This window comes from Paraburkholderia sp. MM5477-R1 (genome assembly GCF_050436385.1).
Classification (GTDB): Bacteria; Pseudomonadota; Gammaproteobacteria; order Burkholderiales; family Burkholderiaceae; genus Paraburkholderia; species Paraburkholderia tuberum.
This window is the reverse complement of record NZ_JBNDMC010000007.1, coordinates 339003-396673: the sequence shown is the minus strand read 5'-3', so window position 1 is coordinate 396673 and position 57671 is coordinate 339003. Positions and strand designations below refer to the sequence as shown.

Genomic DNA, 57671 nt, shown 5'->3' with positions numbered 1-57671 from the left:
TCCGCGCGCGTCGCGGCAGGCGCGCGGCCCGCTTCGACATGCTGACGGACCACGTCGCGCGCGGCGGCCCGCAGCGCCTCGCGCACGCTCGCGGGCGACTGCGTGACGCCGCTTGCTTGCCCGGTTGCGGTCTTCGTGACGACGAAACGCGCGCCGGGAAAACGCGGCGCGGTTTCCTCGGCGAACACGTCGTCACCCGATAAAAGCACCACACGCGCGCCATATTCTTCGGCGAGCGCACCGTACAGCCCCGCTTCGCCCAGCTCCACGCCGTTGAACGCCACGCGCGCGAACGCGAAGCTGTTGATCGTGTGCGCGAGGATGCCGCGCGTTTGCGCCTTCGCGTGATAGCCGATCATGAAGACCAGCGCCGCACCGTATTCGAGCCCGGCCATCATGCCCAGCGTGCGCGGCTTGCCGAGCACGAGCTGGGCGCGCGGATCGAGCAGATCGGGCAGCAGGTTGCGAAAGCCACCGTGCGAATCATTGACCCACACGTCGGTCGCGCCGCCCGCGAACGCGCCTTCGATGGCCGCGTTGGCTTCGAGCGTCATCCAGCGTCGCGCGGCTTCGTATTCGCCGTTGCCCGCGCGGGTCTGCTCGGCATGGAACACGCCGGCGATGCCTTCGATGTCGGTGGAGATCAGGACTTTCATCGCGCGGAATTCCTCAGCAGGTGGGCAAGGTCCGGCACGCTGTCGCGCAGCGACAGCCGCCGATGACCGTCGCGACCGGTGACCGACTCGGCGCTCCACAATGCATCGACGATCGCCTGCTCGACGCTATCGGCGCAGGCGCGAAACAGCGGGTCCATACAGTGATCCGCGACCAGCGGCGGCAGCGCGACGAAGTCCGCGCCGTGCGGCACCGTGTACGCGGTCGAAAACGCCAGCGCGATATCGCCGCTGCCGTGGCCGTACACCGAGCCGGTGCGCGCGAGACCGGCCGCCGCGCGCAACGACAGGCGTTTCAGCTGGCGCGCGTCGAGCGGCGCATCGGTCGCGACGATCATGATGATCGAGCCTTGCTCGGGTTGCTCGGGGGTCGCATTAGCAGCGGCACTGGCAGCATTCGCCGCCTCAGCGACGGCCGCGCGTTCGGCCAGAATGCGGCCGAGCGGCGTGCCGTCGATCGTCAGCATCGGCAGACGGCCGAAGTTGGCAAGCACGAGCGCGCCAACGGTGTAGTCGCGGCCCGCCGCACTGAACAGGCGCGACGCAGTGCCGATGCCGCCCTTCAGATCGAAACACGACATGCCGCGCCCTGCGCCGAGCGCACCGCTCGCGACATCGGCGCTTGCCGCGTCGAATGCTTCGTTGAAATGCTGTTCGGTCACGGCAAGCGCCTGAATGTCGTTCAGATAGCCGTCGTTGCATTCGAACACGAGCGGATTGAGCGTCGACCATTCACGGCCGATGCGCGGATTCGCGCGAATCGCCGCGCGGATCTGCGCCTGCGCGACCGTACCGACGCCGAAGGTGTTGGTCAGCGCGATCGGCGTCTCCAGCGTGCCGAGTTCGTCGAGCTGCACGAGCCCGACGCTCTTGCCGAAGCCGTTGATCACCGACGCGGCGGCCGGCACCTTGTCGACGAACGGATCGCCGCGATGCGGCCGGATCACGGTCACGCCGGTTTGCAGCGCGCCTTCGGCAAGCGTGCAATGACCGACGCTGACGCCGTCCACGTCGGCGATCGTGCCGAGCGCTCCGGCCGGCAACGTGCCGAGATGCGGCGCGCGCTCGGCCGAATGATGGTTGCTCATGCTCATGGCCGATCCAGCTTCGGATCGAGCGCGTCGCGCAGACCGTCGCCGAGCAGGTTGAACGCGAGCACGGTCAGGAAGATAGCGAGGCTCGGAAACAGCGCGATGTGCGGCGCGGTCACCATATCGGCGCGAGCTTCGTTGAGCATCGCGCCCCACTCGGGCGTCGGCGGCTGCGCGCCCAAGCCGAGAAACGACAGGCTCGCCGCCGTGATGATCGACGTGCCGATGCGCATCGTCAGATACACGACGACCGACGAAATCGTGCCCGGCAGAATGTGCCGCGCCATGATCGTCCAGTCCGACGCGCCGATGCTGCGCGCCGCCTCGACATAGGTGAGCTGCTTGAGCATCAGCGTATTGCCGCGCACGAGCCGCGCGAACGCCGGAATGCTGAAGATCGCCACGGCGCAGATCACGTTGATCATGCCGTTGCCGAGAATCGCGACCACGCCGATCGCGAGCAGAATGCCGGGGAACGCGAACAGCACGTCGGCCACGCGCATCGTGATGCGATCCCACCAGCCCTCGTAGTAACCGGCAAGCAGACCGAAGAACGTGCCGATCACCGCGCCGATCGCCACGGACAGAAAGCCTGCCTCGAGCGAAATGCGCGAGCCGACGAGGATGCGGCTGAAGATATCGCGGCCCAGCGAATCGACGCCGAACCAGTGCGCGGCCGACGGCCCCGCGTTCAGCGCGTCGTAGTCGAAGAAATTCTCGGGGTCGTACGGCACGATATGCGGCGCGATGATCGCGACCACGATCAGCAACAGCACGAACACGCTGGCGGCCAGCGCGACATGCTGCTTGCGAAACTTGCGCCAGAACTCGCTCCACGGTGTGCGGATCGCGCGTTCGACGGCAGCGGGAGTGGCCGCATTCGGCCCGGTGGCAGTGGTGCTCATGCGGACCTCACTTGAAACGGATGGTCGGGTTGATCACCGCGTACAGCACGTCGACGATCAGGTTGATGATGATGAATTCGAGCGAGAACAACAGCACCTCGGCCTGAATGATCGGATAGTCGCGCATCGACACCGCATCGACGAGCAAACGGCCGAGGCCCGGCCAGTTGAACACCACTTCGACGACGATCGAGCCGCCGAGCAGAAAGCCGAACTGCAACCCCATCATCGTGACGACGGGAATCAGCGCGTTGCGCAGGCAGTGCTTGATGATCACGAGCCGCTCGGGCACGCCCTTCGCGCGCGCGGTGCGCACGAAGTCCTCGTGCAGCACTTCGACGAACGAGGCCCGCGTGAAGCGCGCCATCACGGCCGCGACCGCCGCGCCGAGCGTCAGCGACGGCAGCACGTAGCTGCGCCACGAACCGTCGCCGACGATCGGTAGCCAGCCGAGTTGCACCGAGAAAATCTGCATCAGCAGCATGCCGAGCGCGAACGCCGGAAACGAAATGCCCGACACCGCGAGCGTCATGCCCAGGCGGTCCGGCCAGCGGTTGCGCCACACCGCCGAGGCGATGCCGATCGCCATGCCGATCACGACCGCCCACACCATACTCGCGATCGTCAGCCACAACGTCGGGAAGAAGCGTTCCGCAATCTCCTGGCTCACCGGCCGCTTGCTGCGCGTCGAAACGCCGAAGTCGCCATGCGCCATCCGCCAGAAGAAACGGACGAACTGCTGCGGCAGCGGCTTGTCGAGCCCGAGGTCGGAGCGCACGAGGGCCACGGTCGCCTCGTCCGCTTCGGGACCGGCGGCGAGCCGCGCCGGATCGCCCGGCAGCAGATGCACGAACAGGAACACCAGCACGGCGACGATGAAGAGCGTCGGCAGCAGGCCTAGCAGACGTTTGACGAGGAAGTTCAGCATGAAACCAGTCCGGCAAATGAGCGGCAAATCAGGCGGGCAACGAGGACTCGTGTGCGGCGGCGCGGCGGCGGGCTGGGTGAACCGCCGCCTGCGCATGCCGCCTCGTCAGCTCATCACTTGATCGCGATCTCGTCGAAGTTGAACGAGCCGTCCGGCGCGACGTAAGCGCCCGACAGACGCTTGCTGCGCGCATACACGACCTTCTCCTTGACGAGGAAGATCCACGGCGCGTCGGCCCAGATGCGCTTCTGCGCATCGGTGTAGAGCGCGGCCTTCTGCGTGCGGTCGGTCGTTTCGAGCGCCTGCTTCAGATCGTTGTCGACCGCGTCGTTCTTGTAGTACGACGTGTTGACCATCTTCGGCGGAATCGAGTAGCCCGCGAGCAGCGGGCTGATCGCCCAGTCCGCCTCGCCGGTCGACGACGACCAGCCCGCGTAGTACATCCGCACCGGCGCGGTCGCCGGGTCCTGCGCGCTTTCGACCTTGGCGACGCGCTGACCCGCTTCGAGCGCCTCGACGCTAGCCTTGATGCCGACCTGCGCGAGCTGTTGCTGCACGAACTGGATCACCTTCTGCGCGGTCGAGTAGTTATACGCGGACCACAGCGTCGTTTCGAAGCCGTTCGGATAGCCCGCTTCCTTCAGCAGTTCGCGCGCCTTCGCAGGATCGTACGGCCAGGGTCCGAGCTTGACCGCATAGTCGACGCCCTGCGGCACGACGCCGTCGGCCGGCGTCGCGTAACCGGCGAACGCGACCTTCGTCAGCGCTTCCTTGTTGACCGCGTAATTCAGCGCCTCACGCACCTTCGGGTTGTCGAACGGCTTCTGGTTCATGTTCATGCTGATGTAGCGCTCGATGATCGACGGCGCCGCGATCAGATCGACCTTCGGGCTCGACTGCAGTTGCGCGGCCTGCTCGAACGGCACCTGGAACGCGAAGTCCGCTTCGCCGGTGCGGATCAGCGCGGCACGCGTGTTGTTGTCGACGACCGGCTTCCAGTCGATCGCATCGATCTTCGGATAACCCTTCTTCCAGTAGCCGGCGAACTTCTTCACGGTCAGGTCGCCGGCCGGGTCCCACTTCACGAGTTCGAACGGGCCTGTGCCAACCGGATGAAACGCGATGTCCTTGCCGTACTTCTTCAGCGCGTCCGGCGAGATCATCACCGCAGACGGATGCGCGAGCACGTTGATGAACGCCGAGAACGGCGTTTTCAGCGTGACGCGCACCGTGTACGGATCGACCACTTCCGTTTTCTCGATGCGGCTGAACATGTTGTAGCGCTTCAGCTTGTTGGCCGGATCGGTCACGCGGTCGAAGTTCGCCTTCACGGCGGCCGCATTGAAGTCGGTGCCGTCCTGGAACTTCACGCCATGGCGCAGCTTGATCGTATAGACGCGCGCGTCGGGGCTCGCCTCATAGCTGTCGGCGAGCACGTTGACGAGCTTCATGTCCTTGTCGAAGCCGAACAGCCCCTGATAGAACGATTTCGCGACCGCCTGCGACAGCGTGTCGTTCGCGTCGTACGGATCGAGCGACGTGAAGGTCGACGCGACGGCCATCACGGCCGTCGTTTCGGCGTGCGCCAGATTGCCCGCGAGCGTCGCGAACACCACCGCGCCGCCGCTGACGAGCGCGCGCAAACGAAACGGAGAGGACGGGAACAGCAGGTTCATGAGATTGCTCCAGGCTGCGAGTTAAGGATGTGACAGGGCCGTTATGGTTGGCGTGGCTTCAATTGCTGATGTTTCTCTTGCTGTTGCTTCGATTGCTGATGCCTCGGGTCTCGCGCTGCAGGTCTTCCGCTTCAATGCGATGCGGCGCTTCGCTCAATAAGCGCCGCCGACGCGATGCTGCGCGACGAAATGATCCGGTCCCACCGCGACGAGCGGCGCGACGACCGGCTCGTCGTGCAGCGCGCGGATCGGGCTCGGAATATCGTCGGCGGCGAGCATGCGTTTCGCGTGACGGCGCGCGGGATCGGCGACCGGCACCGCGCTCATCAGCTTCTTCGTGTACGGATGCTGCGGCGCCTCGAACACCGCGCGACGCGGACCGATCTCGACGATCTGGCCGAGATACATCACCGCGACGCGATGGCTGACCCGCTCGACCACCGCCATGTCGTGCGAAATGAACAGATACGCGACGCCGAGCTCGCGCTGCAGGTCGAGCATCAGATTGACGATCTGCGCCTGCACGGAGACGTCGAGCGCGGACACCGATTCGTCGGCGATCACGACCTTCGGATTCAGCGCGAGCGCGCGAGCAATCGCGATACGCTGACGCTGCCCGCCCGAAAACTCATGCGGATAGCGGCGCGCGGCCTCGGCCGGCAAACCGACTTTCTCGAGCAGCCATGCGACGCGCGCCTGCGCTTGTCCACCCTGCGCGACGCCATGCACGAGCAGCGGCTCCATGATCGAGAAGCCGACGGTCAAGCGCGGATTCAACGACGCGAACGGGTCCTGGAAAATAAACTGGATATCGCGGCGCAGCGCCTGCAACGCGGGCCCGGTCAGCGAGCTGATTTCCTTGCCAGCGAATTCGATCGAGCCACTCTGACTTTCGACGAGTCTCAGCAGCGAGCGGCCCGTGGTCGACTTGCCGCAGCCCGACTCGCCGACCAGCGCGAGCGTTTCGCCGGGCCGCAGATCGAAGCTGACTTTTTCGACCGCATGCACACGGCCCGTCATACGGCCGAACAGGCCGCTACGGACCGGAAAGCGCGTGACCAGATCGCGCACGCGCAGGATTGGCGGCGTGTCGTCGCGCACCAGCGGCTGCGCTTCTTCGGCGACAGCCGCCGCCGGCTGCACCGCCGCATCGGCGCCGTTCGCGCCGGCCTGCTCGACGCTCAGGATCGGAAAGCGCGCGGGCTGATCGGTGCCGTGCATCGAGCCGAGCCGCGGCACCGCCGCGAGCAGCGCCTTCGTGTACGGATGCGACGGCGCGGCGAACAGCGCGTCCGACGCACCCTCCTCGACCTTCTCGCCGCGATACATCACGAGCACGCGGTCGGCCACTTCGGCGACCACGCCCATGTCGTGCGTGATGAAGATCACGCCCATGTTCATCTCGTCCTGCAAGCCGCGAATCAGTTGCAGGATCTGCGCCTGGATCGTCACGTCGAGCGCGGTGGTCGGTTCATCGGCGATCAGCAGCGCGGGCTTGCACGACAACGCCATCGCGATCATCACGCGCTGGCGCATGCCGCCCGACAGCTGATGCGGGTAACGCGCCGCGACGCGCCTTGCCTCGGGAATCCGCACGATCTCGAGCAGACGCAAGGTTTCGGCGCGCGCGGCCTCGCGGCTCTTGCCCTGGTGCAGCGCGATCGCCTCGCTGATCTGATCGCCGACCGTGAAGACCGGATTGAGCGAGGTCATCGGCTCCTGGAAGATCATCGCGATGTCGGCGCCGCGCACCGTGCGCATCGTGCCGGACGACGCCTTCGCGAGATCGAGCACGCTGCCGTCGCGCCGCCGGAATGCGATGCTGCCGCCGGCAAGACGGCCGCCGCCATGCTCGATCAGCCGCATCAGCGCCAGCGACGTGACCGACTTGCCCGAGCCCGATTCGCCGACGATCGCGAGCGTCTCGCCGCGCTCGACCGTGAACGACAGATTGCGCACCGCGTTGAAGGTCGAGTCGCCGCGGCGGAACGCGACCGTCAGATCGTCGACCGCGAGCACGCGCTGCGGCGGCAGGGTCTCGATAAGCGGGCTGGCGGTGTGCGAGGAAGTCGGCACGGTGGTTCCTTTGCTTTGAATTCGAACACGGCTAACGGGGTCTCAGGCAGGTGGCGACACGCGCCAGCGGCTAGCGATAGATCGCCGTCACCGGCGCTTCGCCGAGCCGCGCGAAACCGCGGTACATACCCTCGGTATTGAACGGCAGCGTGACATTGCCCCGCGCGTCGACGGCGACGAGGCCGCCGCGTCCGTCGATCTTCGGCAAGCGGTTCATCACGACTTCGTGCGCGGCTTCTTCGAGCGAGACCTGGCGATAGGCCATCTGCGCGGCCACGTCGTAGGCGGCGACCATGCGCATGAACATTTCGCCGGAGCCGGTGGTCGATACCGCGCAGGTCGCGTCGTCCGCGTAGCAGCCCGCGCCGATCAGCGGCGTATCGCCGACGCGGCCCACCTGCTTGTTGGTCACGCCGCCCGTCGAGGTCGCCGCGGCGAGATGCCCGTGGCGGTCGAGCGCGACTGCGCCGACGGTGCCGAACTTGCGATTCGGATCGATCGGCTCGTGCGGCGTCGGGTCGTCGCTGCTCGAAGCCGTGGACGCGAGCGTCGCGGCGTCGTGATCGAGCATCGGACGCTGCTGCTTACGCGCCAGTTGCCATTGGCGATAGCGCGCGTCGGTGTCGAAGTAGCTGTTGTCGACGAACTCGAGCCCCTGCGCGGCCGCGAACGCTTCCGCGCCGTCACCGGTGAACAGCACGTGGTCGCTGCGCTCGAGCACGCGGCGCGCGGCGAGAATCGGATTGCGCACGCGCTTCACGCAACAGATCGCGCCCGCGTCGAGCGTGCGGCCGTCCATGATCGCGGCGTCGAGCTCGTGCGTGCCGGCCGCCGTGTAGACCGCGCCGTGGCCCGCATTGAAGAGCGCGCAGTCTTCGAGCAGCCGCACCGCTTCGCTGACCGCGTCGAGTGCGCTGCCGCCGTCGGCGAGCACGCGCTGGCCAGCGCTCAGCACCGCGTTGAGCGCCGCGTGATATCCGGTTTCGGCGCTGGCCGACATCGACGTGCGCAGGATCGTCCCTGCCCCGCCGTGAATGGCAATGACTGCGTTGGAGTTCATCGTTTGGATCGTGGAGTGCGGGTGGTTCGGGGAGTGCGGGGTGCTGTGATGGCTTTTGCTTCGGCATCCCTGGCTTTCGTGCTTCTGGCTTGGATACTGTCGGCCTTTGCGCCGTCGCTGTGTCTTAGCCTTGCAGCCCTCGCGCGCGCGGCTTTGCTCAGGGCGCGCGCCGGCTCCTGCGCGGCGCCGGCCGCGCCCGACTGCGGATCGAACAGCCACGGCAGCACGAACTCGCTGACCTCGGCGGCCGCCTTGACCGAGCGTTGCGCGCGATACGCGACCGCGTCGCACAACGCCTCGATGACCGCGAGCACGGCCGAATCGGCATTCGACGCGAGACGCCGGTCGGTGCGGACATACAGCGACAGGTCCGCGAACCGCACGAGCGGCGAGCGCGGACCGTCGGTGAGCGCGAGCACGCGTGCGCCGCGTTCGGAGGCGCGGCGCGCGAGCTCGATCGTGTCCTCGACATAGCGCGGAAACGCGATGCCGATCACGAGATCGCCCGGGCCCGAACCCACGAGGTGCCGCGCCGCATGCGACGGCCCGCCGCTCAGCGCCAGCGAATGCACGTTGTCGTGATACGGCAGCAGTCCGTGCTCCATCAGGCTCGCGAGAAACGCGCTGGCGCCGAAGCCGATCACGAATACGCGACGCGCGGCGATGATCGCGTCGACGGCGGCGTCGGCAGTCGCGCGATCGATCGACGTACGCGTTGCGTGCAGATTGTTGGCGGCCTGCTCGAGCGACGCGTCGATCAGATCGTCACCGGCCGCGAGCGTTTCCTGCGCGCTGCGCAGCCGCTCGACCGGCGCGAGCGTCGCCTCGAAGCCACGCACGAGCGCCTCGCGAAACTGCGGATAACCGTCGAAGCCGAGCGCGCGCGCAAAGCGATTCGCGCTCGCGACCGACGCGCCGACCACGCTCGCGAGCTCGTCGATACGCATCGTCGCCGCGCGGAACAGATGGGCCAGCACGTACTCGCCCATGCGCTGGTGGATTGGCGTGAGCGTCGGCATCGCGGCGGTGATGCGCGCGGCAATGGCCTGCTCGGCGGAGTTCGACACGGCGGACGGGTGATGGATCATGCGGGCGGACAGGCGCGGTTGTTCTATGTGAACTGGATGAAATTATATTTACATGAAACACGCGCCGAAAAAATTCATTTTCATTATTTCGAGGGTTTTCACCGACCGAAGGTATTCAGACAACGGAGTTCGGCATCCACGCCATGCCGCACCCCGATGAAAATCCATTTTCATCGGGGCGATGGGTGGCTTCACCGCGTGCCGCGCTCCGCCGCTCAGCACGCCGCCGCGCTCTGTTCGGGAATGCCCAGCAGCCGCGCCGCCGGCGACATCACGATGATCAGCGCCTGCACGACGAACGCGAGCGACGCCGCGACCAGACACACGTCGATGCTCCAGCGCGCGCTGAGCGCGGCGCCGAGCAGCGCGCCCACCGGCCGCGCGCCGTAGGTGGCGGTGCTGATCAGCGCGGACACGCGGCCGATCATCCGTTCGGGCGTGATCGCCTGACGCAGCGTGGTCGAGCCGACGACCCACAGGATTGGTCCCGCGCCGAGCAGGAAGAAGCTCGCGAGCGCGAGCCAGAACGATGGGACGATCAGCGTCGCCACCATCACGAGCGACGCGAGCAGCCCGCACGACGGTCCGACGATCAGCAGACGGCCGAATGCGAGACGCCGCGCGACCGCGGGCGCGGCGAGCGCGCCGCAGACCATGCCGACCCCATACGCGCCGAGCGTCACGCCGACCGCCGAGGCATTGAGCCCCAGCCGATGCACCGCGTAAGGCACATAGATCGCCTGCAGGATGAAGAAGCCGAGATTGAAGAACACGGCGGTCAGCAGCATCGGCAGCAGCAACGGATCGCGCAGCACGAAGCGCGTGCCGTCGCGCAGCTCCAGCATGAAGTGCCGCCGCGGCGCGGCCGCGCGCGGCGGCTCGCGCAATCCCGCCAGCAACGCGACCGCGAACGCCGACAACACCGCCGCGCCGCCATACGCCCAACCCGCGCCGATCCAGCCGACCAGCACGCCGCCCAGCGCCGGCCCCGCCGAATACGCGACGCTGCGGGCGAGTTCGAGCCGGCCGTTCGCGCTCGCATAGGCGTCGCGCGGCACGATCGACGGCACCAGCGACGGCGCCGCAACGTTGTAGGCGACCGTACCCGTCGCGGCGACGAAGCCGAGCGCGGCGAGCAGCGGCAGGTTCAGCGCATGCGTGAGCACCAGCAGCAGCACGCACAGCATCGCGCAGACCCGCACGCTCTCGGCGAGCGTCATCAGCACGCGGCGCGAGCGGCGGTCGGCCCAGACGCCGAGCGGCATCGACAGCAACAGGAACGGCAGCGTCTGCGCGGTTTGCAGCAGACCGGTATCGCGCGCGTCGGCGCCGAGCGCGAACACCGCGACGAGCGGTGCGGCGGCGAGGCTGATCTGCTCCGCCGATTGCGCGCACAGGTTCGACCAGGCGAGGCGCTGGAATGCGCGGGGCAGACGTTGCGCATCGGACGGCGAAGACGACGAAGGGGAAGACGTGGCGGACATCGATGCACTCCCGAGGTTTGACGTGAGGCATTCATCGTCGGCGCTCAGGGCCTGCGGGGCGCTCCGGTTCTTGCGGTGTTATTCTTCGCTCGCCATGAATCTCGAAAGCATTCTCTTTACTCAAGGTTTCGGTTCGCGCCGCCAATGCCGTGCGCTGATCGGCGACGGCCGCGTCAGCGTCGACGGTGCGATTTGCACCGATGCCGACGCCGATTTCGCTGTTGATGGCGGCGCGTTGCGTTTTAGCGTCGACGGCGTCGAATGGCCGTATCGCGAGCACGCGTATCTGCTGCTGAACAAGCCCATCGGCTACGAATGCTCGCGCGATCCGCAGCATCATCTGAGCGTATTCAGCCTGCTGCCGCCGCAGTTCGCCGAGCGCGGCGTGCAGTGTGTCGGCCGTCTCGATCAGGACACCACGGGCCTCCTGCTGCTCTCCGACGACGGCAAGTTCGTGCATCAGTTCACGTCGCCGAAACGCAAGGTGCCGAAGCTCTACGTCGCGACCACGCGCCATCCGCTCGACGACGCGCAGCTCGCCGTGCTGCGCGACGGCGTGCTGCTGCACGGCGAAACGAAAGCGAGCGCCGCACTCGACGCCCAGGCGCGCGACACTCACACGCTCGCGCTCACCGTGCTCGAAGGCAAATACCACCAAGTCAAGCGGATGATCGCGGCCTCGGGCAACCGCTGCGAGGCGCTGCATCGCGAACGGATCGGTGGGCTCGCGCTTCCCACGGCGCTCGCGCCCGGCGCATGGCAATGGCTCGACGCAGCGGGTCTTGCCGCGCTGCGGGCCGGGTAAACGACTAGCCGCAATGAGGGCCCGCCTAAGCCCTTGATGCGCCGGAGAAAGCCCGCGCGCATTGCGGTGCACCGAACATAGGCCGTTGCGTTGCAGCATGCCGTTGCTTACATGTCGCCCTATACTCGTCTAAACAAACGACTACAAAGGTTTCAAGGAGGGGCGCCATGCAAATCGACGGCACGATGGCGTTTTCACACGCGATGATCGCGTTTATCTGCCTTGCGCTGCTGCTGGTCGGCGGATTGCTGGTCATCATGCGGCTGCGGCACAAGTACCATCCGAATCTGATCGGCGCATTGATCGGCGGCATGCTGTGCTTCCTGTTGCTGGAAGTGCTGCCTGCGCTGACCTGATGCCGATTGGACCGCGCAGCTCGTTTTGCGCGGCGCATTGATGCAGTGCGGCGGATACGCTTTGCGGGGCAACTCCGCCCTCGCGAGGCGATATTTTGTTTCTGCTGCCGGCCTAGCCGCGTTTCCCGTTCGCCTCGCGCAAAAAATCCTCGACGCTCGGATAGCGCAGACGTACCCGCAATTCCTCCTTCAGACGCCGGTTCACGAGCCGGCGCGACTCGCGCATGAACGACAGCAGCAGCGGATCGATCTGCTGCTCCGCCTGCTCTCTCGTGATGCGCGGCGGGCGCGCGAGCCCGAACGCATCGGCGACCGCGTCGAAATACTCCCCCATTTTCAGCGACGAATCGTCGGACGCGTGCAGTGCGCGCGCGGGCCGGCCATGCGTGGCGAGACGCACGAGGATCGCGGCGAGGTCGTCGGCGTGGATGTGATTCGTGTAGACGTCGTCGGCATCGACGAGCGCCGGCGTGCCTCTTTCGAGCCGCGCGAGCGGCAGACGGTTGCGCGCATAGATGCCCGGGATCCGCGCGATGCTCGTGGCGACGCTGCCGCGCGCCGTCGCGCGCCGCAACTGCCGCTCGGCCGACACGCGACGTTTGGCGCGCGCATTCGCGGGCCGCGGCGCGCACGTTTCGTCGATCCACGCGCCGCCGCAATCGCCATAGACGCCCGTCGTGCTCGCGTAAACGATGCGCACCGGTGCGCGCGAAGCGCCGGTCCGGCGCACCCCGTCGGGTACAATATCGGGTGTTTCAGCGTCCAGACCTGAAGCGCGCGCCCGGCGCAACCGCGCGATCGGCGCGACGGACGACCTCGCCGCGCAAGCGTTCATGCGGCCCGCGGCACCTAACGTCGCAAGCAGCGCGCGAGTGCGTCGATCGTCGTCGCCGGACTTCTGCGGCGGCGCGAGATGCAGCACCGTCGGCGCGAGGCGCGCGAGCCGTTTGAGGCTGTCGCGCGCGTCGAGATCGCCGACGAGCGGCATCACGCCCGCGGCGCGCAACTCATCGCAGCGCGCGGCATGGCTCGTCAACGCGAAGATACGCGCGCGCGGCCCCAACAGGGGCACGCAGCGCATGCCGACGTCGCCGCATCCTACGATCAGCACGCGCGGCCGGCGGAAGTTTCGTGTCGCTTTCATGGTGGGCGCATTGTAGCGGTCACACGCAACAGGTACCGCGCGGTTGATCCGGCGGGTCCGATTACGATTCCGAATTTTCGATTCCGAACACTTTATGGCATTTAACGTCACGCTCCGGCAAACCGGCCGGCAGTTTCAGGTAGAACAGGACGAACCGGTGCTCTCCGCAGCGCTGCGTCAAGGCATCGGCCTGCCGTACGGCTGCAAGAACGGCGCGTGCGGTTCGTGCAAAGGCACGGTCGTGAGCGGCGAGGTCGAACAGCGCGCGCACTCGTCGTCGGCGCTGTCGAACGACGAAAAGACGCGCGGCATGGCGCTCCTGTGCTGCGCGAGCGCGTGCTCCGATCTCGAAGTCGACATCCGCGAAGTGGCCGGCGTCGGCGATGTGCAGGTCAAGAAGCTGCCGTGCCGCGTGAACGCGATCGAGCGCAAGGCCGACGACGTGATCGTCGTGAAGCTGCAACTGCCCGCCAACGAACGTCTGCAATATCTGGCCGGCCAGTACCTCGAATTCATCCTGAAGGACGGCAAGCGCCGCAGCTATTCGATGGCGAGCGCGCCGCACGCCGAAGGCCCGGTCGAGCTGCACATCCGCCACATGCCCGGCGGTGCGTTCACCGACCATGTGTTCAACACGATGAAGGAGCGCGACATCCTGCGCTTCGAAGCGCCGCTCGGCACGTTCTTCCTGCGCGAAGACTCGGACAAGCCGATCGTGCTGCTCGCGTCGGGCACCGGCTTCGCGCCGCTGAAGGCGATCGTCGAGCATGCGGTGTTCAAGAGCATGACGCGCCCCATGACGCTCTACTGGGGCGCGCGCCGCAAGAAAGACCTGTATCTGCTCGAACTCGCCGAGCAATGGGCGCGCGAGATTCCGAACTTCAAGTTCGTGCCGGTGCTCTCCGAGCCCGATGCGGGCGACGCATGGACGGGCCGCACGGGCTTCGTGCATCGGGCGGTGATCGAGGATCTGCCCGATCTGTCGGCCTACCAGGTGTATGCATGCGGCGCGCCGGTGATGGTCGAATCGGCGTTGCGCGACTTCACGCAGCATCACCAGTTGCCGGAAGACGAGTTCTACGCGGACTCGTTCACCAGCGCGGCCGATCTCGCAAACGCGGTCTGATTGCACGGCGGCAAATTCCCCCCGATGCAGCGCCAGTGCAAATTCATGGTTTACACCAGCGCTTTTCTTATCGTATTCTTTCGCGCATGAACCGCATCCAGTCCGAATTCCGACGTCGCCGCTCGCCGCTCCCTTAGGGACGCCGCTGGCTTCGTCACGGACTCGCGCCACACAAAACCTGGGCGCAAGCTGTTCGAATCATGAAAGCCACGGCATGCCGTGGCTTTTCTGTTTTTCCGGCCGCCGTTCTTATTGGCCAAATCGTCACCGTTTCTTCACCCTGCTCTTACCCTTTTGCCTGGAGCCTGCCGTCATGAATTTCAATGAGTATCCAATCGATTCGCTGATGTACATCACGAACCGACCTGAAATCGTTTTCACGCACGGCAAAGGCTCGTGGATTTACGACAACAACGGCAAGCGCTACCTGGATTTCATTCAGGGCTGGGCGGTCAATAGCCTCGGCCACTGCAACGACGGCATGATCGAAGCGCTGAACCAGCAGGCCAAGCTGCTGATCAACCCGTCGCCGGCGTTCTACAACGAGCCGATGGCGAAGCTCGCGAGCCTGCTCACGCAGCACAGTTGCTTCGACAAGGTGTTCTTCGCGAATAGCGGCGCCGAGGCGAACGAAGGCGCGATCAAGCTCGCGCGCAAGTGGGGCAGGAAGTTCAAGGACAGCGCGTTCGAGATCATCACGTTCGACCACAGCTTCCACGGCCGCACGCTCGCGACGATGTCGGCCAGCGGCAAGCCGGGCTGGGACACGATCTACGCGCCGCAGGTGCCGGGCTTCCCGAAGGCGGACCTGAACGACATCGCGTCGGTGGAAAAGCTGATCAACGCAAAGACCGTCGCGGTGATGCTCGAGCCGATCCAGGGCGAAGGCGGCGTGATCCCCGCAACCCGCGAATTCATGCAGCAACTGCGCGAGCTGACGAAACAACACAACATCTTGCTGATCGTCGACGAAGTGCAAAGCGGCTGTGGTCGCGCCGGCACGCTGTTCGCGTATCAGCTGTCGGGCATCGAGCCGGACATCATGACGCTCGGCAAAGGCATCGGCGGCGGCGTGCCGCTCGCGGCGCTGCTGTCGAAGGCGGAAATCGCCGTGTTCGAAGCGGGCGATCAGGGCGGCACCTACAACGGCAATCCGCTGATGACCGCGGTCGGCTACTCGGTGATCTCGCAGCTGACGGCGCCGGGCTTCCTCGAAGGCGTGCGCTCGCGCGGCGAATATCTGCGCACGAAGCTGCTCGAGCTGTCCGAGGAGCGCGGCTTCAAGGGCGAGCGCGGCGAGGGTCTGCTGCGCGCGCTGCTGCTCGGCAAGGACATCGGCAACCAGATTGTCGAGAAGGCGCGCGACATGCAACCCGACGGCGTGCTGCTGAACGCCGCGCGTCCGAACCTGCTGCGCTTCATGCCGGCGCTTAACGTGACGACCGCAGAAATCGACCAGATGCTGGCGATGCTGCGCTCGGTTCTCGACTCGCTGTAATCAACCACGGAGCGCACCAATGACGACGAACACGACGCTGTCGATCCGCCGCTTCGACGCGACCGATACCGAAGCCGTGATTGCGCTATGGCAGGACGTGTTTCCCGAGCATCGCGACGTGACGCGACCGCAGCGCGACCCGCGTCTGTCGATCGCCAACAAGCTCGCGACGCAACCGGAGCTGTTCTTCGTCGCGGTGCTCGATGGACGCATCGTCGGCACCGTAATGGGCGGCTATGATGGACACCGCGGCTGGTTGTATTCGCTCGCGGTCGACGCATCGCTGCGACGTCATGGCATCGGCACGCGGCTCGTCGCGCACGTCGAGAGCGAGTTGACGAAGCTTGGTTGTCCCAAGCTGAACCTGCAGGTACTGTCGTCGGCAACGGCTGAAATACGGGCGTTCTACGATGCGCTCGGGTATCGCGCCGATGCGGTGATCAGCCTCGGCAAGCGGCTCGGCCAATACGCCGACGCGGCCCCGGCCAGTTGATTCGCGTCGTACGCCTGATTAAAGAAAGCCGCATGCGTTGCTTGACGCATGCGGCTTTTTCAATGGTTCTCCCGCGAGCAGCGCACATATCGGCGGATTCGGACAAATAGCAGATGGCGAGCAGTCGGATTGCCTAAAATCGTTTACGCACGAGACGACGCCGGCGCTGGAAAGACAGGTTTGCGGCGAATCGCGACCCTTCCCCCCGGGGGCGGCTCATGCGTCTGAGTCCCAACGCGTTGGAATCCTAAGGGGAATCTTCATGGCGACTTATGTGGTGCTCCTGCAATTTACGGATCAGGGTATCCGAACGATCAAGAACAGTGCAGAGCGAGCCGGGCAGGCGGCGGAAATGGCGAAATCTTTTGGCTGCGAGATGAAGCAGATCTACTGGACGTTAGGGGCATACGACGTTGTCTCGGTCGTCGAAGCGGCAGACGAGCAGAGCTTCCTCGCCTTCGGCTTCGCACTCGGCTCGGCCGGCAATGTCCGCTCGCAAACGCTGCGTGCGTTCACAAAAGACGAAATCAGTTCGGTTATCGGGCGACTCCCTTAATTCACGTCCCAACCAGAAAAATAAAACGCGCCCCGCGACATTGCATCGCGGGGCGCGTTGCAAGCCGGACGTATGCGCAAAGGGCATACGTCCAACTATTCACCCACTCATTCACCCACTCATTCACCCAGATAGGCGGCCCGAACCTTCGGATCGTCGAGCATCTGCTTCGCATCGCCCGACATCGTGATCAAACCGGAGTCCATCACGTAGCCGCGATTCGCCGCCTGCAGCGCGAGCCGCGCGTTCTGCTCGACGAGCAGCACGGTCATGCCTTCAGAGGAAATCAGGCGCACCACTTCGAAGATCTTCTCGACCATGATCGGCGACAGACCCATCGACGGTTCGTCGAGCAGCAGCAGTTTGGGCCGCGAGATGATCGCGCGTGCCATCGCGAGCATCTGCTGCTCGCCGCCCGACAGCGTGCCCGCGTATTGCGATGCACGCTCCTTCAGACGCGGAAAGAAGCCGAACATGCGCTCGACGTCCGACTTGATGGCGTCGGTATCATTGCGCAGATACGCACCCATCTGCATGTTCTCGACGATCGACATGCGCGCGAAAATGCCGCGCCCTTCCGGCACCATCGCGAGACCGCGCTTCAGAAGCTCATGCGCGGGCAGGCCCTTGATCGACTGACCCATGTACTCGATGTCGCCGGCCGCATACGCCTTCAGGCCGGTGATCGCCTTCATCGTCGTGGTTTTGCCCGCGCCGTTCGCGCCGATCAGCGTGACGAGTTCGCCCTGCCCGACCTCGAGGTCGACACCCTTGACCGCCTGGATGCCACCGTAGTTGACCTGCAGGCCCTTGATTTTCAACATTGCTTGCGTCGTGGACATCAGTGGACCCCCGCACCCAGATAAGCTTCGATCACCTTCGCATCCTTCTGCACGTCCTGCGGCAGACCTTGCGCAATCACCTTGCCGTAGTCGAGCACCGTCATCTGATTGCACAGACCCATCACGAGCTTCACGTCGTGTTCGATCAGCAGAATCGTCTTGCCGTCCGCACGGATCTTGTCGAGCAGCCTGGTCAGCTCGACCTTCTCGGTGGCGTTCATGCCGGCCGCCGGTTCGTCGAGCGCGAGCAGCTTCGGATCGGTCGCCAGCGCACGCGCGATTTCGAGCCGCCGCTGGTGGCCATACGACAGGTTGCGCGACGTATAGTCCGCGTACTGCGTAATGCCGACGTAGTCGAGCAGTTCGAGCGCGCGCTCCTTGATCTCGCGCTCTTCCTGGCGTTCGGCCGGCGTCTGGAACACCGCGCCGAGCAGACCGTGCTTCGTGCGCACATGACGGCCGACCATCACGTTTTCGAGCGCGGTCATGCCGCCGAACAGACGGATGTTCTGGAACGTGCGCGCAATGCCCGCCTTCGCGACCTGATAGACCGCGGTCGGCGTGTAGCTCTCGCCGTCGAGCTTGAACTCGCCTGAATCCGGCGTGTACAGACCCGTGATCACATTGAAGAAGGTGGTCTTGCCGGCGCCGTTCGGGCCGATCAGGCCGTAGATCTCGCCCGCGCGGATCTGCAGGCCGACCTCGGAAAGCGCCTGAAGGCCGCCGAAGCGCTTGTTGACGCCCTTCACCGACAGCCGGGTCGTCGCGTTGTTGCTTACGTTATCGCTCATGTCTTTTTCTCCACCGGACCTTATGCGCGCACCGGCTTCTTGCCGCCACGCTTCGCCAGCTTCGCAATCCTGTCTTCGTGCTTCGGCGCGGGCCACAGGCCTTCCGAGCGGTACAGCATGATCACGACCATCGCGAGGCCGTACAGCAACTGACGGATCACTTCGGTATCGACGATTTCATGGCCGAAGATCATGTTCTGCAGCGGACCCATCGTCGAGCGCAGGAACTCGGGGAACACCGCGAGCAGCACCGCGCCGAGGATCACGCCCGGAATGTGGCCCATGCCGCCGAGCACCACGCAGGCGAGCACCACGACCGATTCCCAGAACGTGAACGATTCCGGCGACACGAAACCCTGGAACGAGCCGAACATGGCGCCCGACAGGCCGCCGAACGACGCGCCCATCGCGAACGCAAGCAGCTTCACGTTACGGGTATTGATGCCCATCGCCTTGGCGGCGATTTCGTCTTCGCGGATCGCGGCCCACGCGCGGCCGATCCGCGAATGCTGCAGACGTGTACAGGTCCAGATCACGAACAGCGCGCACAGCACGAACAGGTAGTAGTACAGGTACACCGACGGAAACTGCATGCCGAACAGCGAGTGTGTCTGCGCGAGGCTGAAGCCGCCGACGGACACCGGATCGATCCCGGTGATCCCCTTCGGGCCGTTGGTGATGTTCACCGGACGGTCGAGGTTGTTCATGAAGATCCGCACGATTTCCCCGAAGCCGAGGGTCACGATCGCGAGGTAGTCGCCACGCAGACGCAGTGTCGGCGCACCGAGCAGAATCCCGAACATCGCGGCGAGCGCCATCGCGATCGGCGCGATGATCCAGATCGGCACGTGGATGCCGTTCGGCGCGAGATGCGCGATCCACTCGAATTGCGTCGCGAGGTGCGGTGAGCTCAGCAGCGCGGCCGTGTAGGCGCCGATCGCGTAGAACGCGATGTAGCCCAGGTCCAGCAGGCCGGCAAAGCCGACCACCACGTTCAGGCCCAGCGCGAGCATCACGTACAGCATCGCGAAGTCGAGCACGCGGACCCAGTAGTTGCCGCCCGCGGCGCCGATGACCATCGGCGCGGCGATCACGAAGATCGCCGTGAGAATACCGATAGTCAGCGTCTTCGTGCGGTTCTTTTCGGGGATGAGCGTCGTGGACGGCTCGATCGGTTGAATTGAGGTCATGATTGTTGACTCCTTGTGGCCCGGGATCAGGCGCGATCCGCGACACGTTCGCCGAGCAGACCCGACGGACGGAACACCAGCACGACGATCAGCACGATGAACGCGAACACGTCCTGGTAGTTACTGCCGAACACGCCGCCCGTGAGGTCGCCGATATAGCCGGCACCCAACTGCTCGATCAGGCCGAGGAGCACGCCGCCGACCATCGCGCCGCCGAGATTGCCGATACCGCCGAGCACCGCCGCGGTAAAGGCCTTCAGGCCAGGGATGAAGCCCATGTAGAAGTGCGCGTTGCCGTATTCGGACGCGATCATCACGCCGGCGAGCGCAGCCAGCGCCGAGCCGATCATGAAGGTCGCCGAAATCACGAAGTTCGGGTTCACACCCATCAGACTCGCGACGTTCGGGTTCTCGGCGATCGCGCGCATCGCACGGCCGAGCCTGGTCTTGTGCACGAGCAGCAGGAGGCCGCCCATCACGAGGAACGCCGCCACGATGATCACGATTTCAGTCATCGAGATCACGGCGCCGGGCGTCGTGTCGGTGGCCTTGATCACGTTGAGCGGGTCGGTGGGCAACAACTGCGGGAACGGCAGCGGATTGCGCGACCAGATCATCATCGCGAGCGTCTGCAGCAGAATCGATACACCGATCGCGGTGATCAGCGGCGCGAGGCGCGGCGCACGCCGCAACGGCCGGTAGGCGACCCGCTCGATCGTGTAGCCGACCACCGCGCAGACCGCCGCCGCGATGATCAACGCGATCACGAGCGTCAGCACATTGCCGAGGCCCGGGAAGTGGTTCTGCAGCACACCTATGGCGGAGAGCGCAACCATCGCGCCCACCATCAACACGTCGCCGTGGGCGAAGTTGATGATGCCCAGAATGCCGTAAACCATCGTATAGCCCAGTGCGATGATGGCGTAGACACTGCCAAGTACCAGTCCATTGATGATCTGCTGGATGAAGATATCCATTTAATGCTCCTTAGCCCGTGCGACTGGATTCGCGTTTTTCATCTGCCGGTGGGCGGTGATGCGCTACGAATCTCAACGGCACTGCGGGTACTGATGTAAAAGACCGGTAAGGGTTATCCGTTGCCGGCTTGCCCTGACGACCGTGATGCGGTCGCGAGCTCACCTTGGGCGGATGCAAAAACGGCACCGTTGGATGGTGTCGGTGCCGTCAGGCCGAACTTCCCGTCATCACATCTTTACGACGTCGAGCACTGCTTTCTTGCCGTCCTTGAAGTCGTAAAGCGTAATGGCGCCCTCTTTCAAATCACCCTTGTCGTCGAACGCGATGTGGCCGATTACCCCGTTGTAATCGGTCGAAGGCATCGCAGCCAGCACCTTGGGCGCCTCGATAGAATTAGCGCGCTTCATTGCATCGACGATCACGTACACAGCGTCATACGTGAACGGCGCGTAAATCTGCACCGGCGTGTGGAAGCGGTCCTCGTACTTCTTTTCGAAGTCCGCTCCATTGGTCATTTTCGAAAGCGCGAGTCCTGCTTCCGAACAGACCAGGTTTTGCACGGCGGTACCCGCCAGCTCACCTACCTTGTCGGTACACACACCGTCGCCGCCAAGGATTTTTGCCCTGATACCGAGCGCCGCCGCCTGCTTCGTAAACGGCCCGCCCGTCGCGTCCATGCCGCCGAACATGATGGCGTCCGGCTGAACACTCTTGATCTTCGTGAGAATGGCCCGGAAGTCCGTGGCCTTGTCGCTCGTCGCCTCCCGCGCGACGATCTTCGCGCCGCTCGCCTCGGCGGTCTTCGTGAACTCGTCCGCGAGACCTTTGCCGTAGGCGGTCGCATCGTCCACGACCGCGATGCGTTTGGCGCCCAGCGCCTTCGTCGCGTAATTGGCGAGCGCCGGACCCTGCTGCGCGTCGGTCGCGACCACCCGATAGGTCGTCTTGAACCCTTGCTGCGTATAGGCCGGATTCGTCGACGACGGCGAGATCTCGACGATGCTCGCGTCGCTATAGATCTTCGACGCCGGAATCGAGACCCCGGAGTTCAGGTGTCCGATCACCGCGACCACGTGATCGTCGACCAGCTTCTGCGCGACGGCGGTGCCGGTTTTCGGGTCCGCCGCATCGTCCTGCGCGTCGAGTTGCAGCTGGATCTTGCGACCGTCGATCGTCAAACCCTGCGCATTGATTTCTTCGACCGCGAGGCGCGCCCCATTTTCGTTGTCCTTGCCCAGGTGCGCGATGCCGCCCGTCAACGGAGCCGCATGACCGATCTTCACGATAGTCGCTTCGCTCGCGGCGGCAACCGCCGCGGCCGAGGCCGCCGATGCGCCCGTTCCCGCTTCGCCATCCTGTTTCTTGCCGCACGCGGTCAGCATCGCAACCGTGGCCGCGATGGACACGGCGTAAGCAAATTTGACTCGCATCAAGTAAGGTCTCCTGCGCCTTGCGAAATCCACTGTCCAGGACCTCAAGGCCTTGAGAACGCGCGCATTGTAACTCCAATTATGCGGGTGGCAATATTGTTGAACCGGTGGGGTTTTCCTGCATTGCAACCTGATTTTGAGAGCAAAATCCGTTAAAAGGCGCAACCTGGTTGCGATCCGTTTTCGTGCACCAGTTGCACCGGCGCCGAACCCGCTGGCATCAAGTGTTGCGGGCGATCTGCGCGAATCCCGGATAGGCCGGGCTTTGCGTCGGGTATGACCATTTAGTGCGCGCTCGGTAAATTGCACCAATTCAGTGCATGATCAATCTGTCTTAAGGCTTTGGGGAGCTTAAAACGGGGACGCATCGCGCCAAAATCGATAAAAGCCCCGATCACAATTCAAAATAATTTGTGCGCGAGACCCCCGAAAGTTGACCGGTCATTCGATGTGGCACTTAATTTAATCAGAGGTTCGTCGGGCACGGGCATAAAAAAAGCGCGCCCACGGGCGCGCTTTCCTTTCAGTGTAGCTAACGGATTGTCAGGCTGGCAGACCGAGCCCGCGTGGCAGCGGAAACGCGATGTTTTCCTCAATGCCCTCGAGCGCGCGCACGTTGCGCACACCCAGTTCGCGCAAACGCGCGATCACCGCCTGCGCCAGCACCTCCGGCGCCGACGCACCGGCGGTCACGCCAATGCGGCGCTTGCCCTCGACCCAAACCGGATCGATCTGATCGGGCGAATCGACCATATAGGCTGGCACGCCGAGCTTCTCGGCGAGCTCGCGCAAGCGGTTCGAATTCGAGCTGTTCGGACTGCCGACGACGATCACGACGTCGCACTGCGGCGCCATGAACTTCACTGCGTCCTGGCGATTCTGCGTGGCGTAGCAGATGTCCTGCTTCTTCGGCTCACGGATGGACGGGTACCTGGCCTTCAGCGCGCCGATGATTTCGGCGGCGTCGTCGACCGACAGCGTGGTTTGCGTGACGAAGGCGATCCGCTCCGGATCGGCGAGCTGCAATGCCTGCACATCCTCGATGTCCTCGACCAGATGCATGCCCTCGGCCGCCTGGCCCATCGTGCCTTCGACTTCCGGGTGGCCCTTGTGGCCGATCATCACGATGTCGAAACCGTCCTGGCGCATCTTCGCGACTTCGATATGCACCTTGGTCACGAGCGGACAAGTGGCGTCGTACACCCGCAGCCCGCGCGACTCCGCCTCCGAGCGCACGGCCTTCGACACGCCATGCGCGCTGAAGATCACCGTGTTGCCCGCCGGCACTTCGTCCAGGTTCTCGATGAAGATCGCTCCCTTCTTGCGCAGATCTTCGACCACATAGGCGTTATGGACGATTTCGTGACGCACGTAGATCGGCGAGCCATACAGCTTGATGGCCCGCTCGACGATCTCGATCGCCCGGTCGACGCCGGCGCAGAACCCGCGTGGCTGGGCCAGCAGGATCTCCGCTTCGGCAAGAGTCGTATCCGTGATGCTCATGTTTACAGAATCCCGATGATTTTCACTTCAAACGCCAGCGCCTGGCCGGCAAGCGGGTGATTGAAATCGAATAGGGCCGACGTTTCGCCAACTTCCTTCAGTACGCCGGCATAGCGCCCGCCGCCCGGCGCGTTGAATTCGACCAGGTCACCCGGGGAAAAATCCTCGCCGATCATGCTGTTCTCCCGCAGCGTGGCGAGGGACACGCGCTGGATCAGATCCGGATTGCGCGGGCCGAACGCCTGGCCCGGCGCTAGCTGAAAGGTCGAATGGCGGCCCACCTTCAAACCCAGCAAAATATCTTCCAGCGGCGGCGCCAGTTGACCGGCGCCGAGCAGCAGCGTGGCCGGCTTGTCGTTGAACGTGTTGATCACTTCGGCGCCATCGGCAAGGGAAAGCCGGTAATGCAGCGTGACGTGTGAACCGGGTTTCACCTCGGAAATATCGATGATGCTCATGCAATGCTCGCTCAGTCGAAGCGCTGCACGCGTGCGCCGCGGGGCAGTCGACGCGTGTGGCAAACCGTCGGCGTGCCGTGCGCAAAGTGTCTATTGTAAGCCACCTAGCGGGCGCCGGCTTGAGTCCGTCGCGCGCGAGGGCGGCACGGCCCGGCGGCGCATTGCGCCGCGTGCGCCGTCAACCTTACGCGGAGGACTCTATATATATGGCTGATTTCGCCAGCACAATCGACGAAACACCTGCGGCAACTCTGCGACGACCGAAGGCGCCGGCACGCGCCGGAGGCGGCGTGAAAGCCCCCGCGAATCGGTCGGCCGAGGCCCCGTCAGAAGCCGCCGACTCCACCGCCCGCTGCCGGCAGCAACTGTTTCGGGGTAAATGGCTCCGGCGCGACATGCCGCGCGAGCGACTGATCGAGCAGGGCCCCGACGTGCTGTCGGACACCGAAATGATCGCGCTCGTGCTCGGCTCCGGCCTGCCCGGTCACGACGTGTTCAGCGTCGCGCGGGCGCTGCTGGATCGCTTCGGCTCCCTGCGCGCGATGCTCGACGCGACTTATGCGGACTTCGACGGCATTCGCGGCATCGGCCCCGCGAAAAGAGCGCAATTACTCGCGATCATGGAAATGGCGCGTCGCTCGCTGGTCGACAAGATGCGCAAGCGCCCGCTAATGAATTCGCCCGAAGCGGTCGAAAGTTATCTGCGCCTTCTGATCGGCGGACAGCCGCAGGAGGTGTTCGTGTCGCTGTTTCTCGACGCCCGGCATCGGCTGATCCGCTGCGAGGAAAGCGCGCGCGGCTCGCTCACGCGCATGGCCGTGTATCCGCGCGAGATCGTGCGGCGGGCGCTCGCCGCGAACGCGGCCAGCCTGATCGTCGCGCATAATCATCCGTCCGGCGCCGTCGAGCCGAGTGCCAGCGACTGCCGCCTCACGCAGACCCTGCGCGACGCGCTCGCGCTCGTCGATGTGCAGTTGATCGATCATCTGGTGATCGGCGCGGACACCGTATATTCGTTCGCCCGCGCCGGCTGGCCGGGGCTCGCGCGCAAGCCCGCTCGAGCGCGGGAAGCGGAATGGCCGCCGTACGGCGCAGCGTCCCGCATCGCAAATAAGGTTTGATTTGGCGGCTTTTTTTCTGCTAGAATTCCGGTTTGCCTATTTCCAACCCCCTGTTCCGAAGCCATCAAGGCGTTCCGCAAAGGTCAGGCAGCTGTGGTAGCGAAGTGTCTCGATGCAAATTCGGCGCAACTTCGCACACTTTCAGCGCGGCTCTTTTCGGGAAACTTTCACGGCGTTCGAACTCAGAATTAGCGTATTAGGAGTGCTCTCATGGCACGCGTATGCCAAGTAACTGGGAAAGCGCCGATGAGCGGCAACAACGTTTCCCACGCGAACAACAAGACCAAGCGCCGGTTCCTGCCGAACCTGCAAAACCGCCGTATCTGGGTGGAAAGCGAAAACCGTTGGGTGCGTCTGCGCGTTTCGAACGCCGGCCTGCGCCTGATCGACAAGAACGGTATCGACGCTGTGCTCGCAGATTTGCGCGCACGCGATGAAGCCTAAGGAGTAAATCATGGCGAAAGGCGCACGCGACAAGATCAAGCTGGAATCGACCGCAGGCACGGGTCACTTCTACACGACCACGAAGAACAAACGCAACATGCCGGAAAAGATGCTGATCAAGAAATTTGATCCGGTCATCCGCAAGCACGTTGACTACAAGGAAACCAAGATCAAGTAATCTTGGCTCTCCAGCCTGACGAAGGCAAAAACATGAAAAGCCTCGCATTCGTGCGAGGCTTTTTTGTTTTTGCGCGGACCTCGCGATCGCTCCGCAAGGCGCGCGCGAATCGTCCTATTCCGTTTGGCCAGCTTTCGCCAGGGCGATGCGGCGCGTATCCTTTGTCGTTTTCGCGGCGTGCGGTTCGCGCGCCGTCATCGCAAAACGAAAGACGGAGATGTGGGCAATGGAATTCGATGTGGCGATTGTCGGTAGCGGTCTGGCTGGTTTGAGCGTCGCGCTCAATCTCGCGCAGACACGGCGCGTTGCTGTGATCGCCAAGCGATCGCTGACCGAAGGCGCGAGCGACTGGGCGCAAGGCGGCATCGCCGCGGTGCTCGATTCGGCGGACAGCGTCGAGAATCACGTGCGCGATACGCTGACCGCAGGCGGCGGCCTGTGCGACGAGGCGGCGACACGCTTTATCGTCGAGCATGGGCGCGCCGCGATCGAATGGCTGATCGGACAGGGCGTGCCGTTCACGAAAGACGAGGCCGCCGAACTGGGCTTTCATTTGACGCGCGAAGGCGGCCATAGCCATCGCCGGATCATTCACGCGGCCGACGCGACGGGCCATGCGGTCGTCGCCACGCTCAGCGAGCAGGTGCGCCAGCATCCGAACATCACGCTGTTCGAAGACCATCACGCAATCGACCTGATCACGTCCGAACGCCTCGGCCTGCCCGGCCGCCGCTGCCATGGTCTGTATGCGCTCGATCTGCAAAGCGGCCGCACCGTTACGATCGAAGCGCCGCATACGGTGCTCGCGACCGGCGGCGCCGGCAAGGTCTACCTGTACACGACCAACCCCGACACCGCGACCGGCGACGGCATCGCGATGGCATGGCGCGCCGGCTGCCGCGTGTCGAACATGGAATTCATCCAGTTCCACCCGACGTGCCTGTTTCACCCGTACGCGAAGTCGTTCCTGATTTCGGAAGCAGTGCGCGGCGAAGGCGGCATTCTGAAACTGCCGGATGGCACGCGCTTCATGCCCAATCACGACGAGCGCGCGGAGCTTGCGCCGCGCGACATCGTCGCGCGGGCGATCGACTTCGAGATCAAGAAACGCGGCATCGATTGCGTGTACCTCGACATCAGCCACCAGCCGGCCGCGTTCCTGCACGAGCATTTCCCGACGATCCTGGCGCGCTGCCTCGAGTTCGGCATCGACATCACGAAAGAGCCGATTCCAGTGGTACCGGCCGCGCATTACACGTGCGGCGGCGTCGTCACCGATCTGGCGGGCCGCACCGATCTCGCGGGTCTCTACGCGGTCGGCGAAACGTCCTGCACCGGCCTGCACGGCGCGAACCGACTTGCCAGCAATTCGCTGCTCGAATGCCTCGTGATCGGCCGCTCCGCCGCCAAGGCGATCGAAGCAGAAGGCTTCGCTGTCGCCGTTCACGCGCCGCTGCCGGCCTGGGACGAAAGCCGCGTGTCCGATCCGGACGAGGAGGTCGTGGTCGCGCACAACTGGGACGAACTGCGCCGGCTGATGTGGAACTACGTCGGTATCGTGCGCACCGACAAGCGACTCGAGCGCGCGAAGCATCGGCTCGCGTTGCTGCGCGACGAGATCCACGAGTACTACGCGAACTTCAAGGTAAGCCGCGATCTGCTGGAACTGCGCAATCTGGTCGATGTGGCGTCGCTGATCGTGGACAGCGCGCGCTCGCGGCGCGAAAGCCGCGGCCTGCATTTCAGCCGCGACTGGGCGTCCACATTACCCAAGGCGCTACCGACGGTGCTCACGCCGAAGTATGTACGCAGGCCGAATACCTGACAGCCTTGGGCCGAAATACACGCTGAAACGACGCCACAAACGACAAGGCCATTGCCGGTAAGCTCCGGCAATGGCCTTGTTAAGTCGTCACGAGCGTCGACTGTCGCGCTAAAAGGCGCGGCGCTCAAACGATCCGCATCGAGTAGTCGGTCGCGCGCACGTCTTTGGTCAGTGCGCCAATCGACACGCGGTCCACGCCAGTCTCCGCGATCGTGCGCACGGTCTCGAAATTCACGCCGCCGGACACTTCGAGCACCGCGCGCCCGGCCGTGATGCGAACCGCGTCGCGCATCATGTCGAACGAGAAGTTGTCGAGCAGGATCGACTGCGCGCCATGCGCGAGCGCAGTTTCCAGTTGTTCGAGCGTTTCGACTTCGATCTGGATCGGCACGCCCGCATTCAACGCGAGCGCCGCGTCCATCGCCGCGCCCACGCCGCCGGCCGCGGCGATATGGTTTTCCTTGATCAGAATGCCGTCGTACAGCGCGAGCCGCTGGTTCGCACCGCCGCCGATGCGCACCGCGTACTTCTGCGCGAGCCGCAAGCCCGGGAGCGTCTTGCGCGTATCGAGAACGCGCGCGTGCGTGTGAGCAATCGCGTCGACATAGCGGCGCGTCGCGCTCGCCACGCCCGACAGCAGCTGCAGGAAATTCACCGCGTTGCGCTCGGCGGTCAGCAGCGCGCGCACCGGCCCGCGAAGATCGCAGACCGTCGTGTCGGCGCTCATGCGGTCGCCCTCGCGATAACGCCATTGAACTACGATGCGAGGATCGACCGCGCGCATCACCGCGTCGAACCACGGCACGCCGCACAGTACCGCTTCCTCGCGCACGATGATGCGCGCGTCGCGAACGTCATCGGCAGGCGCGAGGCGGCCGGTCTGATCGCCGGTGCCGATATCTTCGGCGAGTGCATCGGCGACATTGCGTGCGAGCGCCGCGTCGAACGCCACGCCATATTGCGCGTGAATCGCCGCGAAAAGCGGCGACACTGCGTCGGCCCCTTCGCGCGCCACTACCTGCTCAGGCGCCCTCTCCACCACCTTCATTACGCTGCCCCCACATTCGAATACAGTTGCGCGTCGCGCGCGAGATCGCCGCTCGCCTGCACGCGCTTCTTGTGACGCGCCGCGAAATCGAGCATGCGATCGATAGGTAGACGCGCACGCTCGCCGATCCCACGCTCGACGAAGATTTCGTTGTGGCCGCGCTCGAGCACATCGGCCAGATTGGCGAGTCCGTTCATCGCCATCCACGGGCAATGCGCGCAGCTCTTGCAGGTCGCGCTGTTGCCGGCCGTCGGCGCGGCAATCAGCGTCTTGCCGGGCGCGGCGAGTTGCATCTTGTGCAGGATGCCGAGGTCGGTCGCGACGATGAAGTGCGTCGCGTCGAGCTTCCGCGCGGCGTCGATCAACTGCGTGGTCGAGCCGACCACGTCCGCCTGGGCGATCACGTTGGCCGGCGACTCCGGATGCACGAGCACCTTCGCGTGCGGATAATCGGCGCGCAGCAGATCGAGTTCGATGCTCTTGAATTCGTCGTGCACGAGGCACGAGCCCTGCCACATCAGCATGTCCGCGCCGGTCTTGCCCTGGATGTAGCTGCCGAGATGACGGTCCGGCGCCCAGATGATCTTCTCGCCGCGCGCATGCAGATCGGCGACGATCTCCAACCCGATCGACGACGTCACCATCCAGTCCGCGCGCGCCTTCACGGCCGCGCTCGTGTTCGCGTACACGACCACCGTGCGGTCCGGGTGTGCGTCGGAGAACGCCGAGAACTCGTCGACCGGACAACCGAGGTCGAGCGAACAGGTCGCATCCAGATCCGGCATCAGAATATGCTTGTCTGGACTGAGGATTTTTGCGGTCTCGCCCATGAAGCGCACGCCCGCGACCACCAGCGTCTGCGCCTCGTGATCGCGGCCGAAGCGCGCCATTTCCAGCGAATCGGCCACGCAACCGCCGGTTTCGTCGGCGAGTTCCTGCAATTCGGCGTCGACATAATAGTGCGCGACCAGCACCGCTTTCTCGCGCTTGAGTAATTCGCGAATGCGCGCCTTCAGCGCCCGCTTTTCTTCCGCCGACGGCGTCTCGGGCACCTTCGCCCACGCCTGCCCGATCCCGCAGGTCGTGCCCTGCGCCTGTGGCCGATCGAATTCGACGGTCCTGATCGCCTGCTGCTCCATCATCTCCTCTGCCCTCACCTGGCCGCCGCGGCTTGCCGATCGCGCTACACGCGCAATGCATTTCCACGGCCCGAAAACGCAAAACCCCGCCAACGCGGGGTTTTGTGACGTCCTGAAATTTTAATGGATTTCAGGCATAGCGACGCAGTCGCATCGCGAAGTCTTGCAGCGCCTTGATACCGCTCTGCTCTGCGCGATGGCACCAGTCCTGCAATTGCACCAGCAATTGCTCGCGCGACGCGTTGGAGCGCTCCCACATTGCCGCCAGTTCGTTGCGCATGTCGATGTAGGTCTTCAGCTTCTGGCTGTTCGCGAAAATCTGCGGCAGCTGGAGCTTCTGCGGCTCGTTCAGGCCCGCCTCTTCCTTGTGGAACCAGCTACGCGCACCACGCATCACCTGATACTTTTCGCGCGCGCCAACTTCCTTCAGATGCGCGAGCTCCTGGCGGTATGCGCGCTTGATCGCTTTCGCGTAACGCGCCATCACTTCGTAGCGGTTCGCGAGCACGGCCTGCAGCGTGTCCTGATCGAGCACGAGCTTGCCAGTGGTCAGGCGCGGCGTCGGTGCGACCTTCTTCACTTTGGCCAGACGAAACGCCTGCATGATGCGGATGTACATCCAGCCAATGTCGAACTCGTACCACTTGTTCGACAGCTTCGCCGACGTCGCATACGTGTGGTGATTGTTATGCAGCTCTTCGCCACCGATGATGATGCCCCACGGGAAAATGTTGGTGCTCGCATCCGACGAATTGAAGTTGCGATAGCCCCAGAAGTGCGCGAGGCCGTTGACCACGCCCGCGGCCCAGAAAGGGATCCACACCATCTGCACGGCCCAGATGGTCAGGCCGACGACGCCGAACAGCGCGACGTTGATCACCATCATGAGGCTCACGCCAAGAATCGGGTACTTCGTGTAGACGTTGCGCTCCATCCAGTCGTTCGGCGTACCGTGACTGAACTTGCGCATCGTTTCTTCGTTTTTCGCTTCGGTGCGATAGAGCTCGGCGCCTTCGAGCAGCACCTTCCAGATGCCGCGCGTCTGCGGGCTGTGCGGATCCTCTTCGGTCTCGCACTTCGCGTGGTGCTTGCGGTGAATCGCGGCCCACTGGCCGGTCAGCATGCCGGTGGTCATCCACAGCCAGAAGCGGAAAAAATGACTGGCGATCGGGTGCAGATCCAGCGCGCGATGCGCTTGGCAGCGATGCAGATAGACGGTCACACCGATAATCGTGATGTGCGTCACGATCAGCGTGTACACGACGAGTTGCCACCACGAGAAACGCAGCAGCCCGTGGGCAAGGAAATCGAGCAAAGAATTCAACAAGGTAAGTTACCTGCAGAACGAGAGATACGAAGCACACGCGGCGCGCGTGTCATGAAAGTGAAAGCATACAGCGGGATAGGACGATATTCTACTTGAAGGGTTCCAAGTGTTTGTAACAAATAGGGATTTTTTGTGCGCAATCAAGTCGATAGCGATTGCCTAGGCACTGGTGCATGCCTTGCCGCGGCGCGAAATGGGGCTTAACGGCCGTCGCTGGCGGCACGGTTGGCGGGCCTGAGCGCGGGATCGGACGTGGTGTCGGAAACCGGATCGGTCATCGCCACCGGGTGCGGCATTGCGCCGCTTGCCTGACCGACGATGCGCACCTCGCGTTGCGGGAGCGCAATAGTGATGCCGTGCTCGGAAAAGAGACGCCAGATATTGCAGTTGACGGTTGAGAGCACGCCACGCGTGCCGCTCGCCGCATCTTCGATCCAGAAACCCAACTCGAGATTGATGCCGTCCCGGCCCCGCCAGCACGAAGGCCGCTCGGCCGACGCGCGCGACCACGACCTTCAGATTCGCGTCGAGCGTCTTCGAGCGCATCAGGCGATCTTCGACCGACGAGCCGAGCCACATCGCGACGATCAACGTGACGGCGACCCACAACAGCCCCGTGATCAGCGACAGCAGCGTCATATGCGCATTACCGACGCCAAAGCTCACGCTGTCCATCCGCGCGATCACGGCGTTCTGAATGCCCAACAGCGTGAGTACCATGCCGATCCAAACGACTACCGACACGATCTTCTCGACGAGAAACAGCCACGGATGCTCGCCACCTTCGCGGTTGAACACCCGCCGAAGAAGAACACGATGTAGATCAGCCCAATGCCGGCGAGCGGCACCAGCGCCAGATCGAGCAGCGCGGTGTCCATGAACTGGCCGGCGATCGCCCGCGCGAGCCACAGCAGTGCCGCGCCGGCATCGATGTCGCCGGAATGGCCGGCGCGCGCGGATTCATCCGCCAATCCGCGCGCCGGCCTGCAGCCGGTTGCCTAGCTCTGGCGCTCGAGCACGGCGGCGAAAAAGCCGTCGGTCGCGTGGCGGTGCGGCCACAGCGACAGGTAGTCGCCCATCTCCAGCTCGATACGCTGCTCGGCAAGGACGTCGCGCGCCGGCACCAGCGCGAAATCAGGGTGATCGGCGAGGAACTGCTGCACGACCGCCTCGTTTTCGGCTTCGAGAATCGAGCACGTAGCATAGACGAGCCGGCCGCCCTTCTTCACGAGACGCGCCGCGCTCGTGAGAATCGACGCCTGCTTCGGCGCCAGCTCGGCGATCGACTCCGGCGACTGGCGCCACTTCAGATCCGGGTTGCGGCGCAGCGTGCCGAGGCCGCTGCACGGTGCATCGACGAGCACGCGGTCGATCTTGCCAGCCAGACGCTTGATCTTCGCGTCGTGTTCGCTGTCGATCAGCACCGGGTTCACGTTCGACAGGCCGCTGCGCGCGAGACGCGGCTTCAGCTTCGCGAGACGCCGCTCGGAGATATCGAACGCGTAGAGCCGGCCGGTCGAACGCATTGCCGCGCCGAGCGCCAGCGTCTTGCCGCCCGCGCCCGCACAGAAATCGACGATCATCTCGCCGCGCCGAGGCGCGACCAGCGAGCACAGCAGCTGGCTGCCCTCGTCCTGCACTTCGAGCCAGCCCTGCTGGAACGCGTCGAGCTTGGTGAGCGCCGGCTTGCCGACCACGCGCACCCCGAGCGGCGCGAATGGCGTCGCGCCCGCCTCGATGCCCGCCTTCGACAGCGCACCCAGCACGTCGTCGCGGCTCGCCTTGATCGGGTTCGCGCGCAGATCGAGCGGCGCCGGGTAGTTCAGCGCGGCGGCCAGCTGCGCGAGCTCGGCGGCCTCGAAGCGCGAGCTGAGCGCCTGGCTGATCCAGTCGGGCAGGTTCAGGCGAATCCGCAGCGGCAGGCTTTCCGGGTCGATCTTCGCCACGTGTTCGAGCCAGGTCGCCTCGGCCTCGGTGACGAACGGCTTGAGCGCCGAGCGTCCGGCCGTCTGCATCAGGCCCAGCAGCGCCATGCGGCGCGCGGGGCTGCCAGTGCCGCTTTCGGCCAGATGCGCGAACTCCATCCGGCGGCGCAGCACGGCGAACACCGCCTCGGCGATCACGCCGCGCTCGGCGTGCCCGAGTTTCGGATGCGCGCGGAAGAAGCGGCTCGTGGTGGCGTCGGCGGGGCCGTTCAGCCGCAGCACTTCGGCCAGCAGCGTTTCAGTTTGTCCAATCAGGAAACCATGCAATCTCATGCGCCCTCTCCGGCGGTGTGACCGGCAAAGAGCCATTGCGGCTCCGACGGCGTAAGCGTGACGCGCGAGCCGTCCAGAGCGAGACGCCCTTCGACGAACCAGCGCACCGCGCGTGGATAAATGATGTGCTCGGTGGCGAGCACGCGTGCGGCGAGCGTCTGTGCGGTATCGCCCGCCTCGACAGGCACCGCCGACTGCAAGACGATCGGCCCGTGATCCAGCTTTGATGTGACAAAATGCACCGACGCGCCGTGGAACCGCACGCCGGCGTCGAGCGCCTGCTGATGGGTCTTCAGACCCGGAAAGCTCGGCAGCAATGACGGGTGCACGTTCAGCATGCGCGCTGCGTAGTGATCGACGAAGCGCTCGGTCAGCACGCGCATGAAGCCCGCGAGCACGACGAGGTCCGGCGCGATGGCGTCGATCTGCTCGGCGAGTGCCGCGTCGAAGCTGTCGCGATCCGGAAACTGGCGGTGGTCGACCACCGCCGTGGCGATGCCATGCGACGCCGCGAACGCGAGCCCCGCGGCATCGGGACGGTTAGCAATCACGGCGGCGACCCGCGCCGGCCAGCCCTCGCTCGCGCAGGCGCGCACGATGGCTTCCATGTTGCTACCCCGCCCGGAAATCAGGATGACGAGTTTTTTCATGCGCGGATTTTATCATTCGGCAATCGCCGGACCGCGACCGCGCAGCCGTCTGTTGCGCCAAGCGTTTATAATCGATTGTTTTGTGGCACCCCGCCCGCGCCCCTATTGCAATCGCAGCAACGCCTGCAACCCACTATCGTGAGAGTCTTCCGCGGCCTTCCCAATGCCGAGAGCCGCGCGCCGTGCGCGCTGACCATCGGCAACTTCGACGGTGTCCACCGCGGCCACCAGGCTCTGCTCGCCCACGTGCGCGCGGCCGCGAACGCGCGTGGCCTGCCCGTCTGCGTGATGACCTTCGAGCCGCACCCGCGCGAGTTCTTCAACCCGGCCGGCGCGCCGCCGCGCATCGCGATGCTGCGCGACAAGCTCGAGGCGCTGCGCACCAACGGGGTCGACCGGGTCGTCGTCGAGCACTTCAATCACACGTTCGCGAGCCAGTCGCCAGATGCGTTCGTCGAGCGGATCATCGTCAACGGCTTGCACGCGCGCTGGATCATGATCGGCGACGACTTCCGCTACGGCGCGAAGCGCGCCGGCGATTTCGCGTCGCTGCGCACGGCCGGCAAGCAGTACGGTTTCGAAGTCGAACAGATGGCGACGGTCGCCGATCCGACGGGCGCGCGCATCTCGAGCTCGGGCGTGCGCGCGGCGCTGGTCGCGGGCGACCTCGACTCGGCGCGCGCAGCGCTCGGCCGCGACTATCTGATCAGCGGCCACGTCACCCATGGCATGAAGCTCGGCCGCGATCTCGGCTTTCCGACGCTCAATCTGCCGATCGCGCACAAGCGTCCGGCACTGGCCGGCATCTTCGTCGTACAGGTGCACGGCATCGCCGAGCAACCGCTGCCGGGCGTCGCGAGCCTCGGCCTGCGCCCCACCGTCGACGATTCCGGCCGTGTGCTGCTCGAAGTGCACCTGCTCGATTGGCACGGCGACGCGTATGGCAAACTCGTGCGCGTCGAATTTCTGAAGAAGCTGCGCGACGAGGAGAAGTTCGTCGATCTCGAAACGCTGACCGCCGCGATCGCGCGCGACGTCGCCAATGCGCGCGCATGGTTCGCTGCGGTCGGCGCCGGCACGCCGGGCAGCCGTTCCACCGGTTTCGCCACCTCGGCCACCGACCGAATTAGATAACCACCGCGGTTCGGGCCGGCGCGCCGCGCCGCACGAACCGTCGCCGCGCGCATCGAAGGGCGTCCGTGCTTCACGCGGAGCCGCCTGCCGGGCGCGTCCCACGCTCCTCGCGCAGCGCGCAATCCGCGCGCCGCTACGCATAGAAACGAATTCACCGCCACCCACATCATGAGCAACAAGAAAGCTGATTCGAAACCGCAGTCCCGCTACCCGGTCAACCTGCTCGACACACCGTTCCCGATGCGCGGCGACCTGCCCAAGCGCGAGCCGCAGTGGGTCAAGGACTGGCAGGAACGCAAGGTGTACGACAAGATCCGCGCCGCCTCCAGGGGCCGCACGAAGTTCATCCTGCACGACGGCCCGCCGTATGCGAACGGCGACATCCACCTCGGTCACGCGGTGAACAAAATCCTGAAGGACATGATCGTCAAGGCGCGCAATCTGGCGGGCTTCGACGCGGTCTACGTGCCGGGCTGGGACTGTCACGGCATGCCAATCGAAATCCAGATCGAAAAGCAGTTCGGCAAGTCGCTGCCGGCCGCCGAAGTGATGCAGAAGGCGCGCGCCTACGCGACCGAGCAGATCGAGAAGCAGAAGGCCGGCTTCCGCCGTCTGGGCGTGCTCGGCGACTGGGACAATCCGTACAAGACGATGAACTTCGCGAATGAAGCCGGCGAAATCCGCGCGCTCGCGAAAATCATGGAAAAAGGCTACGTATTCCGCGGCCTGAAGCCGGTCAACTGGTGTTTCGACTGCGGCTCGGCGCTCGCCGAAGCGGAAGTCGAGTACAAGGACAAGACCGATCCGACCATCGACGTGCTGTTCAGCTTCGCCGAACCAGAGAAGACCGCGCAGGCGTTCGGCCTCGCCGCGCTGCCGCGCAACGAAGGCGGCATCGTGATCTGGACCACCACGCCGTGGACCATCCCCGCCAACCAGGCGCTGAACCTGCATCCGGAACTCGTCTACGCGCTCGTCGACACGCCGCGCGGCCTGCTGATCCTCGCTGAGGAACGCGTCGAGGCGTGCCTGAAGCTGTACGGCCTCGAAGGCACGGTCGTCGCGACGACGCCGGGCGAAAAGCTCGTGAACCTGCGCTTCAACCACCCGCTCGCGTCCGCGCATCCGGGCTACAAGCGCACCGCGCCGGTCTACCTCGGCGACTACGTGACGACCGAAACCGGCACCGGCATCGTGCACTCGTCGCCGGCGTACGGCGTGGAAGACTTCGTGTCGTGCAAGGCGCACGGCATGGCCGACTCGGACATCATCAACCCGGTGATGGGCGACGGCCGCTACATCGAATCGCTCGCGCTGTTCGGCGGCCTGTCGATCTGGGCTGCCAATCCGCAGATCGTCGAGGCGCTGCAAGGCGCCGGCTCGCTGCTGCGCACCGAGAAGTACACGCACAGCTACATGCACTGCTGGCGCCACAAGACGCCGATCATCTACCGCGCCACTTCGCAGTGGTTCGCCGGCATGGACGTGAAGCCGAACGACGGCGACAGGACGCTGCGCGAGACCGCACTCGAAGGCATCGAGAACACGGCGTTCTATCCGTCGTGGGGCAAGCAGCGCCTCTTCAGCATGATCGCGAACCGCCCGGACTGGACGCTGTCGCGGCAGCGCCAGTGGGGCGTGCCGATGGCGTTCTTCGTGCACAAGGAAACCGGCGAGCTGCATCCGCGCACGCTGGAGTTGCTCGAACAGGTCGCGCAGCGCATCGAGAAGGAAGGCATCGAGGCATGGCAGACGGTCGATCCGCGAGAGCTGATCGGCGAGGACGCCAACCTGTACGAAAAGAACCGCGACACGCTCGACGTGTGGTTCGATTCAGGCACCACGCACTGGCACGTGCTGCGCGGCTCGCACAAGGACGAGCTGCAGTTTCCGGCCGACCTGTACCTCGAAGGCTCGGACCAGCATCGCGGCTGGTTCCATTCGTCGCTGTTGACCGCGTCGATGCTCGACGGCCGCCCGCCCTACAACGCGCTGCTCACGCACGGCTTCACCGTCGACGGCGAAGGCCGCAAGATGAGCAAGTCGCTCGGCAACGGCATCGATCCGCATGAAGTCGCAAACCGCCTCGGCGCGGAAATCATCCGTCTGTGGATCGCGTCGACCGACTACTCGGGCGAGCTCGCGATCTCCGAGGAAATCCTGAAGCGCGTGACGGAAGGCTATCGCCGCATCCGCAATACGCTGCGCTTCCTGCTCGCGAACCTGTCGGACTTCGACTTCGCGCAGCACGCGCGTCCGGTCGAAGACTGGCTCGAAATCGACCGTTACGCGGTGACGCTGTCGGCGAATCTGCAGAACGACATCCTCGCGCACTACGAGAAGTACGAGTTCCACCCGGTCGTCGCCAAGTTGCAGACGTTCTGCTCGGAAGACCTGGGCGGCTTCTACCTCGACGTGCTGAAGGACCGCCTCTACACGAGCGCGGCGGATTCGGTCGCCCGCCGCTCGGCGCAGACCGCGCTCTACCACATCGCGCACGGCCTCCTGCGCGTGATGGCGCCGTTCCTGTCGTTCACCGCGGAAGAAGCGTGGAAGGTGTTCCAGCCCAATAGCGAGACGATCTTCACCGAGACGTACCACGCGTACCCGGCCGTGCCGGACGCGGGCGCGCTGCTCGACAAGTGGACGCTGCTGCGCGCGGTGCGCGGCGACGTGACCAAGGCGCTCGAAGAGGCGCGGGTCGCGAACCTGATCGGCTCGTCGCTGCAGGCGGAAGTCGAAATCCGCGCGAGCGGCGCGCGTTACGACGCACTCGCGAGCCTCGGCGACGACCTGAAGTTCGTGCTGATCACGTCGGCGGCGAACGTCGTCAAGGTCGACAGCGAAGCCGATGAAGGCGTCGAAGTGATCGCGTCGAAGTACCTGAAGTGCGAGCGCTGCTGGCACTATCGCGCGGACGTCGGCGCGAACGCCGAGCATCCGTCGCTGTGCGGCCGCTGCTTCAGCAACCTGTTCGGCAGTGGCGAATCGAGGAGCGCGGCATAATGGCGAGAACCATGTCGAAAACGCGCACCGGAAGCAGTTCGCTCGCACCCTGGCTCGGCATCGCGCTGATCGTCATCCTGTTCGACCAGTTGACGAAAATCGCCGTGCGCAAGGTGTTCGCCTACGGTGTGCCGCACGAGGTCACGCCGTTCTTCAACCTGATTCTCGTGTTCAACCGCGGCGCCGCGTTCAGCTTCCTCGCGATGGCGGGCGGCTGGCAGCGCTGGGCATTCACCGCGCTCGGCGTGGTCGCGGCGCTCGTGATCTGCTATCTGCTCAAGCGGCATAGCGGGCAGAAAATGTTCTGCACGGCGCTCGCTCTGATTCTCGGCGGCGCGCTCGGCAATGTGATCGACCGGCTCGCGTACGGCCACGTGATCGACTTCCTCGATTTCCACGTGGGCGGCTGGCACTGGCCGGCGTTCAATCTCGCCGACAGCGCGATCACGATCGGCGCGATCCTGCTCGTCATCGACGAGCTGCGGCGGGTACGCGGCACACGCTGACGTCGCCGACGTGATGCACGGTCGCGGCTGCGCGAGCCGTGCCTCAGGTCCGGTTTGAAGCGCGCGGCGACGACGGGCAACGCCCTCGCGCCGCCGCGCGATCACGCTTTGTCGGAGGCTTTCGTTGGCAACCGCAGAACTCGCAGGCAAACACCTCGTCCTCGGCATGACGGGCGGCATCGCCTGCTACAAGATCGCCGAACTCACGCGTCTGCTGACCAAGGCAGGCGCGACCGTGCAGGTCGTCATGACCGAAGCGGCCACCCAGTTCATCACCCCCGTCACGATGCAGGCGCTGTCGGGGCGGCCGGTCTTCACGAGCCAGTGGGACGGTCGCGTGCCGAACAACATGGCGCACATCGATCTATCGCGCGAAGCCGATGTGATCGTGATCGCGCCGGCGTCGACCGACTTCCTCGCCAAGCTCGCGCACGGCATGGCCGACGATCTGCTGTCGACGCTGTGCATCGCACGCGACTGCCCGCTGCTCGTCGTGCCGGCGATGAACCGGCAGATGTGGCAGAACCCGGCCACGCAACGCAACGTCGCGCAACTGCGCGCGGACGGCGTCGAGGTGCTCGGCCCGGATTCGGGCCCGCAGGCCTGCGGCGAAATCGGCGATGGGCGCATGCTCGAAGCGGCCGCGACCTACGAGGCGGTCGCGTCGTTCTTCGCGCCGAAAATCCTGTCCGGCCGGCGCGTGCTGCTGACCGCCGGGCCGACCTTCGAACCGCTCGACCCGGTGCGCGGCATCACCAATCGTTCGAGCGGCAAGATGGGCTTCGCGCTCGCGCGCGCCGCGCAGCAGGCCGGCGCCGACGTGCATCTGGTGGCCGGTCCGGTCGCGCTGGACACGCCGTGGGGCGTCTTGCGCGAGGACGTGCAGACCGCGCAGCAGATGCACGACGCGGTGATGCGCGCGGTCGCGGAGGCGGACATTTTCATCGGCGTCGCGGCGGTGGCCGACTGGCGCGTCGACCACGTCAGCGGTCAGAAGATCAAGAAGACCGCCGAGCACGCGCTGCCGAGCTTTTCATTCGTCGAGAATCCAGACATCCTCGCCGCGGTCGCCGGGCTGCCGAAGCCGCCGTTCGCGGTCGGCTTCGCCGCCGAAAGCGACAACCTCGAAGTCCACGGCGAGGAAAAGCGCGCGCGCAAGAACGTGCCGCTGCTGATCGGCAATCTGGGGCCGCAAACGTTCGGGCTCGACGACAACGAAGTGATTCTGTTCGAAGCAGGCCGCGCGACGAAGCTGCCACGCGCCGACAAGCAGACGCTGGCGCGCGCGCTGATCGCGGAAATCGCGAAGCGTCTGCCGCCCGGCATCAGTCCGGTTGGCTGAACGAGCGAGCGGCCGTGGGCCCGTGTGACCCTGCCATCTTTGCGCGGTAAGCCGACCGGAATCACCTGGAGCACTACTGCCATGACGCTACTCTCCGTGCTCGATCAAACACCGGTGATCGCCGGCCATTCGGTGGCGGACGCGATCGCCGCGACCGTCGAACTCGCGCAACTCGCCGACGACCTCGGCTACACGCGCTACTGGTGCGCCGAGCACCACGGCCTGCGCGGCGTGTCGAATCCCTGCCCTGAAGTGATGCTGGCGCGCCTCGGCAGCGTGACCAAACGCATTCGCATCGGCTCGGGCGGCATCATGCTGCCGTACTACAGCCCGTTCAAGGTCGCCGAGCAGTTCATGATGCTTGAGGCGCTGTTTCCGAATCGCGTCGATCTCGGCGTCGGACGCGCGCCGGGCGGCGACATGCGCACCGCGCAGGCGGTCGCCGCCGGCGCTTACAATCGCGGCGAGCATTTTCCGCAGCAGGTCGCCGAGCTGCTCGGCCTCATGCACGGCGCGCTGCCCGACGATCATCTCGCGCAGGGCGTGCTGCTGCAGCCGCAGATCGATACGCGCCCGCAGCTGTGGATGCTCGGCTCGAGCGACTTCGGCGGTTTGCTCGCGGCGCAGCTCGGCATCCGCTTTTCGTTCGCGCATTTCATCAACGCGCATTTCGGCAAACAGGTCGCGCTGGCGTATCGCGAACGCTTCCAGCCTGGCAAAGACGCGTCGCGGCCGTATCTGGCGGCCGCGGTCTTCGTGATCTGCGCGGATACCGAGCAGGAAGCCGCGGACCTCGAAAAAGCCGTCGATCTGCGTCGCGTGCAGATGGCGTATGGTCTGAACGAACCGATACCCTCGATCGAGCAAGGCATCGCGCAGGAATATGGCGAGCGCGAACAGCTCGTGATCGACCGCGAAAAGCCGCGCAGCATCATCGGCACGCCTGAGCGCGTGACCGAACGGCTCACGGATTTACAGCAGCAGTTCCAGGCCGACGAGCTGATGGTGCTGACCGTCGCCGGCAGCTATCGTGCGCGCTTGCGCTCCTACGAACTGCTCGCCGACGCATTTCAGCTCGGCTCGAACCAGGCGGCTTGATCGCAAAGGCGTTGCCAGTCAGCCGCGTGCCCCCTTCCCCAATCTCACCCCCAACTATCGAACCTGAATGAAACTCGACCTGAAGATTCTCGATCAGCGCATGCGCGAACAGCTCCCCGCTTACGCGACGACCGGTAGCGCCGGCCTCGATCTGCGCGCCTGCCTCGACGAACCGCTGACGCTGAAACCCGGCGAAACCGCGCTGGTGCCGACCGGACTCGCGATCCACGTCGGCGACCCCGGTTATGCGGCGTTGATTCTGCCGCGCTCGGGTCTCGGCCATAAGCATGGGATCGTGCTCGGCAATCTGGTCGGCCTGATCGATTCCGATTACCAGGGCCAACTGATGATCTCGACGTGGAATCGCGGCGAGACGACATTCGTGCTGAATCCGATGGAACGCCTCGCTCAACTTGTGATCGTGCCCGTCGTGCAGGCCGGGTTCAATATCGTCGATGACTTCGAGGAAAGCGTGCGCGGCGCGGGCGGGTTTGGGAGCACCGGCAAGCATTGATCGATTGCTGCGACGCGGCGGCTGACGCCTTCAGCGAGCGCCGTGAGAAAAAACCAGAGCATAAAAAAACGGCGCGGGATAAAACCCGCGCCGTTCTGCCTTTGGTGTCCGGCCAGCTCAACCCAACGTCGGACTGACTGACATCACTCGACTTCCACCGCCTCCGGATTCGGATTGCGCGGCGCCGGATGCTCGTCGAAGCTCAACTGCACCTTGTCGTCGGCATCGACGTCGACCGTCACGCGGCCGCCGTTCATCAGCTTGCCGAACAGCAGCTCGTCGGCGAGCGCGCGACGGATCGTGTCCTGGATCAGGCGCTGCATTGGCCGCGCGCCCATCAGCGGATCGAAACCGTGCTTCGCCAGATGCTTGCGCAGCGCATCGGTGAACAGCGCATCGACCTTCTTCTCGTGAAGCTGATCTTCCAGCTGCATCAGGAATTTGTCGACCACGCGCATGATGATTTCCTCATCGAGCGAACGGAAGCTGATCGTCGCGTCCAGACGGTTGCGGAACTCCGGCGTGAACATGCGCTTGATGTCGACCATCTCGTCGCCCGCCTCGCGGCGGTTCGTGAAGCCGATCACCGACTTGCCCATCGCCTCGGCGCCCGCGTTCGTCGTCATGATGATGATGACGTTGCGGAAGTCCGCCTTACGCCCGTTGTTGTCCGTCAGCGTGCCGTGGTCCATCACCTGCAGCAGCACGTTGAAGATGTCCGGATGCGCCTTTTCGATTTCATCGAGCAGCAGCACGCAGTGCGGCTTCTTCGTGATCGCCTCGGTCAGCAGGCCACCCTGGTCGAAACCGACGTAGCCCGGCGGCGCGCCAATCAGCCGGCTCACCGCGTGACGCTCCATGTACTCCGACATGTCGAAGCGGATCAGCTCGATGCCGAGCGTGAACGCGAGCTGCTTCGCGACCTCGGTCTTGCCGACGCCGGTCGGACCCGAGAACAGGAATGCGCCGATCGGCTTGTCGAGCTTGCCGAGGCCCGCGCGCGCCATCTTGATCGCGGCCGACAGCGCGTCGATAGCCGGGTCTTGACCAAACACGACGCTCTTCAGATCGCGGTCGAGCGTCTGCAGCTTGCTGCGATCGTCCTGCGACACGCTTTGCGCCGGCACGCGCGCGATCTTCGAGATGATTTCCTCGATCTCGTTCTTGCCGATCGTCTTCTTCTGCTTCGATTTCGGCAGAATGCGCTGCGCCGCGCCCGCTTCGTCGATCACGTCGATCGCCTTGTCCGGCAAATGACGATCGGTGATGAAGCGGGCCGACAACTCAGCCGCCGCCGACAGCGCACCCGACGAATACTTGACGCCGTGGTGCTCTTCGAAGCGCGATTTCAGCCCGCGCAGGATCGCGACCGTCTGCTCGACGGTCGGCTCGGTCACGTCGATCTTCTGGAAACGACGCGACAGCGCCGCGTCCTTTTCGAAGATGCCGCGATATTCGGTGAAGGTGGTTGCGCCGATGCACTTCAGCGTGCCCGACGAGAGCGCAGGTTTCAGCAGGTTCGACGCGTCCAGCGTGCCGCCCGACGCGGCGCCCGCGCCGATCAGCGTATGGATTTCGTCGATGAAGAGAATGGCGTGCGGACGCTCCTTCAGTTCCTTCAGCACCGTCTTCAGACGCTGCTCGAAGTCGCCGCGATACTTGGTGCCCGCGAGCAGCGCGCCCATGTCGAGCGAATACACCTGGGCATCGGCCAGGATGTCCGGCACTTCGCCGCGCGTGATGCGCCATGCGAGCCCTTCGGCGATCGCGGTCTTGCCGACACCGGCCTCGCCGACCAGCAGCGGATTGTTCTTGCGGCGGCGACACAGCACCTGCACCACACGCTCGACTTCCGACTCACGTCCGATCAGTGGATCGATGCGGCCGTCCTTCGCCATCTGGTTCAGGTTCTGCGTGAACTGGGCGAGCGGCGTTTCCTTCTGCGCGGCGGCTTCGTCGGACTCGGCATTCGCATCGCTCGCCTTCGCGGCGTCCGAACTGCTCGTCTTGGCGATGCCGTGCGAGATGAAATTGACGACGTCCAGACGCGTGACGCCCTGCTGCTGCAGGTAGTACACCGCATGCGAGTCCTTCTCGCCGAAGATCGCGACCAGCACGTTCGCGCCGGTCACTTCCTTCTTGCCGTTCGAGGTGGACTGCACATGCATGATCGCGCGCTGGATCACACGCTGGAAACCGAGCGTGGGCTGCGTGTCGACGTCGTCCGTGCCCGGCACGGTCGGCGTGTTGTCATGAATGAAGTTGCGCAGGTTCTGGCGCAGATCCTCGATATTGGCCGCGCATGCGCGCAGTACCTCTGCCGCCGTCGGGTTATCCAACAGCGCGAGCAAAAGATGCTCGACCGTTATGAACTCGTGCCTTGCCTGGCGCGCTTCCATGAACGCCATATGCAGGCTGACTTCCAGTTCCTGGGCAATCATGCTTCCTCCATCACACACTGCAGCGGATGCCCGGCCTGCCGTGCGTGGGTAACGACTTGCTCGACTTTGGTCGACGCGATGTCCCGCGTATAGACCCCACAAACTCCCCTGCCCTCGCGATGCACCTTCAACATGACCTGCGTTGCGGTTTCACGATCCTTATTGAAATATTCCTGCACGATCATCACGACAAATTCCATCGGCGTGAAGTCGTCATTCAGCAGCACCACCTTGTACATGGATGGCGGCTTGAGTTTCTGCTCCTGCCGCTCCAGTACGGTGCCGTCCTGCTTGTCCGGGATAATCGCCATACACCCATTCTAAACAACTAGGACAGGCCCGCAATCCTGTCAGAACCCGGCCGCCCGGCCGATGAGCCCGTTCGCTGCCACCCGGCGGTCACGACGCTGTCATGTTCGGCCAGGCCTGCGCGTTTTCGACGGGCCGATTGCGGTGCCGGCCCCGATCCTCTCATGCGCGGCGCGTGCTGCACCGCGGTCGGATCGAGTATCGCACAACCTGCCGGTACTGGCTGCGAGCGCTCGCCGCGCTGGGCGTCGGCGCCGCGGGCACAGTCAGCATGTGAGTGGATTATGCGACTTTTCAAGCCACGCCGCTTGCGCCACCGCACATACGGAAGCGGTAAAAACCCTGGAAAGCGGCCTGTTTGCAACGCGACAACGACGTCTCAAAATTTTCTTGACACTCGAATAAAGAGCCCCAACAATCAAGCTGGCACTTTTTTCACCAAGCCATAATCTCGAAAAAATGCCGATGGTGAGCTTGTAAGGAGGGAACGACTGCCTCGCGTGGTCGTGGCTTTTCGAGGGCTCGTGGTAGTGACATGAGTTACAGGGGAAGTTGGAATGGCAACTGGTACGGTCAAATGGTTTAACGACGCAAAGGGTTTCGGATTCATCACGCCTGACGAGGGCGGCGAGGATCTGTTTGCACACTTCTCGGCCATCCAGATGAATGGCTTCAAGACGCTGAAGGAAGGCCAGAAGGTCACCTTCGAAGTCGTGCAAGGCCCGAAAGGCAAACAGGCATCGAACATTCAGGCGCCAGCCTGAAACGTTTCGATACCCGTCCTTTTTGAAACCCGGCTCCGCGCCGGGTTTCTTTTTTGCGGCAGCTTTCTATTGCAACGGATTTTCCGGCCGGAAAGCCGCGCGAAAATTCCTGGTAAAAAAATACCCCGGCCGTTTGCTGGCGCCGGGGGTTTTATGCGAACCGGATAATCCCGGCGCGTCAATTACATATTTTCGATCATCACTTGCCCAAATGCCGAGCACGACACCTGGGTCGCGCCTTCCATCAGGCGGGCAAAATCGTAAGTCACGCGCTTTTGCAGGATCGATTTTTCCATCGAGCTGATTATCAGATCCGCCGCCTCGAACCAGCCCAGGTGGCGCAGCATCATTTCCGCTGACAGGATTTCCGAGCCGGGATTCACGTAATCCTTGCCCGCGTATTTCGGCGCCGTGCCGTGCGTCGCTTCGAACATCGCAACCGAATCCGACAGGTTCGCGCCCGGCGCGATTCCGATTCCGCCGACCTGCGCGGCGAGCGCGTCCGAGATGTAGTCGCCGTTCAGGTTCAGCGTGGCGATCACGTCGTATTCGGCCGGGCGCAGCAGGATCTGCTGCAGGAACGCGTCGGCAATCACGTCCTTCACGACGACGTCGCCGCCGGTCTTCGGATTCCTGACTTTCATCCAGGGACCGCCGTCGATCAGTTCCGCGTTGAACTCCTTCTGCGCGAGCGCGTAGCCGTAGTCGCGAAACGCGCCTTCGGTGTACTTCATGATGTTGCCCTTGTGCACCAGCGTGACCGAGCGGCGTTCATTGTCGATCGCGTACTGGATCGCCTTGCGCACCAGACGCTCGGTACCTTCGCGCGACACCGGCTTGATGCCGATACCCGACGAATCCGGAAAGCGGATCTTCTTCACGCCCATTTCTTCGCGCAAGAACTTGATGATCTTCTTCGCCTGCTCGGATTCAGCTGGCCATTCGATGCCCGCGTAGATGTCTTCCGAGTTCTCGCGGAAGATCACCATGTTGGTCTTCTCGGGCTCGCGCACCGGCGAGGGCACGCCCTTCAAATATCGCACCGGGCGCAGGCACACATAGAGGTCCAGTTCCTGGCGCAACGCGACGTTCAGCGAGCGGATGCCGCCCCCGACTGGCGTGGTGAGCGGCCCCTTGATCGACACGATGTATTCCTTGACCGCCTGCATCGTTTCGTCCGGCAGCCATACGTCCGGGCCGTACACCCGGGTCGCCTTCTCGCCCGCGTAGATTTCCATCCAGTGGATTTTCTTCTTGCCGCCGTACGCCTTTTCGACCGCCGCATCCACGACCTTGAGCATGACCGGTGTGATGTCCAGACCAGTGCCGTCGCCTTCGATGTACGGGATGATCGGCTCGTCGGAAACGTTGAGCGAGAAGTCGGCGTTGACGGTGATCTTATCGCCACCTGTCGGAATCTTGATGTGCTGATACGGCATGATCGGACTCCAGTGAAAGCTGTGCAAAAGCTGATGGGAGACTGCGAAAGAGACGCCCTCGCCGCGCAATGCCGAACCGCCGCGAGCGGCCTGGCCGCTATTCTAGCCCACGTCCCACGCGCGACGCGGCCGCCCCTAGCTCCGGGTTTTCCAACATAGACGGCCTCTCGAACGCGCCACGCTCCTCTATAAGATAGAAGAATCTGCGTCCCGGTTTATGCATTATCATCGCGCCGTATCGCTCTGCCGTATCGCTCTCCTATGCGCCTTCTCGCCCTCAACAAGCCGTTCGGCACCATCTGTCAATTTTCGCCACACGAGACGCGGACGTCGCTTGCCGACTGGGTCAGGCTACCCGGCGTCTATCCGGCTGGCCGGCTCGACTCCGATAGCGAAGGCCTGCTGCTGCTCACCGATGACGGCGCGCTGCAGGCGCGCATCGCCGAGCCGCGTCACAAGCTCGTCAAACGCTATTGGGCGCAAGTCGAAGGCGCGCTCGACGACGCCGCGTTGAAAAAGCTCGCGCGCGGCGTCGATCTCGGCGACTACGTGACACGCCCATGTCAGGCGACCTATGTTGAACCGTCCAGCTCGCTGTGGGCGCGCACGCCGCCGATCCGCTATCGCGCCGCGATCCCGACCACATGGGTCGAGCTGTCGATCACCGAAGGCAAGAACCGTCAGGTGCGTCGCATGACGGCGGCGGTGGGTTTTCCGACGCTGCGTCTCGTGCGGGTCGGCATCGGTGCGCTTGACATTTTTTCACTCGGACTGCAACCTGGACAGAGCACGGAGTTGCGAGCGAACGCGCCATGGGATGGCGTCGCCTGAACATGATTTGACGATTGTTCGTTTATCGCCGCAACACCGCGTGCCGAACTCACGCACGCGCGAATCAGCCTGGACGTGCTCACTCCAAACCCGTTTCACGGCTGTGACAATCAAGCTAACTCGTTGTAGCAGCACGCAAAATAATGCGTGAAACGCAGGCCCGAAATGCGTGAAACAAGTGGGCTCGCCGCGAGCCTGCGCCACGCGGTTTGAGCGCGTGTCATCACGATCAAAATTTCCGCGCAATTCGCGTCAACCGCCGTACAACTCCACGCGTTATCCGACGCAGATGCCGCCGAAGCTATCCGGCATTCAGCCTTAAAGACATTTGCATACGCCGTTTTCGCGGCGAGTACGAAAGTCCGAACGCTAGCAGACGCGTCGAAAAATTTGTTCGATGCGGCTGTCAACCGAAAGGTGGATGGCACGTTTACCGACATGACTCTACATATGCCGGGTCATTTGGTTAATTAACTCAAGCTGAGGATTCACAAAATGAACAAACTGATCGCCGCTCTGGTCGCTGGCCTCTTCGCAACGGCAGCATTCGCACAAGCTTCGGCACCGGAAGCAGCTCCGGCAGCAGCAGCTTCGTCGGCAAAGAAGACCACCAAGCACGCTCACAAGAAGTCGCACAAGAAGGCAGCAGCTGCAGCTTCGGCAGCTTCGGAGTAAGTTGCTTGTAAAAACGCAGTAAAGAACCAGCTTCATTGCCGTTCTTACGGCGTTGTAAGGCAGATCACCGCAAGGCGATCTGCCTTTTTGTTTTTGACGCGCTCGCGTAACATGCGCGAGTCAATTTCAGCAAGGAGTCTTGCCGTGCGATTTTCCATGCGCTCGTCGATGGCGCGTTTCGCCATTGCCGTAGCACTGCCGCTCGCGGCGCTGTCGTTCGTCGTCACCACGGCTCCCGCCCAGGCGCAGCAGATGCCGCCGGGCGCCAAGCAGCCGAGCGAGTTTCCGCGCGTCAAGCTGACCGCTGGCATGTTCGTGATCGACGCGGCCGTCGCCGCCAACGACGCGGACCGCGAACAGGGCTTGATGTATCGCACGAAGCTCGCGCCGAACGAAGGGATGCTGTTCGTGTTCAACGAGAACGCGGGCCACTGCTTCTGGATGAAGAACACGCTGATCCCGCTGTCGATCGCATTCATGCGCGCCGACGGCACGATCACCGACATCGACGAGATGCAGGCCGAGACCACCAACAACCACTGCCCGACGCACAACGGCGTGTTCGCGCTGGAAATGCCCAAGGGCTGGTTCTCGGCGAAGGGCATCAAGCCGGGCATGCAGATCCAGGGCTTACCGCCGGTGCCGGGTATCACGCAGTAAGACCCTCTCACCGCCGGTCCGCGTGTCCGTGCAGCCCCGTAAATGGCCCCGGAGCGGCCTCTGAGCGGGGGCACCGTCCCGCCACGCTATCCCGCGAAAAGCCGGCGTCTCGACCCGAGGCGCCGGCTTTTTTTCGCCCGCTCAGCCCCGCGCCACCAGCCTTCGCGCCGGCTGGCAGGATTCATGCAAAAGACCAATCGACGCGCTATCCTTGTAATCTCGACAAGGTAACGCCAGATAAAGCACCACTCAGACTCCCCGGGCGGCCCACGCGGTCGCCCGGCATGCGTTTCAGGCGCGCCATTACAAGGAGATTCACGTGCCCCGCAAGACTCCCATCGAGCGCTACCGGAATATCGGCATCAGCGCTCACATCGATGCCGGCAAAACCACCACCACCGAACGGATCCTGTTCTACACCGGCGTGACCCACAAGATCGGCGAGGTTCACGACGGTGCGGCGACGATGGACTGGATGGAACAGGAGCAGGAGCGCGGCATCACGATCACGTCGGCGGCCACGACCGCGTTCTGGAAGGGCATGGCCGGCAACTATCCCGAGCATCGGATCAACATCATCGACACCCCCGGGCACGTCGACTTCACGATCGAAGTCGAGCGCTCGATGCGCGTGCTCGACGGCGCCTGCATGGTGTACGACTCGGTCGGCGGCGTGCAGCCGCAATCGGAAACCGTGTGGCGCCAGGCGAACAAGTACAAGGTGCCGCGCATCGCATTCGTCAACAAGATGGACCGCGTCGGCGCGGACTTCTTCCGCGTGCAGCGGCAGATCGGCGATCGTCTGAAGGGGGTCGCCGTGCCGATCCAGATTCCGATCGGCGCGGAAGAGCACTTCCAGGGCGTGGTCGACCTCGTGAAGATGAGGGCGATCTACTGGGACGACGACAGCCAGGGCATCAAGTTCGAGTACCGCGACATCCCGGCTGAACTCGCGGCCACCGCGAAGGAATGGCACGACAAGATGGTCGAGGCCGCGGCCGAGGCGAACGAGGAACTGCTCGAGAAGTACCTCGGCGGCGAACCGCTGAGCGAAGCCGAAATCAAGCACGGCATCCGCGCGCGCACGATCGCCAACCAGATCGTGCCGATGTTGTGCGGCAGCGCGTTCAAGAACAAGGGCGTGCAGGCGATGCTCGACGCGGTGATCGACTATCTGCCGTCGCCGGTCGACGTGCCCGCGATCACCGGTCACGACGAGCACGACAAGGAAATCGAGCGTCATCCCAACGACGACGATCCGTTCTCGGCGCTCGCCTTCAAGATCATGACCGACCCGTTCGTCGGTCAGCTGATCTTCTTCCGCGTGTACTCGGGCGTCGTCAACTCGGGCGACACGGTCTACAACGCGGTCAAGGAAAAGAAGGAACGCCTCGGCCGGATCCTGCAGATGCACGCGAACGAGCGCAAGGAAATCAAGGAGGTCTACGCGGGCGACATCGCCGCGGCCGTCGGCCTGAAGGAAGCGACCACCGGCGACACGCTCTGCGATCCTAATCATGTGATCATCCTTGAAAAGATGATCTTCCCGGACCCGGTGATCTCGCAGGCCGTCGAACCGAAGACCAAGGCCGACCAGGAAAAGATGGGCATCGCGCTGAACCGTCTCGCGCAGGAAGACCCGTCGTTCCGCGTGCAGACCGATGAGGAATCCGGACAGACGATCATCTCCGGCATGGGCGAGCTGCACCTCGAAATTCTGGTCGACCGGATGAAGCGCGAGTTCGGCGTGGAAGCGACCGTCGGCAAGCCGCAGGTCGCGTATCGCGAAACCGTGCGCAACAAGGTCGAGGACGTCGAAGGCAAGTTCGTCAAGCAGTCGGGCGGCCGCGGTCAGTATGGCCACGCGGTGATTTCGCTGGAGCCGTCCGAGCAGGGCAAGGGCTACGAATTCGTAGACGCGATCAAGGGCGGCGTGATTCCGCGCGAATTCATCCCCGCGGTCGACAAGGGCATCGTGGAAACGCTGAAAGCCGGCGTGCTCGCGGGCTATCCGGTCGTCGACGTGAAGGTCACGCTGACTTTCGGTTCGTACCACGACGTCGACTCGAACGAAAACGCGTTCCGCATGGCCGGCTCGATAGCGTTCAAGGAAGCGATGCGCAAGGCGAAGCCCATCCTGCTCGAACCGATGATGGCCGTCGAGGTGGAAACGCCCGAGGACTTCATGGGCAACGTGATGGGCGACCTGTCGAGCCGACGCGGCATGGTTCAGGGCATGGAAGACATCGCGGGCGGCGGCGGCAAGCTGGTGCGCGCGGAGGTGCCGCTCGCCGAGATGTTCGGCTATTCGACGTCGCTGCGCTCGGCCACCCAGGGCCGCGCGACCTACACGATGGAGTTCAAGCATTACGCCGAGACGCCGAGCAATGTCGCCGAGGCCGTGATCAACGCGAAGAAGCAATGACGCTGACGCGGCGGCGTTGAGCGCGACAAGCCGAAGCCCGCTCCCTGTGAGCGGGCTTTTTTATGGCGCCGTTTGCATCGTCGAGCCACGCACCCGTTTTTTGAACGTGCCAGAATGTTGATCAGCCATGCGGCACGCCCCTGAATCGTAAGACCGAAGCGAACGACTCGAACGCGGCACGCCAGCCGAGGAGGAGACACGATGAGCCAGGATCACGAACATCCGCATTACCGGGCCGAGCACGACGCCGCCGAAGCCAGCCAGCAGATCGACTGGCGCGAACACGGCGTGAAGGTCATCCGCGGCGATCAGCTCGACACCAACACCGCGCAAACGCCGGGCATGAACCGCGCGGCCGCGATCAACGCGGCGCGCGTCGGCGCGCAGAAAATCTGGGCCGGCACCGTGACGATCCATCCGAATGCGAAGACCGGCGCGCATCATCATGGCGCGCTCGAAAGCGTGATCTATGTTGTGCGCGGCCAGGCGCGCATGCGCTGGGGCGAGCATCTGGAATTCACCGCCGAGGCCGGTCCCGGCGACTTCATCTTCGTGCCGCCCTATGTGCCGCATCAGGAGATCAACGCGAGCACCGACGAGCCGCTCGAATGCGTGCTCGTGCGCAGCGACAATGAAGCGGTCGTCGTCAATTTGAACATCGACGCGGTCGAGCAGCCGGAAACCGTCTACTGGGTCGATCCGATCCACAAGCATCCGCACGATCACTAAGCCGCTCATCAACCTATCCATTCATCCGCGTGCCACATGACGCCTAACGCCTCGCTGCGCCCTCGCCTCGTCGCGCTCTACGCGGTGCTGCTCGCCTCCAACCTCGGCGCATGGCTGTGGGCGCTAATCGCGTTTCGCCACTACCCGCTGCTGCTCGGCACCGCGCTGCTCGCGTATGGCTTCGGTCTGCGTCATGCGGTCGACGCCGACCACATCGCGGCGATCGACGCCGTTACGCGCAAGCTGATGCAAACCGGCATGCGACCGGTCGGGATCGGGCTCGCGTTTTCGCTCGGCCATTCGACGATCGTGATCGCGGCGACGATCGGCATCGCCTGGACCACGCATTCGCTGAATGGGCGCTTCGAGAGCTTCAAGGAAGTTGGCGGCACGCTCGGGACACTGGTTTCCGCGTCGTTCCTGCTGGTGCTCGCGGCGGTCAATCTCGTGGTCCTGCGCGACGTGTGGCGCCGCTACCGGCACACGCAACGCGGCGACGTTGCGAGCACAGCGTCAGCCGATGCGCTCGCCCCAGCCGGGCTGCTGTCGCGCGCATTGCGGCCGCTGTTTCGGCTGGTCACGAAAAGCTGGCACATGTATCCGGTCGGCGTGCTGTTCGGGCTCGGCTTCGACACCGCGACCGAGGTCGGCCTGCTCGCGATCGCTGCGTCGCAGGCCAGCACTGGCCTGCCGCTCTATTCGATCCTCGTGTTCCCGGCGCTCTTTACGGCCGGCATGACGCTTGTCGATTCGACCGACAACGTGCTGATGGTGCACGCGTACGGCTGGGCGATGGACGACCCGAAGCGCAAGCTTTACTACAACGCGAGCATCACGTTCGTGTCGGCGATGGTCGCGATCGTGATTGGCGGCGTCGAGGCGCTGGGGCTGCTGTCGGATCGCTTCGGCTGGAGCGGCGAGGTGTCGGATGCGATCGTCGGAATCAACGATCATTTCGGCGCGCTCGGCTATGCGATCGTTGCGGCCTTCATGGCGTGCTGGATCGGCTCGGTGCTGTTTCATCGCTGGAGACGGCCGGATACGGCGGCACGATAAGTGGCCTGGCCTACCGGGAAACCGATCTACACCGTAGGTTTCTTTGAGAGTTCCACCTTGTGGAGTTCGAAACCGCATTTCGCACCGTGTTGCTCCGCCAATCCGTCCACAATCGCGGCCGCCCCTCGCGAGCACGCGTCCGGTAACCGTTGTGACGACGACACACCGCGCGTCATTTATCGGCCGATCGACTAGCGCGGCGCGCCCGCGGTGCGCCAGAGCCGCGAGCAATCGCTTACACTGAGACCGCTCTGCACAGCGTTGCCCTTTCGCGATAGCGGCCCCACCACATCCCATCGCCCATCGGAAGGCGCGCTGCCCTCGCGCCGTCGCGCGGCTCGCGCGACGCCTCCGAACCAGCAACAGAACGGGTTGGACACGCCATCGATGAAAACGCCAGCGGACCGATTTCTCGCACCTGACGCATTGGACGCAGCCCGCCTCACAGCCGACGCCTATGGCAACCACGCGCTCGACGAGTTTGTCGCCGGCCGCATCACGCGCCGCGAGCTGCTACGACATGCGAGCGTGATCGGTCTGTCGCTCGCGGGTGGCGGCCTGCTCGGCGCGCCGCGAGCGCGGGCGCAAGGTGCACCGCCCACGTCGAACCAGACGATCCGCGTCGCGCATCTGACGCCGGCGGGCGCTGTCGATCCGCTGACGGTGACTGACGCCGCGAGTCTCGCGCTGCTGAACCAGACCGGCGAATTCCTGATCGACGACGACGGCGAGAAGCTGATGCTGAAGCCCGCGCTCGCGCTGTCGTGGAAGCCGAACGACAAGGGCGACGTGTGGACCTTCAAACTGCGCCAGAACGTGAAATTCCACGACGGCCAGAGCTTCGGCGCGAAAGACGTGGTCGCAACCTTCAACCGTCTCGCCGATCCCGCGAGCGGTTCGGCCGCGCTATCGGTACTAAAGGGCGTGCTGTCGAAAGGCGGCGCGAAGGTCGTCGACGAACACACGGTGGAGTTCCATCTCGACGCGCCGACCGGCAATTTCCCGTACTACGTTTCCTCGGATAATTACAACGCGGTGATCCTGCCCGCGAACTTCGCGGGCAACTACGAAAAGAGTTTCATCGGCACGGGTCCGTTCAAATTCGAAAAGTATCAGCCGAAGGTTGGCGCGTCGTTCGTGCGCAATCCCGACTACTGGGGCGAAAAAGCGTTACCGCAACGCGTACAGTTTTCGTTCTATGCCGACGAGCAGGCTCAACTGCTCGCGTTGCAAGGCCATCAGGCCGACGTGATGGGCACGTTCACCGTGCAGGGCGGCGCGGCCATCCTGAACAATCCGGACTACAAGGCGGTCGGCGTCAAGTCGAGCGCGCACCGCCAGATTCACATGCGCAACGACAGCCCGCTCTTCAAGGACAAGCGCGTGCGTCAGGCACTCGCGTTGTCGCTCGATCGCGACGTGATCGTGCGCGGTCTCTTCAAGGGTCGCGCACAACTCGGCAACGACAGCCCGTTCGCGCCGGTGTTTCCATCGTCGGATGCGGGCGTGCCGCAACGCAAGATCGACGTCGCGAAGGCGAAGCAGCTGCTCGCGCAGGCCGGCGTGCCGAACGGTTTCGACGTCACGCTGACCACCGAAAAATACATGGAGATCCCCGACCTCGCGGTCGTCGTGCAGAACGCCGCGAAGGCGATCGGCGTGCGCATCAATCTGAAGGTCGAGAGCCAATCGCTCTACTACGGCGCGGGCACGCCGGGCAAATCCGACTGGCTCGACTCGCCGCTCGGCATCACCGATTACGGCCATCGCGGCGTGCCGAACGTGTTCCTCACCGCGACGCTGACGAGCAACGGCACATGGAACGCCGCGCACTTCAAGAATCCGCAATACGATCAACTGGTCGCGCAGTTCGTCGCGGCGATCGATCTCGCCACGCAAAAGAAAATCTCCGGGCAGATCCAGACGCTATTGCTCGACGAAACGCCGCTGATCATCCCGTTCTTCTACGATCAGCTGATCGCGATGCGCAAGGGCGTGAACGGCGTGCGCTTCACTGCGCTCGCGCAACTGTATTTCGATCGCGCGACGCTCAGCGCGTAAGCAGCGCGCTGTCCGTCTCGCTTTTCGCAGGAGAACTCACGATGTCGGCTCCGGCGCCCTCTCCCGCCTCGAATACATCGCGTATGCCGCGCGCGACGAACGGCAACGCGGGCCGCGTCGCGCGTTTTCTCGCGACGCGCGCGGGTCTTTCGCTGATCACGCTGTGGCTGCTGTCGGTGATCGTGTTCGCGGGCGGCCAGCTGCTGCCCGGCGATATCGGCCGCGCGGTGCTCGGGCCGCTCGCCGATGCGCGCGCGGTCGCCGCGCTCGATCATCAGCTTGGCGCCGACCGGCCGCTGCTCACGCAATACATCGACTGGATCACGCATTTCGTGCGCGGCAACATGGGGCTGTCGTACGCGTATCGCGAACCGGTCAGGCCGTTCATCGCCGATGCGCTCGGGCATTCGGCGAAGCTCGGTCTGCTCGCGTTCATCGTCGTCGTGCCGCTCGGCATCGCAGGCGGCGTGTGGTCGGCGATGCATGCGGGGCGCTGGCTGGATCGCACGATCAGCATCGCCGGTTTGTCGGCGACCGTGGTGCCGGAGTTCGTGTCGTCGATCGTGCTGATTCTCGTGTTCGGCGTGTGGCTGCGCTGGCTGCCCATCGAGGCCTCATCTCCGCCCGATGCGAGCGTGCTCGAACAGCTGCGCCATCTGGTGCTGCCGGTGCTGCCGCTCGTCCTCGTGTTCTTCGGCTACATCGCGCGAATGGCACGCGCGGGCACCGTCGAAGCGCTCGACGCCGACTACACGCGCACCGCCATCCTCAAGGGCCTGCCGCGCCACGTCGTGATCTGGCGGCACGTGCTGCGCAATGCACTGCTGCCGACGATCACCGTCGCCGCCACCCAACTCGGCTACATGATCGGCGGACTCGTGGTGGTCGAGACGCTGTTCCGCTACCAGGGCATCGGCTCGCTGATCTACAACGCCGCCAAGGCGAAGGATTTTCCAATGCTCGAAGCGGGCGTACTGACGATCGGCGTCGTCTATACGCTCGCGAATCTGGTCGCCGATGCGCTGCACGTGCTGCTCAATCCGCGACTGCGGGTAAGGACCGCCGAATGAATACGACCGTGCCGCCGGCTTCATCGACGCCACCAGGCTCGCCCGCGCCAGGCGCACCGGGCTCCGAGCCGCGTTTCCCGCGCCTCCTCCTGCTGCTCGGTTCGCCGACCTTCATCGTGGGCGCGCTGATCGTCGCGTGGTGGATCGTCTGCGCGATCGCCGGGCCGTGGTTCGTGCATCTCGATCCATACGCGTCCGATCCGCTCAATTCGCTGACGCCGCCCGATCGCACACACTGGTTCGGCACCGATCAGCTCGGCCGCGACGTATTCTCGCGCGTGATCGTCGGCGCGCGCGACATCCTGACGATCGCGCCGCTCGCGACACTGCTCGGCACCGCGGCGGGCACCGCGCTCGGCCTGGTGGTCGGCTACTTCGATGGCTGGGTCGACGACGTGATCGGCCGCATGATCGACGCGGTGCTCGCGCTACCGCTCGTGATCGTCGCGCTGCTCGCGCTCGCCGCGGTCGGTGCGTCGAACTTCACGGTGATTCTCGTGATCGGCACCACCTTCACGCCGATAACCGCCCGCACCGTGCGCGCCGCCGTGTTCGCAGAGCGGCATCTCGACTATGTGGCCGCCGCGCAGCTGCGCGGCGAACGCGCGCCGTACATCATGTTCGCGGAGATCCTGCCGAACGTGCTGCCGCCGATCGTCGTCGAAGCAACGGTGCGGCTCGGCTATGCGATCTTCGCGGTCGCGACGCTGTCGTTCCTCGGCTTCGGCATCCAGCCGCCGTCGGCCGACTGGGGGCTCGCGCTGTCCGAGTCGTACACGTTGATGGCGGGCGGCGCGTGGTGGACCGTCGTGTTTGCGGCGGGCGCGATCGCGTCACTGGTGGTCGGCGTCAATCTGATCGCCGACGGCGTGCAGGGAGTGCTCGACCAATGAACGGCCCACCACCCTCCTCGTTCGCGGCGTTCGACGTGTCGAAAAGCGATCGCACCGATGCGCTGACCGTGGTCGGCCTGACGGTCACCTACCGGATCCGCGGACGCGATCGCGAAGTGCTGCAGGACGTATCGTTTCGCGTGCGACGCGGCGAGGCGTATGGGCTCGTCGGCGAATCCGGTTGCGGCAAGTCGACCGTGGCAATGGCGACGCTGCGCTATCTGCCACGCAATGGCAAGGTGAAGGCCGGCAAGATCGTAATCGCCGGTGAGGACGTGCAGAAGCTGGGTGCCGACGCGCTGCGCAGCATGCGTGCGACGACCGTCTCGATGGTCTACCAGGACCCGGGGCGCGCACTGAATCCATCGCTGACGATCGCCCGTCAGGTTTCCGAAGCATTCGAGGCGGCCGGCGTCGCGCGCGACGAGGCGCTGCAACGCACGCTCGAGATACTCAAACGCGTCCGCATCGCGGCGCCCGAGCGCGTGATGAACAGCTATCCGCATCAATTGTCGGGCGGCATGCAGCAGCGCGTCGTGATCGCGATGGCGCTCGCGTCGAACCCCGCGCTGCTGA

The 57671-nt window shown here is 64.4% G+C and carries 52 protein-coding genes and 1 pseudogene (2 of these 53 cut by a window edge); 27 read left to right on the top strand and 26 right to left on the bottom strand.

Annotated elements, in window-relative coordinates; genetic code table 11:
* The 9 genes from OKW35_RS30645 to OKW35_RS30605 form a co-directional block, all read right to left on the bottom strand.
* Positions 1–656 carry the 5' portion of a M55 family metallopeptidase gene (locus OKW35_RS30645; RefSeq protein ID WP_184058140.1) on the bottom strand. 178 nt of this gene lie to the left of the window's left edge, so only the first 656 of its 834 coding nucleotides appear in the window; it begins with the start codon at positions 654–656; the stop codon falls past the left edge of the window.
* A complete protein-coding gene (locus OKW35_RS30640; RefSeq protein ID WP_429554017.1) occupies positions 653–1768 on the bottom strand; it encodes a P1 family peptidase in 1116 nt (371 codons plus the stop codon). Before OKW35_RS30640 ends, OKW35_RS30645 begins: the two co-directional genes overlap by 4 nt.
* Positions 1765–2670 (bottom strand): glutathione ABC transporter permease GsiD, encoded by a 906-nt coding sequence (gene gsiD, locus OKW35_RS30635; protein WP_429554016.1) that lies wholly within the window; start codon positions 2668–2670, stop codon positions 1765–1767. Before gsiD ends, OKW35_RS30640 begins: the two co-directional genes overlap by 4 nt.
* 7 nt (positions 2671–2677) lie before the next feature.
* Complete coding sequence (gsiC, locus tag OKW35_RS30630; protein WP_090801536.1) at positions 2678–3598, bottom strand: glutathione ABC transporter permease GsiC; 921 nt, start codon at positions 3596–3598, stop codon at positions 2678–2680.
* 113 nt (positions 3599–3711) lie between these two features.
* Positions 3712–5274, bottom strand: a complete 1563-nt coding sequence (gene gsiB, locus OKW35_RS30625; RefSeq protein ID WP_090801538.1) for a glutathione ABC transporter substrate-binding protein GsiB — start codon at positions 5272–5274, stop codon at positions 3712–3714.
* Between the two features lie 153 nt (positions 5275–5427).
* Positions 5428–7350 carry a dipeptide ABC transporter ATP-binding protein gene (locus OKW35_RS30620; protein ID WP_429554015.1) on the bottom strand — a complete coding sequence of 641 codons (1923 nt, stop codon included), beginning with the start codon at positions 7348–7350 and terminating at the stop codon, positions 5428–5430.
* Between the two features lie 70 nt (positions 7351–7420).
* Positions 7421–8410 (bottom strand): isoaspartyl peptidase/L-asparaginase family protein, encoded by a 990-nt coding sequence (locus OKW35_RS30615; protein WP_429554014.1) that lies wholly within the window; start codon positions 8408–8410, stop codon positions 7421–7423.
* On the bottom strand, positions 8407–9498 hold the full coding sequence (locus tag OKW35_RS30610; protein ID WP_429554013.1) for a MurR/RpiR family transcriptional regulator: 1092 nt from the start codon (positions 9496–9498) through the stop codon (positions 8407–8409). The genes OKW35_RS30615 and OKW35_RS30610 overlap by 4 nt, the downstream gene beginning before the upstream one ends.
* A gap of 215 nt (positions 9499–9713) precedes the next feature.
* Positions 9714–10982 (bottom strand): MFS transporter, encoded by a 1269-nt coding sequence (locus OKW35_RS30605; RefSeq protein WP_429554012.1) that lies wholly within the window; start codon positions 10980–10982, stop codon positions 9714–9716.
* A 94-nt stretch (positions 10983–11076) separates the two neighbouring features.
* Here OKW35_RS30605 and OKW35_RS30600 point away from each other — a divergent pair, with 94 nt between their 5' ends.
* Positions 11077–11787 carry a pseudouridine synthase gene (locus OKW35_RS30600; protein ID WP_429554011.1) on the top strand — a complete coding sequence of 237 codons (711 nt, stop codon included), beginning with the start codon at positions 11077–11079 and terminating at the stop codon, positions 11785–11787.
* A 167-nt stretch (positions 11788–11954) separates the two neighbouring features.
* On the top strand, positions 11955–12143 hold the full coding sequence (locus OKW35_RS30595) for a hypothetical protein (protein ID WP_429554010.1): 189 nt from the start codon (positions 11955–11957) through the stop codon (positions 12141–12143).
* 112 nt (positions 12144–12255) lie between these two features.
* On the opposite strand, the gene OKW35_RS30590 is transcribed toward OKW35_RS30595, so the two are convergent.
* Positions 12256–13287: an NAD-dependent epimerase/dehydratase family protein gene (locus tag OKW35_RS30590; protein WP_429554009.1), complete on the bottom strand. Its 1032-nt coding sequence runs from the start codon at positions 13285–13287 to the stop codon at positions 12256–12258.
* Between the two features lie 94 nt (positions 13288–13381).
* Between OKW35_RS30590 and OKW35_RS30585 the strand changes: the two genes are divergently transcribed.
* From OKW35_RS30585 to OKW35_RS30570, 4 genes are all read left to right on the top strand, one after another.
* Positions 13382–14413, top strand: coding sequence for a CDP-6-deoxy-delta-3,4-glucoseen reductase (locus OKW35_RS30585; protein ID WP_429554008.1), 1032 nt, complete (start codon positions 13382–13384; stop codon positions 14411–14413).
* Positions 14414–14726: 313 nt separating this feature from the next.
* Entirely contained in the window at positions 14727–15911 is a 1185-nt protein-coding gene (locus OKW35_RS30580; protein WP_429490024.1) for an acetylornithine transaminase, read from the top strand.
* 19 nt (positions 15912–15930) lie between these two features.
* Entirely contained in the window at positions 15931–16404 is a 474-nt protein-coding gene (locus OKW35_RS30575; RefSeq protein WP_429554007.1) for a GNAT family acetyltransferase, read from the top strand.
* A gap of 262 nt (positions 16405–16666) precedes the next feature.
* On the top strand, positions 16667–16960 hold the full coding sequence (locus tag OKW35_RS30570; protein ID WP_018421572.1) for a GYD domain-containing protein: 294 nt from the start codon (positions 16667–16669) through the stop codon (positions 16958–16960).
* A gap of 119 nt (positions 16961–17079) precedes the next feature.
* Here the strand turns inward: OKW35_RS30570 and OKW35_RS30565 are convergent, their stop codons facing one another.
* The 7 genes from OKW35_RS30565 to OKW35_RS30535 form a co-directional block, all read right to left on the bottom strand.
* Positions 17080–17784 (bottom strand): ABC transporter ATP-binding protein, encoded by a 705-nt coding sequence (locus OKW35_RS30565; protein ID WP_409259243.1) that lies wholly within the window; start codon positions 17782–17784, stop codon positions 17080–17082.
* Positions 17785–17801: 17 nt separating this feature from the next.
* A complete protein-coding gene (locus tag OKW35_RS30560) occupies positions 17802–18593 on the bottom strand; it encodes an ABC transporter ATP-binding protein (protein ID WP_184023151.1) in 792 nt (263 codons plus the stop codon).
* 20 nt (positions 18594–18613) lie between these two features.
* Complete coding sequence (locus OKW35_RS30555; protein ID WP_429404670.1) at positions 18614–19783, bottom strand: ABC transporter permease subunit; 1170 nt, start codon at positions 19781–19783, stop codon at positions 18614–18616.
* A gap of 26 nt (positions 19784–19809) precedes the next feature.
* Positions 19810–20760, bottom strand: coding sequence for a branched-chain amino acid ABC transporter permease (locus OKW35_RS30550; RefSeq protein ID WP_184051600.1), 951 nt, complete (start codon positions 20758–20760; stop codon positions 19810–19812).
* 228 nt (positions 20761–20988) lie between these two features.
* Entirely contained in the window at positions 20989–22191 is a 1203-nt protein-coding gene (locus OKW35_RS30545; RefSeq protein ID WP_184058165.1) for a branched-chain amino acid ABC transporter substrate-binding protein, read from the bottom strand.
* A gap of 543 nt (positions 22192–22734) precedes the next feature.
* Entirely contained in the window at positions 22735–23694 is a 960-nt protein-coding gene (ispH, locus tag OKW35_RS30540) for a 4-hydroxy-3-methylbut-2-enyl diphosphate reductase (RefSeq protein WP_018421578.1), read from the bottom strand.
* Between the two features lie 2 nt (positions 23695–23696).
* Positions 23697–24152 (bottom strand): FKBP-type peptidyl-prolyl cis-trans isomerase, encoded by a 456-nt coding sequence (locus tag OKW35_RS30535; RefSeq protein ID WP_090801560.1) that lies wholly within the window; start codon positions 24150–24152, stop codon positions 23697–23699.
* Between the two features lie 206 nt (positions 24153–24358).
* Here OKW35_RS30535 and radC point away from each other — a divergent pair, with 206 nt between their 5' ends.
* The 4 genes from radC to nadB all read left to right on the top strand — a co-directional run bounded on the left by radC (position 24359) and on the right by nadB (position 27720).
* The gene (radC, locus tag OKW35_RS30530) at positions 24359–25273 is read left to right on the top strand and encodes a RadC family protein (protein WP_429554006.1); all 915 of its coding nucleotides are present in this window, start codon (positions 24359–24361) and stop codon (positions 25271–25273) included.
* A gap of 210 nt (positions 25274–25483) precedes the next feature.
* Positions 25484–25717: a 50S ribosomal protein L28 gene (gene rpmB / locus OKW35_RS30525; RefSeq protein ID WP_429554005.1), complete on the top strand. Its 234-nt coding sequence runs from the start codon at positions 25484–25486 to the stop codon at positions 25715–25717.
* A gap of 10 nt (positions 25718–25727) precedes the next feature.
* The gene (gene rpmG / locus OKW35_RS30520) at positions 25728–25895 is read left to right on the top strand and encodes a 50S ribosomal protein L33 (protein ID WP_008919555.1); all 168 of its coding nucleotides are present in this window, start codon (positions 25728–25730) and stop codon (positions 25893–25895) included.
* Positions 25896–26121: 226 nt separating this feature from the next.
* Positions 26122–27720 carry an L-aspartate oxidase gene (gene nadB, locus OKW35_RS30515; RefSeq protein ID WP_429554004.1) on the top strand — a complete coding sequence of 533 codons (1599 nt, stop codon included), beginning with the start codon at positions 26122–26124 and terminating at the stop codon, positions 27718–27720.
* Between the two features lie 124 nt (positions 27721–27844).
* Here the strand turns inward: nadB and nadC are convergent, their stop codons facing one another.
* From nadC to purN, 6 genes and pseudogenes are all read right to left on the bottom strand, one after another.
* A complete protein-coding gene (gene nadC / locus OKW35_RS30510) occupies positions 27845–28768 on the bottom strand; it encodes a carboxylating nicotinate-nucleotide diphosphorylase (protein ID WP_429554003.1) in 924 nt (307 codons plus the stop codon).
* Positions 28768–29907, bottom strand: coding sequence for a quinolinate synthase NadA (gene nadA, locus OKW35_RS30505; RefSeq protein WP_429555103.1), 1140 nt, complete (start codon positions 29905–29907; stop codon positions 28768–28770). The genes nadC and nadA overlap by 1 nt, the downstream gene beginning before the upstream one ends.
* Before the next feature lie 130 nt (positions 29908–30037).
* Positions 30038–31234, bottom strand: coding sequence for a DesA family fatty acid desaturase (locus OKW35_RS30500; protein ID WP_090801568.1), 1197 nt, complete (start codon positions 31232–31234; stop codon positions 30038–30040).
* Between the two features lie 200 nt (positions 31235–31434).
* Positions 31435–32157: pseudogene (locus OKW35_RS30495) on the bottom strand (hypothetical protein); the annotation flags it as partial.
* A 75-nt stretch (positions 32158–32232) separates the two neighbouring features.
* Positions 32233–33492: an RsmB/NOP family class I SAM-dependent RNA methyltransferase gene (locus OKW35_RS30490; RefSeq protein ID WP_184058175.1), complete on the bottom strand. Its 1260-nt coding sequence runs from the start codon at positions 33490–33492 to the stop codon at positions 32233–32235.
* Positions 33489–34142, bottom strand: coding sequence for a phosphoribosylglycinamide formyltransferase (purN, locus tag OKW35_RS30485; protein WP_090801571.1), 654 nt, complete (start codon positions 34140–34142; stop codon positions 33489–33491). Before purN ends, OKW35_RS30490 begins: the two co-directional genes overlap by 4 nt.
* A 138-nt stretch (positions 34143–34280) precedes the next feature.
* On the opposite strand from purN, the gene OKW35_RS30480 reads away from it, so the two are divergent.
* From OKW35_RS30480 to dut, 6 genes are all read left to right on the top strand, one after another.
* The gene (locus OKW35_RS30480; RefSeq protein WP_187613343.1) at positions 34281–35276 is read left to right on the top strand and encodes a bifunctional riboflavin kinase/FAD synthetase; all 996 of its coding nucleotides are present in this window, start codon (positions 34281–34283) and stop codon (positions 35274–35276) included.
* A gap of 168 nt (positions 35277–35444) precedes the next feature.
* Positions 35445–38282 (top strand): isoleucine--tRNA ligase, encoded by a 2838-nt coding sequence (gene ileS, locus OKW35_RS30475; protein ID WP_429554002.1) that lies wholly within the window; start codon positions 35445–35447, stop codon positions 38280–38282.
* The gene (lspA, locus tag OKW35_RS30470; protein ID WP_090801573.1) at positions 38282–38788 is read left to right on the top strand and encodes a signal peptidase II; all 507 of its coding nucleotides are present in this window, start codon (positions 38282–38284) and stop codon (positions 38786–38788) included. Before ileS ends, lspA begins: the two co-directional genes overlap by 1 nt.
* 124 nt (positions 38789–38912) lie before the next feature.
* Positions 38913–40130 (top strand): bifunctional phosphopantothenoylcysteine decarboxylase/phosphopantothenate--cysteine ligase CoaBC, encoded by a 1218-nt coding sequence (gene coaBC, locus OKW35_RS30465; RefSeq protein ID WP_187613345.1) that lies wholly within the window; start codon positions 38913–38915, stop codon positions 40128–40130.
* Between the two features lie 81 nt (positions 40131–40211).
* Positions 40212–41228, top strand: coding sequence for an LLM class flavin-dependent oxidoreductase (locus OKW35_RS30460; protein WP_090801576.1), 1017 nt, complete (start codon positions 40212–40214; stop codon positions 41226–41228).
* Positions 41229–41295: 67 nt separating this feature from the next.
* Entirely contained in the window at positions 41296–41742 is a 447-nt protein-coding gene (dut, locus tag OKW35_RS30455) for a dUTP diphosphatase (RefSeq protein WP_018421593.1), read from the top strand.
* A gap of 143 nt (positions 41743–41885) precedes the next feature.
* On the opposite strand, the gene clpA is transcribed toward dut, so the two are convergent.
* Together clpA and clpS are read right to left on the bottom strand one after the other, a co-directional pair.
* Positions 41886–44183 (bottom strand): ATP-dependent Clp protease ATP-binding subunit ClpA, encoded by a 2298-nt coding sequence (clpA, locus tag OKW35_RS30450; RefSeq protein ID WP_429554001.1) that lies wholly within the window; start codon positions 44181–44183, stop codon positions 41886–41888.
* A complete protein-coding gene (gene clpS, locus OKW35_RS30445) occupies positions 44180–44494 on the bottom strand; it encodes an ATP-dependent Clp protease adapter ClpS (RefSeq protein WP_008919570.1) in 315 nt (104 codons plus the stop codon). Before clpS ends, clpA begins: the two co-directional genes overlap by 4 nt.
* A gap of 555 nt (positions 44495–45049) precedes the next feature.
* Between clpS and OKW35_RS30440 the strand changes: the two genes are divergently transcribed.
* On the top strand, positions 45050–45256 hold the full coding sequence (locus OKW35_RS30440) for a cold-shock protein (RefSeq protein ID WP_007180614.1): 207 nt from the start codon (positions 45050–45052) through the stop codon (positions 45254–45256).
* A gap of 182 nt (positions 45257–45438) precedes the next feature.
* Here OKW35_RS30440 and icd read toward each other — a convergent pair whose 3' ends face one another.
* Positions 45439–46695 (bottom strand): NADP-dependent isocitrate dehydrogenase, encoded by a 1257-nt coding sequence (icd, locus tag OKW35_RS30435; protein WP_429404657.1) that lies wholly within the window; start codon positions 46693–46695, stop codon positions 45439–45441.
* Between the two features lie 261 nt (positions 46696–46956).
* Between icd and OKW35_RS30430 the strand changes: the two genes are divergently transcribed.
* From OKW35_RS30430 to OKW35_RS30385, 10 genes are all read left to right on the top strand, one after another.
* Complete coding sequence (locus OKW35_RS30430; protein ID WP_184058181.1) at positions 46957–47526, top strand: pseudouridine synthase; 570 nt, start codon at positions 46957–46959, stop codon at positions 47524–47526.
* 495 nt (positions 47527–48021) lie between these two features.
* Positions 48022–48201, top strand: coding sequence for a hypothetical protein (locus tag OKW35_RS30425; RefSeq protein WP_429490038.1), 180 nt, complete (start codon positions 48022–48024; stop codon positions 48199–48201).
* A gap of 144 nt (positions 48202–48345) precedes the next feature.
* Positions 48346–48861 (top strand): DUF192 domain-containing protein, encoded by a 516-nt coding sequence (locus OKW35_RS30420; RefSeq protein ID WP_184006379.1) that lies wholly within the window; start codon positions 48346–48348, stop codon positions 48859–48861.
* Between the two features lie 319 nt (positions 48862–49180).
* On the top strand, positions 49181–51286 hold the full coding sequence (gene fusA, locus OKW35_RS30415) for an elongation factor G (RefSeq protein ID WP_184058184.1): 2106 nt from the start codon (positions 49181–49183) through the stop codon (positions 51284–51286).
* A gap of 201 nt (positions 51287–51487) precedes the next feature.
* Entirely contained in the window at positions 51488–52015 is a 528-nt protein-coding gene (locus OKW35_RS30410; protein ID WP_184058186.1) for a cupin domain-containing protein, read from the top strand.
* 36 nt (positions 52016–52051) lie between these two features.
* The gene (locus OKW35_RS30405; protein ID WP_429554000.1) at positions 52052–53071 is read left to right on the top strand and encodes a HoxN/HupN/NixA family nickel/cobalt transporter; all 1020 of its coding nucleotides are present in this window, start codon (positions 52052–52054) and stop codon (positions 53069–53071) included.
* 387 nt (positions 53072–53458) lie between these two features.
* Positions 53459–55132, top strand: coding sequence for an ABC transporter substrate-binding protein (locus tag OKW35_RS30400; RefSeq protein ID WP_429553999.1), 1674 nt, complete (start codon positions 53459–53461; stop codon positions 55130–55132).
* A 41-nt stretch (positions 55133–55173) separates the two neighbouring features.
* Positions 55174–56202, top strand: a complete 1029-nt coding sequence (locus OKW35_RS30395) for an ABC transporter permease (RefSeq protein WP_429553998.1) — start codon at positions 55174–55176, stop codon at positions 56200–56202.
* Complete coding sequence (locus OKW35_RS30390) at positions 56199–57095, top strand: ABC transporter permease (protein ID WP_184051565.1); 897 nt, start codon at positions 56199–56201, stop codon at positions 57093–57095. The genes OKW35_RS30395 and OKW35_RS30390 overlap by 4 nt, the downstream gene beginning before the upstream one ends.
* Positions 57092–57671, top strand: the beginning of a protein-coding gene (locus OKW35_RS30385; RefSeq protein ID WP_429553997.1) for an ABC transporter ATP-binding protein. The gene runs 1610 nt beyond the window's last position; 580 of the gene's 2190 nt are visible here — the first part of the coding sequence; it begins with the start codon at positions 57092–57094; the stop codon falls past the right edge of the window. The genes OKW35_RS30390 and OKW35_RS30385 overlap by 4 nt, the downstream gene beginning before the upstream one ends.

What these genes read in the sequence shown, in the direction of transcription:
- OKW35_RS30640 (WP_429554017.1), bottom strand. Translation starts at nt 1,768, where the DNA reads ATGAGCATGAGCAACCATCATTCGGCCGAGCGCGCGCCGCATCTCGGC.
- gsiD (WP_429554016.1), bottom strand. Translation starts at nt 2,670, where the DNA reads ATGAGCACCACTGCCACCGGGCCGAATGCGGCCACTCCCGCTGCCGTC.
- gsiC (WP_090801536.1), bottom strand. Translation starts at nt 3,598, where the DNA reads ATGCTGAACTTCCTCGTCAAACGTCTGCTAGGCCTGCTGCCGACGCTC.
- gsiB (WP_090801538.1), bottom strand. Translation starts at nt 5,274, where the DNA reads ATGAACCTGCTGTTCCCGTCCTCTCCGTTTCGTTTGCGCGCGCTCGTC.
- OKW35_RS30615 (WP_429554014.1), bottom strand. Translation starts at nt 8,410, where the DNA reads ATGAACTCCAACGCAGTCATTGCCATTCACGGCGGGGCAGGGACGATC.
- OKW35_RS30610 (WP_429554013.1), bottom strand. Translation starts at nt 9,498, where the DNA reads ATGATCCATCACCCGTCCGCCGTGTCGAACTCCGCCGAGCAGGCCATT.
- OKW35_RS30605 (WP_429554012.1), bottom strand. Translation starts at nt 10,982, where the DNA reads ATGTCCGCCACGTCTTCCCCTTCGTCGTCTTCGCCGTCCGATGCGCAA.
- OKW35_RS30600 (WP_429554011.1), top strand. Translation starts at nt 11,077, where the DNA reads ATGAATCTCGAAAGCATTCTCTTTACTCAAGGTTTCGGTTCGCGCCGC.
- OKW35_RS30595 (WP_429554010.1), top strand. Translation starts at nt 11,955, where the DNA reads ATGCAAATCGACGGCACGATGGCGTTTTCACACGCGATGATCGCGTTT.
- OKW35_RS30590 (WP_429554009.1), bottom strand. Translation starts at nt 13,287, where the DNA reads ATGAAAGCGACACGAAACTTCCGCCGGCCGCGCGTGCTGATCGTAGGA.
- OKW35_RS30585 (WP_429554008.1), top strand. Translation starts at nt 13,382, where the DNA reads ATGGCATTTAACGTCACGCTCCGGCAAACCGGCCGGCAGTTTCAGGTA.
- OKW35_RS30580 (WP_429490024.1), top strand. Translation starts at nt 14,727, where the DNA reads ATGAATTTCAATGAGTATCCAATCGATTCGCTGATGTACATCACGAAC.
- OKW35_RS30575 (WP_429554007.1), top strand. Translation starts at nt 15,931, where the DNA reads ATGACGACGAACACGACGCTGTCGATCCGCCGCTTCGACGCGACCGAT.
- OKW35_RS30570 (WP_018421572.1), top strand. Translation starts at nt 16,667, where the DNA reads ATGGCGACTTATGTGGTGCTCCTGCAATTTACGGATCAGGGTATCCGA.
- OKW35_RS30565 (WP_409259243.1), bottom strand. Translation starts at nt 17,784, where the DNA reads ATGTTGAAAATCAAGGGCCTGCAGGTCAACTACGGTGGCATCCAGGCG.
- OKW35_RS30560 (WP_184023151.1), bottom strand. Translation starts at nt 18,593, where the DNA reads ATGAGCGATAACGTAAGCAACAACGCGACGACCCGGCTGTCGGTGAAG.
- OKW35_RS30555 (WP_429404670.1), bottom strand. Translation starts at nt 19,783, where the DNA reads ATGACCTCAATTCAACCGATCGAGCCGTCCACGACGCTCATCCCCGAA.
- OKW35_RS30550 (WP_184051600.1), bottom strand. Translation starts at nt 20,760, where the DNA reads ATGGATATCTTCATCCAGCAGATCATCAATGGACTGGTACTTGGCAGT.
- OKW35_RS30545 (WP_184058165.1), bottom strand. Translation starts at nt 22,191, where the DNA reads ATGCGAGTCAAATTTGCTTACGCCGTGTCCATCGCGGCCACGGTTGCG.
- ispH (WP_018421578.1), bottom strand. Translation starts at nt 23,694, where the DNA reads ATGAGCATCACGGATACGACTCTTGCCGAAGCGGAGATCCTGCTGGCC.
- OKW35_RS30535 (WP_090801560.1), bottom strand. Translation starts at nt 24,152, where the DNA reads ATGAGCATCATCGATATTTCCGAGGTGAAACCCGGTTCACACGTCACG.
- radC (WP_429554006.1), top strand. Translation starts at nt 24,359, where the DNA reads ATGGCTGATTTCGCCAGCACAATCGACGAAACACCTGCGGCAACTCTG.
- rpmB (WP_429554005.1), top strand. Translation starts at nt 25,484, where the DNA reads ATGGCACGCGTATGCCAAGTAACTGGGAAAGCGCCGATGAGCGGCAAC.
- rpmG (WP_008919555.1), top strand. Translation starts at nt 25,728, where the DNA reads ATGGCGAAAGGCGCACGCGACAAGATCAAGCTGGAATCGACCGCAGGC.
- nadB (WP_429554004.1), top strand. Translation starts at nt 26,122, where the DNA reads ATGGAATTCGATGTGGCGATTGTCGGTAGCGGTCTGGCTGGTTTGAGC.
- nadC (WP_429554003.1), bottom strand. Translation starts at nt 28,768, where the DNA reads ATGAAGGTGGTGGAGAGGGCGCCTGAGCAGGTAGTGGCGCGCGAAGGG.
- nadA (WP_429555103.1), bottom strand. Translation starts at nt 29,907, where the DNA reads ATGGAGCAGCAGGCGATCAGGACCGTCGAATTCGATCGGCCACAGGCG.
- OKW35_RS30490 (WP_184058175.1), bottom strand. Translation starts at nt 33,492, where the DNA reads ATGAGATTGCATGGTTTCCTGATTGGACAAACTGAAACGCTGCTGGCC.
- purN (WP_090801571.1), bottom strand. Translation starts at nt 34,142, where the DNA reads ATGAAAAAACTCGTCATCCTGATTTCCGGGCGGGGTAGCAACATGGAA.
- ileS (WP_429554002.1), top strand. Translation starts at nt 35,445, where the DNA reads ATGAGCAACAAGAAAGCTGATTCGAAACCGCAGTCCCGCTACCCGGTC.
- lspA (WP_090801573.1), top strand. Translation starts at nt 38,282, where the DNA reads ATGGCGAGAACCATGTCGAAAACGCGCACCGGAAGCAGTTCGCTCGCA.
- OKW35_RS30460 (WP_090801576.1), top strand. Translation starts at nt 40,212, where the DNA reads ATGACGCTACTCTCCGTGCTCGATCAAACACCGGTGATCGCCGGCCAT.
- dut (WP_018421593.1), top strand. Translation starts at nt 41,296, where the DNA reads ATGAAACTCGACCTGAAGATTCTCGATCAGCGCATGCGCGAACAGCTC.
- clpA (WP_429554001.1), bottom strand. Translation starts at nt 44,183, where the DNA reads ATGATTGCCCAGGAACTGGAAGTCAGCCTGCATATGGCGTTCATGGAA.
- clpS (WP_008919570.1), bottom strand. Translation starts at nt 44,494, where the DNA reads ATGGCGATTATCCCGGACAAGCAGGACGGCACCGTACTGGAGCGGCAG.
- OKW35_RS30440 (WP_007180614.1), top strand. Translation starts at nt 45,050, where the DNA reads ATGGCAACTGGTACGGTCAAATGGTTTAACGACGCAAAGGGTTTCGGA.
- icd (WP_429404657.1), bottom strand. Translation starts at nt 46,695, where the DNA reads ATGCCGTATCAGCACATCAAGATTCCGACAGGTGGCGATAAGATCACC.
- OKW35_RS30430 (WP_184058181.1), top strand. Translation starts at nt 46,957, where the DNA reads ATGCGCCTTCTCGCCCTCAACAAGCCGTTCGGCACCATCTGTCAATTT.
- OKW35_RS30425 (WP_429490038.1), top strand. Translation starts at nt 48,022, where the DNA reads ATGAACAAACTGATCGCCGCTCTGGTCGCTGGCCTCTTCGCAACGGCA.
- OKW35_RS30410 (WP_184058186.1), top strand. Translation starts at nt 51,488, where the DNA reads ATGAGCCAGGATCACGAACATCCGCATTACCGGGCCGAGCACGACGCC.
- OKW35_RS30405 (WP_429554000.1), top strand. Translation starts at nt 52,052, where the DNA reads ATGACGCCTAACGCCTCGCTGCGCCCTCGCCTCGTCGCGCTCTACGCG.
- OKW35_RS30400 (WP_429553999.1), top strand. Translation starts at nt 53,459, where the DNA reads ATGAAAACGCCAGCGGACCGATTTCTCGCACCTGACGCATTGGACGCA.
- OKW35_RS30395 (WP_429553998.1), top strand. Translation starts at nt 55,174, where the DNA reads ATGTCGGCTCCGGCGCCCTCTCCCGCCTCGAATACATCGCGTATGCCG.
- OKW35_RS30390 (WP_184051565.1), top strand. Translation starts at nt 56,199, where the DNA reads ATGAATACGACCGTGCCGCCGGCTTCATCGACGCCACCAGGCTCGCCC.